This window comes from Rhizobium sp. CRRU65, from assembly GCF_048551595.1.
Taxonomy (GTDB): Bacteria; Pseudomonadota; Alphaproteobacteria; order Rhizobiales; family Rhizobiaceae; genus Rhizobium; species Rhizobium leguminosarum_J.
Window position 1 is genome coordinate 455,506 of the sequence record NZ_JBLYZH010000001.1, and the last position, 56,479, is coordinate 511,984.

The window sequence follows — 56,479 nt, forward strand, 5'->3', positions numbered from 1 at the left end:
ACATTTCACACGGGCCTGTGGGTTGCGGTCAATATTCCTGGTCGCAACGTCGCAACTATTACGTCGGCCTGACGGGCATCGACACGTTCGTAACGATGCAATTTACATCCGATTTTCAGGAAAAGGACATTGTTTTCGGTGGTGACAAGAAATTGGAAAAGGTCATCGATGAGATCGCTGAACTTTTTCCGCTAAGCAATGGCGTCACCCTGCAATCAGAATGTCCGATCGGCCTGATTGGCGACGATATCGAGGCCGTAGCGCGAAAAAAGGCCAAAGAACACGCGACGACCGTCGTGCCGGTACGCTGCGAAGGCTTCCGTGGCGTGTCGCAATCGCTTGGCCACCACATCGCCAACGACGCAATTCGAGATTGGGTCTTCGACAAGAAAGACATAAAATTCGATCCAAGTCCCTACGACGTAAATGTCATAGGCGACTATAACATTGGCGGCGACGCATGGGCCTCGCGCATCCTGCTCGAGGAGATCGGATTGCGCGTGGTCGGCAACTGGTCCGGAGATGCAACTCTCGCCGAAGTGGAGCGCGCGCCGAGAGCGGCACTCAACCTCATTCACTGCTATCGGTCGATGAATTATATCTCCAGGCACATGGAGGAAAAATATGGCATCCCTTGGATGGAGTACAATTTCTTTGGACACTCCCAAATCGATGCCTCGCTGCGCGACATAGCCAAGCACTTCGGGCCGGAGATCCAAGAAAAAGCCGAAAAGGTCATAGCCAAATACCAACCCCTCGTTTGGGCCGTAATCGACAAATACTGGCAGCGCCTTTCCGGCAAACGGGTGATGCTCTACGTCGGGGGATTGCGTCCTCGTCACGTCGTCACCGCCTATGAGGACCTCGGGATGGAAATCGTAGGAACCGGCTACGAATTCGGTCACGGCGACGACTATCAGCGCACTGGCCATTATGTAAAAGAAGGCACGCTGATCTACGACGATGTGACTGGCTATGAACTTGAGAAATTCATTGAGGGAATTCGGCCCGATCTCGTCGGGTCCGGCGTTAAAGAAAAATACCCGGTGCAGAAAATGGGCATTCCATTCCGTCAGATGCACTCATGGGACTATTCTGGTCCGTATCACGGTTATGACGGCTTCGCGATTTTCGCTCGGGACATGGACATGGCCATCAACAATCCAGTTTGGGGTCTCTACGACGCGCCCTGGAAAAATGACCGCGCTTTGGCGGCGGTTGCTGGGTGAGAACATAGCGTTCGCGCGTAAAAAACGCGCAACGGCTTAAGCGACGCATGTTTCTGGACCGCCCTTGAGCCGCGGCCAGATCGAAAGAGGTGACCCTATGCCGCAGTCAGCTGAGAAAACTCTCGACCACGCGCCCCTATTCTGCGAGCCGGAATACAGGAAGATGTTGGCCAAAAAAAAGCTGAAATTCGAGTGCCCACACCCGGATCAGGTCGTGTCGGACCAGCGCGAATTCACGAAGAGCTGGGAATACCGCGAGAAAAACTTGGCCCGCCAAGCCCTTGTCGTCAATCCAGCCAAAGCCTGCCAGCCCCTCGGCGCGGTCTTCGCAGCGGCGGGATTCGAGCGAACGATGTCGTTCGTCCATGGCAGCCAAGGTTGCGTTGCCTACTACAGATCGCACCTATCGCGCCATTTCAAGGAGCCGTCATCGGTGGTCTCGTCATCGATGACGGAAGACGCCGCTGTATTTGGCGGCTTGAAAAACATGGTCGACGGTCTCGCCAACACATACAAACTCTATAACCCGAAGATGATCGCGGTGTCGACCACATGTATGGCCGAGGTCATCGGAGATGATCTGCATGGTTTTATCGAAAACGCCAAAAGTGAAGGTTCGGTCCCGCGCGATTTCGATGTCCCCTTCGCCCACACGCCTGCCTTTGTCGGCAGCCATGTCGATGGCTACGACAGCATGGTAAAAGGTGTGCTGGAGAATTTCTGGAAGGGCGCCGCGCGAAGTGAAGCCACCGCTTCTATCAACATCATTCCTGGATTTGATGGCTTCTGCGTTGGGAACAATCGCGAACTAAAACGCCTGCTTGACCTGATGCAAGTGACTTACATGTTCATCCAGGACGCATCAGATCAGTTCGATACGCCTTCCGATGGCAAATTTCGGATGTATGACGGCGGGACCAGCATCAATGACGTGAAGGCGGCGTTGAATGCGGAGTGGACATTGTCCCTGCAATATTACAACACTCGCAAGACGTTAGATTACTGCAGAGACGTTGGACAAGCGGCGACTTCCTTCCACTACCCTCTCGGCGTCGAAGCTACCGACGAACTTCTGATGGTGATATCGGAAATTTCCAGCAGAGAAATTCCCGAGGCGATCCGTCTAGAGCGCGGCCGACTCATCGATGCGATGGCGGACAGCCAAGCTTGGCTATACGGAAAGAAATACGCGATCTACGGCGATCCAGATTTCGTCTATGCGATGGCGCGCTTCATCATGGAGACCGGCGGCGAGCCAACCCACTGCCTGGCCACAAATGGCACCTCAGCTTGGGAGGACGAGATGAAGGAACTCCTCGCATCCTCGCCCTTCGGGAAGAATGCACAGGTTTGGCCAGGCAAAGATCTCTGGGCACTGCGCTCGCTACTGTTCACAGAGCCGGTGGATCTCCTGATCGGAAATTCTTATGGGAAGTATCTCGAACGGGACACCGGTACCCCACTGGTTCGGCTGATGTTTCCAATTTTCGACCGGCACCATCATCATCGATTCCCCCTCATGGGGTACCAAGGCGGACTGCGTCTTCTAACGGCGATCCTCGACAAGATCTTCGACAACCTCGATCGCGAAACAATGCACGCGGGTGTGACAGATTATTCGTATGACCTCACTCGCTAAGAGCGACGGTCGGCCGGGCGGCCTATCTCTCAACCAGATATGAAGGCAGACGAATGTCCTCGCTCAACGCCAAAAACAAAGATGCCTTCCACGCGCTAGCGAGTGAAAGGAGCGGCAGCAAGGGTCCCAAGGCGCGCCGAAGAAATTGCGCGAGGCCAATGGCCCCGGGAACGGCCGTCGGCGGTTGCGCTTTCGACGGCGCCAAGGTCGCACTGCAGCCGATCACCGATGTCGCACATCTGATTCACGGGCCGCTCGCCTGCGAGGGAAATTCCTGGGACAACCGTGGCGCTGCCTCGTCAGGTCCAACACTTTGGCGGACGAGCTTCACGACTGATCTTACGGAAATCGACATTGTAATGGGACACAGCGAACGGAGGCTCTTTAAAGCGATCCGGGAAATCAAGGATGGGTATGCGCCCGCGGCAATTTTTGTCTATTCAACCTGCGTTACAGCGATGATCGGTGACGACATCGACGTTGTTTGCAAGCGAGCGACGGACGAATTTGCTTTACCGGTGGTGCCGGTCAATGCACCAGGTTTTGTCGGATCTAAAAACCTCGGCAACAAGCTAGCGGGCGAGGCGCTGCTCAAGCATGTCATAGGTACGGTTGAGCCCGATGAACCGGGCCTTTGCGACATCAACATACTCGGCGAATTTAACCTCTCGGGTGAGTTCTGGCAGGTGAAGCCGCTCTTGCATAGGCTCGGCATCCGCGTCCGCGCCTGTATTCCCGGAGACGCGCGATATCTGCAAGTCGCCTCCGCCCACCGCTCACGCGCGGCGATGACGGTGTGTTCGACAGCGTTCGTTACGTTGGCACGTAAGATGCAGGAACGCTGGGATATTCCGTTTTTCGAGGGCTCCTTCTATGGCATCTCCGGCACCTCGGAGGCGCTCCGGCGGATCGCCGATCTGCTTGTAAAGAAGGGTGCTGACCCCTCGCTTTTGCATCGCACGGAAATCCTTGTAGCGGAAGAAGAGGAAAAGGTGTGGAAGAGGCTGGAAGCGTACCGACCTCGCCTTGAGGGCAAGCGCGTGCTTCTAAATACAGGCGGCGTGAAATCCTGGTCGGTCGTCCATGCCTTGATGGAGATCGGCATGGAGATCGTCGGCACATCAGTCAAGAAATCGACGCTCGAAGATAGGGAGCGAGTGAAACAGACCCTGAAGGAGGAGAACCTCCTGTTCGAGTCGATGTCGCCGCGCGAGCTTTTCTCGCTTCTACTCGAGAGAAAGGCTGACATCATGCTGTCGGGCGGACGCACCCAGTATATAGCGCTAAAGGCAAAACTGCCCTGGCTTGACATCAACCAGGAGCGTCATCACGCTTACGCTGGCTATGAGGGTATCGTGCAACTTGCTCGACAAATTGACCTGGCAATCCACAATCCGGTGTGGCCGCAGGTGCGCGAGCCGGCGCCATGGGAGCCGGCATTGGTCGTTGAAAAGCGAGCGAAAAGGGAAGCGTAAGCGCGTCGAACCAAAACCGCGAGATCACTCGCAAAAAATGTTGAGGTCGTACTATGGCACGCGTCGTATCTCAAACCAAGTCGGCGGCGGTCAACCCCCTGAAGTCGTCTCAGCCGCTTGGTGCTGCCTTCGCCTTTCTGGGCGTCGACGGCGCAATACCTCTGCTCCATGGCAGCCAGGGATGTACGAGCTTCGCGCTCGCACTGCTCGCGAGGCACTTCAATGAAGCGATCCCGCTGCAAACCACGGCGATGAACGAAGCCGCGATAATCGTCGGCGGCGCGGATCGTCTTGAAGAGGCAATTCTCAGCCTCAAAGCCCGCACAAGGCCACGACTGATCGGGATATGCACGACCGCATCGGTAGAGGCCCGCGACGAGGATGTCGTCGGTGACGTCGAAAACATCAAACGCAGGCGGGCGATAGAACTTGTGGGCACCGAAGTCGTAGTCGCCAACACGCCTGACTTTGACGGCGCCATAGAGGAGGGTTGGTCTAAAGCTGTTACCGCCGTGATCGAGGCAACAGCGCGACCTGACAAGCAATATCGCAATCCGAGGAAGATCGCGATACTGCCTGGCTGGAACTTAACGGTTGCTGACATAGAACATCTGCGCGAAACGGCCGTAAGTTTCGGCCTCGACCCGGTTATTCTGCCCGACGTATCCGGAGCGCTCGACGGCTCCATCCCCGAAGAATGGATGCCGATAACGAATGGCGGCACGAAATTGCAGGAGATCCGCGATCTCGGTGCGACGATGCAGTGTATCGCAATCGGTGAGCATATGCGGCGACCGGCTGAAGCGCTGCAGAGACTGACCGGCGTGCCGTACGTGCTGTTTAGATCGCTGACGGGCCTAGAAAACGTCGATCGCTTCATTCGCGTGCTTGCCGCTATGTCACGCAAACAGACACCGCTCAATGTCCGCCGCAACCGAATGCAGTTGCAGGATGCCATGCTCGACGGACATTCCCATATGGCAGGCAAGAAGATCGCAATCGCTTCGGAGCCCGATCAACTTTTCCAGCTCTCCAACTTTTTTGCTGCCATGGGTGCGGAAATTGCGGCCGCGGTCACCACGACCGGCACTTCGAAGGCGCTCGAGATGGTACCGGCGAAAACCGTCAAAGTCGGCGATCTCAGTGATCTGGAAAGTCTCGCCGCAATGGCCGATCTTATCGTCACGCACTCGCACGGCCGAGAAGCTGCCAGACGTCTCGGCGTTCCGCTGATGCGGGTGGGTTTCCCCATGTTCGACCGCTTCGGCAGCCAGCACAAGCTTACAGTATTATACCGGGGAACCCGCGACGTGATCTTCGACTTCGCGAACATCATTCAGGCTAACCACCCTCCGAACCCCGGCCCACTTGACTCAACCGATAGGCGGGAATCGCAATAATGAGATCAATTCGTCGCGTCTCGCTCTTCAATGGCGGACTTCATCAACGCGGACGAAACGGCAGGTGGGCACTTCGCGAATTGCCATCGCCACACAAGATATGAAGGGACTGACAGCGCAGTTTGAATCGGTCAGACGATTTGACGCGACATGCGACTCGAGGACCTTCGTGGAAGCCGCTGGGTTCGAAAGTACAAGATCGGAAGACAGAAGCGAAGGTGGAGGACCGCACTGGGTAAAGATTGCGGCGTTAGACAGCTGCCAACTCGCGTTTGTCTGACAATTGGCGGGCCTTCCTCAGCCACTTTGTCAGTGGCAGAACACGATAAATCGGAGGAATCTATGACAAGCTCATCCGTGACCCGCGACGGGTCCCGATGGATGCCGGAATATCTGAATTCGATCAACCCTGCGATGTGCATCGGCTGCGGTCGCTGCTTCAAGGTTTGCTTACGCGAGGTCATGCATCCCCACGGCATCGATGAGGCAGGTGACATGCTCGGTGTTTGCGATGGCGAAGACGACTTTAATGGTGAGCTCAGTCGCGTGATCATGGTCATTGATTATCCCGGCCGATGTATCGGCTGCGGAGCGTGCGCCCGCGTCTGCCCCAAGAACTGCCAGACTCATATCGCCGTCGATCATCGTCCAGTGCACGAATCTTGAATTCCGTTCCGAGCGGTAAAAGGCGCCGGCGACATACAAAGTGCGAGACAATCGCATCGGTCGAACGCGCGGAGAAGGCAGCATGGCAGCTTTGCGTGAAAGTAAATCCGGAAATGCGACGCGAAGCTCTTTCTGGGCATCCAATCTGCTTCGGAGGCAGTGGTTACTGGAAACACCACGTCGAAAACCGACGACCAGAGATAGGAGGCACTGAAGTGTGCATCAAGCCGCGACCTACTTCTCCGAAAGTGAGGTGATTTCTCAGCGTCGCCGAAAGCAACTGTCGCGACTTGAGAAGATCAGGCATGGCCCCGCGAATTAAGTGGAACTTTATCGTGAAACAATCCGCCAATCTTTTCCTGCGCCAGACCCAGTCCCTGGTGATGACACCGCAACTGATGCAATCCATCCAGTTGCTGCAGATGACGCATTTTGAACTCACCCAGTTCATCGCCCAGGAAGTGGAGAAGAACCCGCTGCTCGAATTTCCGTCGAATGACGGCGAGGCGGGCGGCGAACGTGGCGATGCCGAAGATGGAGAGTATGCTCATCAGCCCGAGGATGCCGGCTCCGACGATGGCTATGACAACCGCGCCGAGGCGCTCTCCAGCGACTGGTATGACAATGGCGGCAGCGCCAGCACCAGCCGGCTGAACGACGAACTCGACGCCAATTACACCAATGTCTTTCCTGATGACGGAGTCCCGCAGCGCCTCGATGCGCCGGAACTCGTCAGCCAGTGGAAGTCGATGCCGGGCAGCGGTGAGGGCGCCGACTATGATCTCGACGATTTCGTCGCCGGTCAGGTGTCGCTGCGCGATCATCTCGCCCAGCAGATCCCCTTCGTCCTGCCTGACATGGCCGACCGGCTGATCGCGCAGAATTTCGTCGACCAGCTCGACGACTGCGGTTATCTGCAGGCCGATATCGTCGAGGCGGGCGAGAGGCTGGGCACGAGCCTCGCACAGGCCGAGCGCGTGCTTGCCACCCTGCAGAGCCTTGATCCGCCAGGTGTTTTCGCCCGTAGCCTCGCCGAATGCCTGGCGATCCAGCTCAGGCAGAAGGACCGGTATGACCCGGCCATGCAGGCTCTGGTCGAAAACCTCGAACTGCTGGCCCGGCGCGATTTTGCCTCGCTGAAGCGGCTTTGCGGCGTCGACGAGGAGGATCTTCTCGACATGCTCGGCGAGATCCGTCAGCTCAATCCCAAGCCCGGCAGCGGCTTCGAAGCGGGTGTTTCCGAAGCGATCACGCCGGATGTAGTCGTCAGATCCGCCTCGGACGGCGGCTGGCTGGTCGAGCTCAATCCGGATACGCTGCCGCGCGTGCTGGTCAACCAGTCCTATTTTTCCCGTGTGACGAAGAACGGCGAGGACCACGCCTTCCTCTCCGATTGCCTGCAGAGCGCCAACTGGCTGACCCGCAGCCTCGACCAGCGGGCAAAAACCATCATGAAGGTGGCAAGCGAAATCGTCCGCCAGCAGGACGCCTTCCTGCTGCACGGCGTCGATTACCTGCGCCCGCTGAACCTGAAAACGGTCGCCGAGGCGATCAAGATGCATGAATCCACCGTCAGCCGCGTCACGTCGAATAAATATATGCTGACGCCGCGCGGCCTCTTCGAACTCAAATATTTCTTCACCGTCTCGATCAGCGCCGTCGCCGGCGGCGACAGCCATTCCGCCGAGGCTGTGCGTCACAAGATCCGTGCGCTGATCCTGCAGGAGAGCCCGGAGGCGGTGCTTTCCGACGACGATATCGTCAACATGCTGAAGAAGGGCGGCGTCGATCTCGCCCGCCGCACGGTTGCGAAATACCGGGAGGCAATGAACATCGCCTCTTCGGTCCAGCGCCGCCGCGAGAAGCGGGCGCTCGCCAAGGTCGCAGGCCAAGTGCGTTTTTGGCCAAGCTAGGAAATGCTTTTGACACGCCGCTCATGCCCAAGGTCCGGAGCATGGGTTTATGACAGCTTCAGCGTTCGAACCGCTCCAGCATCCTCTTCAATTGTGCATTTTGCATTTGAAGCTTGCGTGCCAACTGCCCCCGGAGAAGCCTGATTTCTTCGTCGAGATCGATTGCATCGTCAAAAGCGGTGGGAGCGCTTGGAGAAGGTGGGACAACGACTGCAATAGTTTTCGGTTTCTTGCCCCGCATGCCCCGCTTTCGCGTTTGACCTTCGCTAACTCGAAAGACTTTTGGTGCTGCATGCGCGGCTGTATCGGCCTCATTGGACAAAGCCGGGTCAGCCGCTTCCACGGGCCTGGCGCTTTCGACATCTGCCGTATCGTCAACAATGCTTACCGCTTCCTCGGCATGATGCGGGTCCGCTGACACCGCCTCGCGTTCTTCGTGAATGAAGGGCTTTTCGTTGGCCGCACGATCCACGGCGTTCAACCGATTGTCGGCCGGCGTTTCAGTCAGCTCGGCGATGGATGATACGTCCGGCTTCACATCATCGGTCGAGCCGTGTTCTTGCTTCTGCTGGCGTCGCCGTGACACCAGCCCAGCAAGAAGTTTCCATGGAGACGCCATTTTATTCGACCTCGAATTCTACTGCGTATGCAAACTGCGAGCAAAAACGTTGGCGGCAGAAGGATCCGCCGCCAAAATATTCACTTCAATAAGCATGAGAATGCGGCCAGCGCTTGATCGTCTGCTGCCGATCAACCGAGGTTCAGTCGCTTTCGCAGATCGGCATTTTCAGCGCGGAGCTTCTCCGCCAGCAGCTTGCGCAGTCTCTGGTTTTCCTCTTCGAGCTGCAGAAGATCCGCGATCTCATCAACTGCCGCCACCGACGGTGCCGCCGCTGTCGACACAGCCTTCGAAGCACGTTTGACAGGCGTGCGCTTGGCACTCGGCGTACCTTCGTCAGGCTTTGCCTTACGTCCTCTTTTCTGTTTTCCAGCTGCGGCACCCGAAGCAACTGCCGGTTCCGCCGAAACGGTGACTGGGGCCGTTGCAGGGACCACCTTCTTGGCGCGAGGTTTGCGCACCTTCTTCGGTACATCGGGCGCCGCGGCGGCCGGCGTGTTAGCATTGGTCATCGTATCGTTTTCGTCGGCCATTATGGTCTCCTGTAAAGCCGATGCATTTGTCTCCTGCTCAATCGGCAGTGTCAATAACGGCCCGGCCTGTTCTTCTCCGGGTACAAGCATCTCGCTACTTTTTGCCTGAGGGGCTAGTGACATAAATGGCATTGCCTCGTCCTGCAGATCTTGAGCAACGGACTTGAGATCGGTGTCTCCCCAAATCGAGTTCGGTTTGGAATTCAGTTTTCGCCGACCTGATTTGTACTCGACGGCAAAGCTGCGCTCTTTTTTCACTTTAAAGAAGCCTCTGGTGTCTGTGGTAATTTTTCAGCGACGTCTTCAGCATCGCAACAAGCCTTCAGATAACGACTGCGGTCCATTCGGTCTATCCTTTTTGAGTATTCGGCTCACACGCGGCTCCAATCGCAGAAAACCACTTATGGACGCAACCGTGACAAAACGATCGAATCGCAGCCGTCGGGATATAGTTCCGTTGACGCCGCTCATTGTGACTGATTCTTGTGACTACTTCGCGTTTTCGCCGGCCCCGGCGCTCGTCGCACGAAGTGCACAACTCTCTACGACCCATATGGCGAGCGATTGCATGGAGAAGAGGCTGACGACCCCACCGAGGCCTTAGGTGATGGATTCAAAAATTCGGGCTACTCGTTGCAGCAAGACCTTTGAACTTGGAAAACCAATTTCGATTGGATTGAGGTCGGGCGAATGGCGGGCAAGACGAGGAGCCGGGCGCTTTTTTTCTTTGACCAATTGATTGGCCTGTCGCTTTTGTGGGAGCCAACGTTGTCGACGATGAACGGGTGACCCTCAGCGTCAGTCAGGGTGTGGCACGGCGTGCAGAGATGTGATGAATGGAGTTACGCCGCGGCGCATTTATCAGACGATGATCCGCAAGCGTACTCTGATCCTCAGACGCCGAGCGCGATTTATTCGGGCGGATCGACCGGCCGAGCCGCTTGCGGAAATCCGGGTACTTGCGGGTGATCTTTGAAAGAAAAGCTGGGGAAGCACCCCGGTGGTTGCCGCGTCAGATGCTCCTGCTTTGCAACAAAATCAGCAATCGGCCTCCCCCTAGAAAATTCAAGACAATGCGATCTCCGCTCAATTTCTTCTGCACGGATCGTAAGTCGCAGTCCCGGACGGCCCGATTAACCGAGATTCTCCACGTCCAACTTACGACATTGTCGTCACCTTTGTCGGCTTCGCGAAACGCATTCGTCTTCGCCCAATCACGTATTTTCCGCTAGGAAGTTGAAATAGCAGCAAATAATTGTTCGTCGGCTGTATCATCTTGGTTGGCACGAATCTTGAGAGCTATTGCGAGGCAGCGGAACGGCCGCGGCATCCGCGTTGCGGGATAACCTCATTGGGCTGAACACATGAAGGGACACAAACTATGGCGGGAAGTGGCGGGACTGGCAACTCGCCGAGAATGTCGGCAAGTTCCAAAAGGGGGTGGACGTGCTCGCCGGCATCCGCGACGAGGATGTCGATGTCGGAGCGGCGCCGAAGACGTATCATGCTTCACGCACGGCCAAGGCTTTCTGAGCTCGAGGCGATCTGGAGATTAAAGATGTCCAAAACTGAACCTAAGCGTTTCGTTGGCGATCATACATCATCAGGAAGCACGAAGGAGTTCATCATGCCGTTGACCAAGACGAACACCAACAACGCAATTCGGAGAAGAGTTACCCCGAACCATGAGCAGCGGAATGACTGTAGCGCTGCCATTGCACAAATCACTTTCGCCGATCTGGGACGTGGGGCTGGCACACTGCATACCGTGGGCGTTGCCCGTGTCGACATACAGGGACGAACCGCGGCGGGTGATGCGAACATCCAAGTCCAGATGGGTGGACGTACGGTCGCTGCTGCAATGATCTTCAATTCCGTGCAACAGACGACGGATCCCGCCAATCAAAGGGGAGCGGCCAACGGCACCATCTCGGTGCTCCGTCAGAGCATGGACAGCGGGACGGTCTGGAATTTGACAGGAACGCTTCCATGACAGTCTAGCGCGCAGCAGAATGCGCGGCGACAAACAAGTTGAGACTCAGCGTCAATCAGGATGAGACTCGGCGGCGGGGTGTGACGAAGGGAGGGCGTAGGCGGACCGGAGTTACACCCCCGCCGCGGCGCAATTTTTCGCCGTCTCATGATCGCGGTTGGCCCGGTAGCGTCGGTGATTTTCTGAGAATGGAGAATCACCTTTGTGCCGGGTCGCCATTTAACCGATCATCAGACGAGGCTTTTTATGAAGTACCGACAACACAACCCGACTGAGGTCGCTGCCGCGAAGGTGTCGATCAGTCGGGCGACGGCTTACCGCATCGAGAAGGATGCGCGGCTCCCATCGCAGACCAAGCCGCCGCGCGACCGGCGTCGCCCGATCCCCTTGAGCACATCTTCGACGCCGAGATTGTTCCGCTTCTCAAGGCCGCGCCCGGCATCCGAGCAATTGCCGTTTACAACGAGATGCTGCGGCGTCATCCAGAGTTGTCAGAAGCTGTTGGCCGTACGATTGAGCGTCGTATTCGATCATGGCGGGCTGTTCACGGTCAGGAGCAGGAAGTGATCTTCCGTCAGATGCACGAACCCGGTCGGTTAGGACTGTCGGGTTTTACCGACATGGGCAGCCTCGGTGTGACGATCGCCGGCCAATGGCTCGATCATCTGCTTTATCACTTCCGGCTGGTCTGGTCGGGCTTCGAGCATGACTATGTCATCCTGGATGGAGAGAGCTTCGTCGCTCTGGCCGAGGGGCTGCAGAACGCCCTGTGGTCGGTTAGCGGTTCGCCGCTCTATCATCGCAGCGACAGCTTATCGGCCGCCTTCCGCAACCTCGATGCCGACGCCAAGGTCGATCTGACGCAGCGCTACGAGGAACTGTGCGCTCATTGCCGCATGACACCGACGCGCAACAACAAGGGCGTCGCGCACGAGAACGGCTCGATCGAAAGTTCCCACGGCCATCCCAAGAATGCGATCCGCGATGCTCTGCTGATGCGCGGAACCAGGGACTTCGGCGACCTCGGATCCTATCGCGCCTTCATCGATGAGATCGTCAGCCGTCGCAATGCCGCACATGGCAAGCGCATCGATGCCGAGCGCACGCATCTGCAAGCTCTTCCCGATCGTCGCACCACCGACTTCGAAGAGGTCATCGTCACCGTATTGAGCACCGGCGGCTTCGCGTTGCGCAAGGTCTTCTACACCGTGCCTTCCCGCCTGATCGGCCACCGGCTGCGGGTGTGTCTGTTCGACGATCGCCTCGACGTCTTCATCGGCGGCACGCATCTGCTGACACTACCCGGAGGCCGCCCCCATGCGAGTGGCAATCACGATCAAGTCGTCAACTATCATCACGTCATTCATTCCTATTAAGCGAGTCCTTCAAGAAGCTTACTGGACGATCAATCGTAACAGCTGTTCGGTTCCCATGTTTTCTCCCCACCCCAGAGCGTGTGAGAAACTTGCCGGGCGCTGCTGACCGGCCGTCGTCTTGACGAGATTGCTGAAGAACGGCGCATCGGGATCAAGCGCGGCCTGAGCTCAGGGGTCGTTCATAGTCATGGCACCTTGGAGATTGTGGAACTTCGAACGCCACACAGGATGCGAGCAAACTCCGCGTCCTGCGTGGCGTCGACGCCGCCCACGACGACCTTGCTCATATCCCTTGCCGGTCTTTTGAAACGGCTGATCATACCGTGGTGCCTTGCGGCCCACGGACTTGGGCGTGCGCAGTCAAGCATGGGTTGAGAACGGCGCAGCCGATGACGCCTTCGTCTGCTGACCAGGCCGCGACCTCGCCCGCAGACGCCGCCCGATGATGGACTTGTATCGTGCCGTTTCGACCAGCGAGCGTTTGCCGTACCCGTTAGAGCCTGACCGAAAAAGAGTTGAGTGAAATCAGCCAGTTGTGGTTCTGTTTGTTTGCTTAGGACGAACGGAGACCACAATGGGCTGGACTGATTTCACCCGTCGCCAATATGCCCGACGCGCAATGCGGTATGCAAGCGATCTGACGGACCGGGAATGGGGATTGATCTCGCCTTGCCTGCCCGAACCGAGGCGACTGGGCAGGCCGCGTAGCACCGATCTTCGCGAGGTCGTGAATGCGTTGCTTTACATCGCCACGACTGGGTGCCAATGGCGGATGATGCCCAAGGATTTTCCGCCTTTTACAACTGTGCAGTCCTATTTCTATGAATGGCGAGCGACAGGGTTATGGGTCGGATCAACCATCATCTTGTGATGGAGGCGCGTGAATTGGAAGGCCGGGAAGCCTCGCCGTCTGCGGGCGTGATCGACAGTCAAAGGTAAAAACCACGGAAAGCGGCGGCATTTGACGCGGGCAAGAAGATCAAGGGACGCAAGCGTCATATCGTCGTCGACACGCTTGGACTGATGGTCGGCCTGGTGGTTCACAGCGCCGATATTCAGGATCGCGATGGTGCACCTGCGGTCCTCAAAACCATTCTCAAGCGCTGGCCGTGGCTGAGACATATCTTCGCCGACGGTGGTTATGCCGGACCGAAGCTGAAGGGCGCACTGGAAAAAATCGCAAAGTTCACTCTCCAGATCGTCAAGCGGACCGACAAGGCAAAAAGCTTCGAGGTTCTGCCACGTCGCTGGGTCGTGGAGCGCACCTTCGCGTGGCTTGGCAGATGCCGACGTTTGGCCAAGGATTGGGAAAAGTCCCTCGCTTCAGCCGAAGCATGGATCACTGTCGCCCACATCCGCGTCCTGACACGACGCTTGGCAAGATACCGATATCGTTGAAACCTTTTCGAGTCAGGGTTCTTAGAGATCTGCCATTTCATCCGGCCGCCAAGATATGAAGCGCGATATAAGTAACATATATTATAACGTATTCCGTAACTTACGCGTTTTCAAAACGGAAAGTAAGAGCTGACAAATTTCAAGAAATATACTTTAACATATATCCCACACATCTGTTGCGTTGTTCGTCGTTTTCATAAAGTGTCCCGTTATGAGTTACGATAGTGCAACAGGCAAATTCTTTCCGATGAATCCTGAAATCTTGCCGGCGACGTCATCGTCGGGAGGCTTGCACAAGGAGCACGACGACATGAATCACCAAAAGAAATCAGCTAAGCGTCTTGACTACTCGCATCTGCGGTTGGCAACCATCGACGGCATGTCGCTGCCTGGTCTACAATTGTCACTCGACCTGAAGGAGGGCTCTGCGTCGCCGAAGAAGACGTTTTTCCAACAATTGCTCCTCGAGTTTGCTTTCGGTTGCGAGCTATTTTATCCGCTCCAGCTATATGAACATTCCGCAACGAGGGAGGGGGCGACAAAGGCGCTAAACCGTTAAGCGAGAGTTACGATATATGATTAGGGGAATTCGGACCGGCCGCCACGTTCCTCATTTGAAATCCACGTCTATCGGGTTTCCATATTCCAGGATGGAAGCGCCGGCTCAGTCGCCAACGCTTGCAAACTCCAACAACAGGTCGGCGAGCGGATGGAGATTGTCATGGACGACGTTGATGCGACGCAAGCAAAGGACGGGTCGGGACACGGCTTCAACAGGTACGGACTAGCACGGCAGCAACATCGGAAGATGGTAAGAAAGTCCATCAGGGACCCAACCGTTAAGCGGTACACGCAAGGTGCAGTTCAAATCTAGCGGCCTGCATCAAATAAGCTGACAACGCGAGCTCGCCTCAAAATCAAGGAAATTTGACGCGCAGGGTTCGCTCATCAAATTTACTGCAGAAAGGATTCGTTCTCCGTGTCATTTTGTTCTTCGAAACGCATTCGCATCGCCGCACTTGCAGCGGCCGCCATCGTGCTGGGCAGCAAGATCGTAATTGCGCAAGAGCCGTCTACAGGATCTCAGTGGCTGAACACTCCGGCATCTCGAGTGGAAGCGCTTGCGGTCCTCCAGACCTTGAATGCCAATCTCCTGAGTAACGCCAGTGCTACGTTGACCCTTGACCGTTGGTGCGCCGCGCATAAGCTCGCACCGGAAGGTTCCAAGATCGTAGCTCAGCGTGTGGGCGGGCAAGTCAAACCGGCCGATGAGCACATCCGTGAACTTCTGACCGTCGGACCCGGTGAGTTGATCGCTTATCGCCGCGTCCGTCTGGTCTGCGGCGACCGCGTCTTGTCCGAAGCCGACAACTGGTATGTCCCTGCAAAATTAACTGCAGAAATGAATCAGGCGTTGAATACCAGCGATATCGCGTTTGGCAGAGCCGTTCAGGCTCTCAATTTCACTCGCACAAACCTGTCTGCCAAGTTGCTCTGGTCTCCTCTATCTGAAGGCTGGGACATGGACGGCTCAATAGCGCATGAAACAAGTTCCCTTAGCCTGCCGCCGTTCCTGCTCGAACATCGTGCCGTACTGAAACTTCGAGACGGCACGCCGTTTAGCGCCTTGGTCGAAAGCTACACGGACAAAATACTAGACTTTCCAGTTCCGCGCCTGCTTTCCCAATAGCGCTTCGGTATCTCGGTACAATTGGCGAACTGCTCGGGATAAATCGACAGCCAATGCATACGACAGCGGCGTCTGTCTTGCGGAAGCGTGCCGGTCGAACGATTGCTTTTGTCCATTCGTTTGATCGCGGCGACCACGCAGCCTGAGTGTAACTAGGCCCCGAGCCATCGCAGATTGTCGCTTGACAGTCCCCTCGGCCAGGGCCTCTACCCTTTTTTGCATTCACCAGGGGTGTCCCGGCAAGGGGCTGAGATACTGCTATCGCGCGCAGTGACCCGTTGAACCTGATCCAGTTCATACTGGCGTAGGGACGGTGCAAGCGCTCAAAAGCAGTGGATTCACGCGTGGAATCCTTTTCGGCGTCTTCTCATCATTCCGGCTGAGGACTGGTTCTCCAATCGAAATTTGGAGCATCAAATCATGAATATCGCAGCCACCCCAACCGTCACCACCGGCCCCTTGCCGGCATCCGACCCTGCGAAGAGTGCATTTTTCCGATTGAGGGCAATCCCCCGTTCATTCTGCCCATGTCGGCGACGAAGTCGAAGTCCATTATCGCTGGCATCCGTATTTCGGCCAAAAGGTGTCTGTTCGGCGCGTCGAAGAACGAGCGACAGGTCGGTTTTTGAAGGTTTTGGGACCGACAGGTGTCGTGATCGCGATTTCGGGGTGGATGATAGATCCTGTGGTGTGCAGCGGCATGACCATGGGAACGGCACGCGTCGATCTTGCGGCGCTGATCGAACTGAACAGACTGGTCTCAGGCGGTGCGAAGGCGGCACTCTTCCGAGGTGAACATAGAATCACTCAGGAGGAAGATGATGAGATCCCGCAACACGCTGGTGCCGGCGTCGGGCCGGCAGCTCGACCTGATATTCAAAACCCGCACGCTCGACGGACTGAGCGACAAGGATCGCAAGAAGGCGATATCAACACTGGCTTGCCTGCTGATGCAGGCGGCCGGTCTGGCCGTCGAGGAGCTCAACGATGATCAGCACTGATCTGATTCCGACAGTGCTGCTTGAACGCAAGGCCGTCGTTTACGTTCGGCAGTCCACTCAGTCACAGGTGATGACCAATCTGGAAAGCCAGCGACGGCAGTATGACCTTGTTGACGTCGCACGACAGCGCGGCTTTCTCGACGTTGAGGTCATCGACGATGACCTCGGACGCTCCGCCAGCGGAACGGTCGCGCGCCCCGGCTTCGATCGTCTCGTCGCCCTGCTGTGCGCCGGCAAAGTTGGTGCCGTTTTATGCTTCGACGCCTCACGGCTCGCACGTAACGGCCGCGACTGGCACCATCTGCTCGAACTATGTGGCCTCGTTGAAGCCCGCGTCATAGATCACGATGGTGTCTACAATCCATGTCGGCCCAATGATCGTCTGCTGCTGGGGATGAAGGGCAGTATCAGCGAGTTCGAACTTGGCGTGCTGAGAGCCCGCATGCTCGATGCCGCCAGATCGAAAGCGCGCCGTGGCGAATTGCGACTTTCCGTTCCGTTCGGCTACATTTGGCATCGGGAGGCGGGGCTTGGACTGGACCCCGATCTGCGTCTGCAAGACGTAATCCGATCTATATTCGCACGCTTCCACGAGCTTGGAAGCGCGCGTCAGGTGCTGCTGTCGATGACGAAAGATCAAATCCACTTTCCGCGGCCTTCGGATGAAAGGCGCATGACCAACTTCGTCTGGACGCCGGTCCGTTATCGCAATGTAATCGGCATCCTCAAAAACCCCTTCTACGCCGGCGTCTACGTCTATGGGAAGAGCGAGAAGCGGACTGCCATCGTTGATGGACGAGCGCGTCGCAGCTATGGGCATGGCAAGCCTGTCGGCACCTGGGAGGTGATGATCCGGGATCATCACGAAGGTTACATCAGTTGGGACGAGTACGAGCGCAACCAACAGCAATTGGCGCTCAATAATTATGGCCGCTCGGGCGGGACTAAATCGGGCCGTGGCGGCAAAGCGTTATTATCGGGACTCCTGACCTGCGGACGGTGTGGGCGGCGGCTGAGTGTTGCTTATACGGGCAATCCACACAATCCTGTCTATCGCTGCGACAAGCAGAATCTAATGATGGGCTTGCCCCGGTGCATGACGTTCGGTGGCCCGAAGGTCGATGCGGCGGTTGCGCGCGAGTTGTTGCGCGCGGTAGAACCGTTAGCGATCGAAGCGACCTTTGAAGCAGAGCGGATGCACCGGGAGCGGCAAGAAGACCAGCGGCACATTCACGACCTGGAGCTACAACAGGCTCGCTACGAGGCCAGCCTGGCTGAGCGTCGCTATGCGGCATGCGATCCCGACAATCGTCTCATCGCCGCGCAGCTTGAGAAGAATTGGGAAACTGCATTACGCCGCGTGCGGGATCTGGAGGAGCGCAAGCCTGCCGACAGTCCTTCGACAATAGCGGTCGATCCAGGCACTTTCGCGAACTTGGCCGACAATCTCTTAGCTGCCTGGGAGTCGCCCGATGTGACCATGCGCGTGCGCCAGCAACTGCTGCGTACACTCATCGCCGACATTGTCGTTGATGTCGACGATGCGGTGCGTGACGTCGTGCTGACGATCCATTGGAAGGGCGGCCAGCATTCGGAACTCAAGGTCCGTAAGCCTCAGACCGGTGAACACGGTTGTGCCACCACTGAGGATGCCCTGGCGGTGATGCGCAGCATGGCTGGTCGCTGGTCCGATGAACATATCGCCGCGTCGCTGAATCGAATGGGCATGCCAACGGGGCAAGGAAAAACCTGGACCGCCCATCGGGTCGCTTCTGTAAGGCGGGTACGTGCGATCCACGCGTACAAATCAGCCGACAAAGACGGCGAATGGCTGACCATGACTGAGGCTGCGGCGGCATTAGGCGTAACTAACCATCGAATACGCCATCTGATAAAGATGAAGGTGTTGTCCGCCGAACAGGTGGTTCGCGGTGCGCCGTATCAAATCAGGGTCAGCGACCTGGCTTCTGCGACGGTCCAAGCCGCGATAGCCCTGAAGGGCCGCCCGTGTCGCATTGCTGACACGGAGACGCTTCCAATGTTTACAGATACTTAGAGAAGGAGCGCACAATGACTCAGGTCCGGCAATTGGCCTGATTGACCGTTCGACGACGTTGGAGTCGATCTCGATCCGGCCATCGTCGATGAAGCGGGTCAATCCGTCCCGACCACGATCTCCACGCGCGGCAGATGCGCTGGCAGCGAACCCCGGTTGGTGCGCCGTTTGGCGACCTGCGCCTGGCGCAGAGCAGTCGAGCCCTGTTCCTTCTCTTCCAGCCCGGCAGCCTCGATCTGTTCGGCTTCTTCAAGCCCAAGCAGAAGCTGGTCCTCGGGAAGCGTCTCTGCCCGTCGACCAAAGCGGTGACGCTGTAATTCCTTGATGATCTGCCGCAGCCGGGCATTCTCCGCCTCGCGCGAAAGCACCATCGCTTTCAGCGCGTTCAGGTCATCCGGAAGTTCGGCCGCCGTTATCGTCATGGATCAAGAACAGCATATTTTACCGCTCGGATCGAGAGGCTGGATGTTGCTGATTCAATTGGTGCCTTACACAATGAAGAGCTAAGACATCATGATGATAGACAAGGAGGCCGCCAAAAATGACTACTGTTTTGCGAGACAAGTTCGAAATGCTGTCGAACATGACGCCCTCGCTCATAGACGGCGAGTATGTGTTCTGCTCGATACCTTATGATGGGAGCAAAGTTCACGATCTGAATCCGATTGCGACATTCCAAGAAAGGGAAGGCTTGACACTAGTCCTTGAGAAAGGAGAAGCCCACGAAGCGGGGTTCGAAACTTCGCTTGCGATGCGCCAGATCACCCTCAACGTGAATTCTGCGCTTGATGGCGTCGGCCTTACGGCGGGGGTCGCTGCCTGTCTCGCAGACGCGGGCATTCCGTGCAACATGGTGGCAGCATATCACCACGACCACATTTTTGTGCCGGCGGGCTTAGCTGACCGAGCATTGCATCTGCTGGCAACATTGCAAGCCGAGTCTGCAGGGGCGACGCGCAAACGTTGACGAACAGTTAGTCCCCGCACATAACCGGCGAAACATCAATAATTTCGCGGGCAAGGGGCAGCACGAGCAGACCGGGCGTTCCTCGCCGAGGCTCCGTCGCGATTGACGGAGAAGGTCCGAAGACCGACGCTACGTGCGCGATCATTGTTTTCGCTAAAAGCTGTGCGCACTCGCCTGAACCGACAGCACATCGAAGTTGTTGTAGGGAGCACGCCAGTAGATAACATCGGCCTGGTTCGGGCACTCCACGATCTTTGGAATACGGGTGATTTAAAGCTGTGCGTTCAAATGCACGCTACGGATTTTGTCGCACATTGGCCGGCGAGTGCGCATGAACTGACAAGGCGTGGCATCAGGGGCTACGCCATGTCTATGCCTACCACCATCTCACAGCCAGTTGCTGGCGGCGCCCCAGCCGATGTTATACGGCTCATCGCAATCACCATTGCCTTCGCCACATGATGATCCTAGTTTCGCGCCGCGACGCTCCGGCGCCTTAGACCGTATGTTCATGGGGATTCTGGCCGACATCACCGCAATAAGCACGAGAAGGGCTTTGGAGAATGCATGAATTCGGACCGACTGGTGATGCCCAACCGGTCGGCTGGTAGATCCGTCCGGGCGAACGGTCAGACCACTGCGACTTCCGCTGTACCTATCGTATGACGGAAGATTCAGCGCTCCGGCTTGCAAGAATCGAATTGCCGGAGTTTATCGTGGCTCGCAAGGTTCCGGTGGGCGCAAGCGCCTTGCCGGAATCGGACATTGGATATCGGTCATAAAGGTGTCCAATAGCGCGTTGTCAAACTACGGGGCATTCTGCCGACGGCGGCTAGAAAACTTTTGGTTGGCTTTTCGCAAGGACGTATTTGGCCCTCTCCCGTGATTGCAGAGTTCGTGCGATGTCTTATCGTAGCCGAGCCGCCCAATTTCCTCGAGATGACGTTCCTCGCGCCAAAGAAGAGGGGCACCTCGAAGCGACGGAACGATGACCTAGAAAAGCCAGAGGACCGTTAGCGCTGCGCAAGGAACATGTTCTCGTGGGGCTAGGGAACTCATACGCTCAGTGTAATTCTCAACGATGCCAGTCGCAACTCTCCATGCGTTGAAACGAGGTGGCGACATGCCGGCACGTTTGTCAATGCCTTCTCGGGAACGACGCTCGGCCGCCATGAGTTCGTCGTCTCCACTCACCACTATGGGAAAGAGGTGCTGCTTTTTGCGCGTTCAGGCCAAAAACCAGGCCGTCAATGAAAATTCCTGCTCTTCACCTGCAGCGTATCGATATGAAGGTCAGGAACGAACATGTCGCGCGCGGCGACAATCGGCTTTGGCTTGTCCCGTGGATCAGGCCCTCCGCCTCTGGCGAATTCATCACCACGGCCGGCCGGAAGCTTGAACTCTTCATCACGATCGGCAAGGCCGGCCAGATCGCCTGACAAGTCGAACAGCTGCTGGGCGACAAGGTGGACGACCTCCCCTTCCCGCTGGATTCGGCCATTGATCGCCATCATCGATGACCCGAGAACGACCCGCCGGCGTTTTTCAAACAGTGTCGGCCAGACAACCAGATTGGCCGGCCCGGTTTCGTCCTCGATGGTGATGAACATGACGCCCTTGGCCGATCCTGGCATTTGCCGCACCAACACAAGGCCAGCGGTATAGACCCATCGCCCGTCCTTCGAATTCATCGCCGCGGCACAGGTGATGATGTTGCGCACTGATAAATCCTTGCGCAGGAAGGCGATCGGATGCTGCCGCAATGTCAGCCCGGTATGGCTGTAGTCCTCAACGACGTTATGCCCGTCCGTCATCTGCCGAAGTGCCACCTCCGGCTCCTGCTGCTCGGGAATCGCCGCCATCTCCCGTTCGGCAGCCGCAGCAAACAACGGCAGCGGTTCATCGCGCAGCGCCTTGATCGCCCAGAGCGCGTCTCGGCGTTCAAGCTTCAGCGACGGCAGAAAGGCATCGGCCTTGGCAAGCTGGACGAGCGCTTCCGACGGCACGCCGGATCGTCGCCACATGTCGTCAACCGAGACAAAGGCATGGTCCATTCGTGCCGCGACGATGCGCGCCGCGTTAGCGACCGCCAGTCCTTTCACCTGCCGGAAACCCAGCCGGACAGCGTGGCGGCCAGAATTGCCGATCCCCTCCAGCGTGCAGTCCCATCGGGACCGGTTGATGCAGATCGGCCGCACCTCGACGCCGTGGGCTCTCGCGTCGCCGACGATCTGGGCCGGCGCGTAAAAACCCATCGGCTGCGAATTGATGAGCGCCGCACAGAAGGCTTCCGGATAATGGCATTTGATGTAGCTCGATGCGTAGGCGATCAGCGCGAAGGAGGCAGCATGGCTCTCCGGAAAACCATAGGAGCCGAAGCCTTCGAGCTGCGAGAAGGTCTTTTCCGCGAATTCCTGAGTATAGCCGTTCCTCACCATGCCGGAGACGAGTTTGTCCTTGAAGCGCGAAACGCCGCCGGTGAATTTGAAGGTCGCCATCGACTTGCGCAGCTGGTCGGCCTCGCCGCCGGTAAAGCCGGCACAGACCATCGCCACCCTCATCGCCGACTCTTGAAACAGCGGCACGCCGAGCGTCTTGCCGAGCACCGCCTCAAGCTCGGGCGTCGGATATTCGACTGCCTCTTTGCCTTCGCGCCGGCGCAGATAGGGATGCACCATATCACCCTGGATCGGACCGGGCCGGACGATGGCGACCTGCACCACGAGGTCGTAGAAGGTTCGGGGTTTCAGGCGCGGCAGCATCGCCATCTGCGCGCGGCTTTCGATCTGGAACGTGCCGAGCGTATCGGCCTTGCGGATCATCGCATAGGTCGCAGGATCCTCCTGCTCGATGTCAGACAGGTCGAGATCCCGATCCTTGTGCTCGCGGATCAGATCGAAGGCCTTGGCCATGCAGGTCAGCATCCCAAGCGCGAGGATGTCCACCTTCATGAATTTCAGGGCTTCGACGTCGTCCTTGTCCCATTCGATGATCTGACGGTCCTTCATCGTCGCCGGTTCGATCGGCACGAGATCGTCGAGCCGATCATGAGTGAGGACGAACCCGCCGGGATGCTGGCCGAGATGCCGTGGCGCACCCATCAGCTGCTGTGCGAGCTTCAGAGTCAGCACAAGACGCCGGTCGTCGGGATTGAGATTGAGTTCACGGACATTGCGGTCGCAGACCTCTTCCGACCAGGACCACATGCCTGATGACAAGGCCTTGATGACGTCCTCCGGAAGCCCAAGCGCCTTGCCGACATCTCGGATCGCGCCGCGCGCCCGGTAGCGAGTTACCGTGGCGCAGAGCGCTGCCTTTTCTCTGGTATAGGTCTGGTAAATCCACTGGATCACTTCTTCGCGCCGCTCGTGCTCGAAATCCACATCGATATCCGGCGGCTCGTCGCGCTCCTGGGATACAAAACGCTCGAACAGAAGATCGTTGGTCGAGGGGTCGATACTGGTGATGCCGAGAATGTAGCAGACGGCGCTGTTGGCGGCAGAACCCCTCCCCTGGCAAAGAATGCCTTGAGACCGCGCATAGCGAACGATCGAGAAGACCGTCAAAAAATACGGGGCGTATTTCATGGTGCGGATGAGATCGAGCTCGTGGCGCACGATCTTCAACACATCGGGCGGCAGACCTTCGGGATAGCGATCGGGCACGCATTGCCAGACATAATGCTCCAGCGAAGACTGGGCGTCCTTGCCCGGCACGATCGCCTCTTCGGGATATTGATAGGTGAGCTCCTCCAGCGAGAATTTGCATCGCCCGACGATCTCCATCGTTCGCGCTAACGCCTCGGAATATCGCGGAAACAACCGCTCCATTTCTTCCGGCGGCTTCAGATATCGGTCGGCATGGCGCTCGCGCTGGAAGCCGACATCGTCGATCGTCGTGCGGGTGCGGATGCAGGTGACAATGTCCTGCAGCTGTCGGCGCCCTGGCTCATGGAAGAGGACATCATTGGTGACGACCGTCTTCACCTTGAAGCGTGCAGCGAGATTGGAAATCTCATGCAGCCGCAACTGGTCGTTCTGCCGGCGCCGCAGACAAAGCGATACATAGGCCCGATCGCCGAACACCTCGGCCATCTTGCGCAGCTGGATGCCACAGGCGTCATCCGGCAGATCAGGCACAAGAATGCCGATCATACCGTCGTTGTAAGCGATGACATCGTCCCAGTGGAGGATACAGTTGTTCTTGCCGCCGCGCGATTTGCCAAGCGTGATAAGGCGGGTCAGCCGGGAATAGGCCGCCCGATCTATCGGATAGACCAGCACCGACATGCCGTCTTGCAGATCGAGCCGGCAACCGACAACGAGGCGTAAACCGGTGGCGCGCGATGCTTCGAGTGCCCGGACAATTCCTGCAAGCGAATTGCGATCGACAACGCCGAGGGCTTCGATGCCGAGAGCCTTGGCGGTTTCGAACAGTTCCTGCGCCGAACTCGCGCCGCGCAGGAAGGAAAAATGGGTCGTGACCTGCAGCTCGGCATAACTCATGCGAAAATCCCATGGCAGAACCAGCGGTGGCTTCCGGTTTCAGGATCGATGCCATCGCCGGAGCGAAACACCCAGAGACGCTCGCCGGCCTCGTCTTCGATGACGAAATAATCCCGCACCGCCTCCATCTCGGCGTCACGCTGCCACCACTCGCCAAAAATCCTCTCAGGCCCATCGGCCCGCTTTACCTTCCGGCGCCTGCCGCGCCAGGTGATCGAGACCGGCGGGCGGTCCGGCAGCAAGGCGATGGCCTCGATCAGTTCGGGATGCGCCAGCAGCCGGACGGGCCGGCGCCAATGACTGACCCAGGTGACCTCTACCGGATCGGCAGCAGGACTGATGCGCTGGACGGAGCGTTCGGGCACGTCGGAGGCAACCGGTGCCACTCGATAAACACGCTGGCCACGGTTGCCGTAAATATCGATGAGCGGCGTCACGTCCTTCACTTCCTCCTCGACCAGCGAGGAGGATTTCTGGCGCTCCTCCAGCGGCTCGGCCATCACCGCAACCAGGGTTAGCTTCTCGATCCCGAAGCCGGGCTCGATCTTTTCCGTCCGGTCGCGAAACAGCTTCGTCAGCCACGCGACATCGCGCACCGGCTTCACCGTGCCGGCGCGGATTGCCTGCCGCGTCCCGTCGACCTTTTCGACGATCAGGTCGGCACGCCGAACACCGAGGCCGCGCCTTTGCAGCTCCTCGGTCAGTTGCACGACCAGCCGGCCGACATATTTGTTGATGGTCTCGGCCGCACCGATCGGCTCGGCGAAGGCGCGGCTGACCTCGACGAGCTCGGCGGTGCGGATCGGATCGATCGGTTCGGGGAGACGGCCGAACATCTGGTCGAGCCGCCGGCCGATCTCTGGGCCGAAACGAAGCGTCAGCGGCGCACGCGGCGTGTTGGCCAATTCGCCGATCGTCTGGAAGCCGAGCGTTCGCAAATCGCTGACGACTTTCCCGGGAAGGCGCAGCAACGCTATCGGCAGCTTTTCGACGGCGCGAACAGTCTCACCTGAAGGCACGATGACCGTTTCGCGGCTGATGGCACGCGCACAGGCGTGGGCCGCACCCCAGCTGTCGGCGATCGCGACTCTGGGGGTTAGCTTCTTGGCCAGGAATTGATTTGCGATCTTCGTCACCATGGCGAGCTCACCGCCCTGCAGGTGATCGGCACCCTCGGTATCCATGACGATCCCGTCGATCCCATCGATCGCGACGATCGGCGAATAGAGCGTCAGCGCCCAAAGGGTAATGCGTTCGAGTGCTGCGGCATCCATTGCAGGATCCGCATCGACCAGCATCAGGCCGCGGAACAGCGCCTGTGCTTTCGCCGCCGGCATGCCGACATGCACGCCGGCCTTTCGGGCGGCGGCGTCGGCGGCCGATACCCAGCGTTTCGAGCCGCTCCTGGCGATCACGGCGATCGCCTGTTCAGGCGGAATAGACGGATCGGCGCGACGAATGCGATCCGTCGGCAGATCCGGAAGATAGATCGAGACGACCCTTGTCATCGCACGCCCTCACGAGAAACTCAGCACATTCACCCGCTTTCACGCGCATCAATTCCAGCAACCATTGGGCTCTCCCCACACCCGGCACCGGCAATTCCTCCGACGGCATGACGCTCACCCGCCACCGCGTGGTCGACGCCGTCGGCTGGCCGAAGTCATTGGCCTCCGTCTGCCGCCGCCAGCGTCGGACGGCAAGCGCCATGGTGCCTGTTCGCTCAGCCGCCAGCTGCAGCCGGCGCGAGCTGACCATCGGCAGGCGAACGACTTCACCGACGACGGCGCCGAGCCCACCAAAAGACAGCCCCTCCTCCATATTGGCGAGCACGTCTTCTTCCTTGTCGGATTCGACAAAGATCACCCGATCGGGATGGAGGCCGACCTCAGCGAGCGCAGGAAAGAACAGGTCTGGCCGCGTCAGGCACCAGACGATTGGGCCTTTGGTGCGGGCCGCAATGCCTGCGGCACAGAGCGCCGCCGCCGCACCATCGACGGTGCCCGAGCCGCCGCCGGCAAATTCGTGCAGGGCGCCATAGGCCAGGCCACCGCCCGGCAGGACTGAATCGATTTCCGGCACGCCGAAGGAGAGACAGCCAGCCTTTCTGGCTGACACGCCCTCCAGCGAGGCGATGCGCTCGCGCAAATCGGAAATCACCCTTTGACGGGCAGCAGTCATCGTTCACGGCTCCCTTCAAGGTCGTGTTGGCGGCCGACATCATGTCGAACAAATGCGGATGTTCTCTTTCTGTTCCGACCCAATACAAGAGTCAAGCAACCGGAGGAATGGGAATATTATCCTGAACATTAGAAATCAGCAGAATACCCATGGGAATCAGGCCAGTAGGCGCCTACGGATTTTTTTCCGAGCGTTTGCCAGCGCTAATCCCTTTGTGTGAATTGCGGGGACAAGTCGGCATCGTCACAGTGTCTTTAAGGTTTTTCTGCTGAACTGTCGGGATGCCAAAGCTTCCGAAATCAAAACCCCTCCTTCGTGACACCGAGGACCCGATCCGTTCCCGGCCGCGGGCCAAGCGAAATCCAGCCCAGCCACAGCTGCTGTTCGATCCCATGCCCGAGCGTGTCGAGCCCGCGCTGGCGCAATTGAAGTCTCATCCGCCAAAGGGAAGCGAGTGGAGCTGGGAGCTGAAATGGGATGGCTATCGCCTTGCCATACATATCGAACCGCGGGGGATTCGGATCCTCACCCGCGGCGGCCATGACTGGACGCATCGGTTTCCGGCAATCGCAGAGGCCGCCCGAGCGCTCGGGCCGGCGACGATGATCATCGATGGCGAGGCGGTCGTGCTCGACGATGAGGGCCGGCCGGATTTCGCGCTGCTGCAGCAGTCGCTGGGCGCATCCGGCAAACAGGCTGGCAACCGTGCCTCCAACGCCGTCCTTTACGCTTTCGATCTTATCTATCTGGACGGCCACGATTTGCGCGGTGTCGAATACCGGTCCCGACGACATCTTCTCGAGGATACATTAAACGCCCCAGGGAATGATCAAGTCGGCGCCGTCAGGCTATCGGAAACACTCGATGGCGAACCAGCTGTCCTGCTGGAGCACGTCTGCCGCCTCGGCCTGGAAGGCATCGTCGGCAAGCACCTCGACCGGCCCTATCGTTCCGGCCGGACCGGGGACTGGGTAAAAGTCAAATGCGTCCAGAGCGAGGCATTCTTCATCGTCGGCTATGAGAGGTCGATGGCATCCCCGGCCGGCTTCGGCTCGTTGGTGCTCGCAGCGTATCGCGGTGATGAGCTCGTTCACGTCGGAAGTGTCGGCACGGGCTTCAAGGAAGCCGAGGCCATCCGATTGCGGAAGATGCTGGACACGCTGCGATGGAAGCGAAAGCAGCCGCCCCTGCCCTATTCCGGAGGTGCCGATATTGTCTGGGTCGAACCGACGCTGATCGCCGAGATCGAGTTTCGCGCCTGGACGGCGGACGGAAAACTCCGTCATCCGTCCTACAAGGGCTTGCGAGAACGCCAGGACAATGCCGACGTCTTCCGGCTCGACTAGCGAAATCAGCGCCATGCGCTAGATTGTCCGCCATTCGAGCTCAAGCGGAGTAGATGGCCTGCAATGTGCAATCTTTATCGCATGGAAGACAAGGACTGGGTCGCCAAATGGGCCCAGGACGCCGAAAGCCTGATCAACCTGATGCCCGCCTACCAGATGAACCCAGATCAGATGGGGCCGATCGTCCGCAACACCGCCGACGGCAAGAAGCAACTGGTCTATGCGCGCTGGGGACTGCCCTCGCCGCGCTTCGCGCTCGAGAAGGCGGCCAAAGCCAAGGCCGAGAAACTTGCGGCCAAGGGCAAGCCGTTCGATCTGGAAGAGCTGATCCGCATGGAGGCCGACCGCGGCACGACCAATGTGCGCAAGCTCAATTTTCCGCACTGGAGACGATGGTTCGGTGTCGAAAACAGATGCCTCGTCCCGGTCACAAATTTCGCGGAACCGGATCCAGCTAGCCAGGTGGTTGGCGGAAACGTGCCGAATGCCTGGTTCGCCCGCGACGAGGAGAAATCCCTGATGTTCTTTGCCGGTCTCCATGTGCCGCAATGGCAGAGTGTCCGAAAGGTCAGGGACGGCCTGACCACGGATGATCTCTATGGCTTCTTGACCACGGATCCCAACGACCTGGTGAAGCCGATCCATGGCAAGGCAATGCCGGTCCTGTTGCTGACGAAGGAAGAGACCGACATCTGGATGCGGGCGCCCTGGGAAGAGGCGAAGGAACTGGCCCGACCGCTACCCAATGATGCGCTGATCATTTCCTCACGCGAACCATACGGATCCACGATCGTGTCGAAATCCGGAGAGTTGGTGGAACAGGGCAGCCTACTGTAGTCGAGCGGGTGCCGGTGAATTAGCCAGACGTTTGGTAAGCCTCAGTTGTGTCACCGTCGCAGTTCATCCAAGTCGCGATCGAGTCATGCAGCATCCAAGGTGATGGCGCGCTGAGGGTGACCTCAACAGTGTCGACTGCGGTGAAATGGCACCACTCTTCATCATCTGAAGCCCATTCCCCGATAAATTCGCCGTCGAGACGCAATACGTCACCGCTGAAAGCACGGTTGTGATAGCCCGTCATAATGATGCCGTTACGAACCATGCCTCCTGCATCGGTCATTTCACAGATGGCTCGAAACTGAGCCCTCACAGCCCCTACACTGGGACCGGAGATAAGGCCAACCTCGAAGATCCTGTATCGCAAGGTCCCGACGTAGTGGTCCATCTCCTCATTAGCATCGATTTGACACGACATCTCACCATGTTGTTCGTTCTCAATATGCATGATGCAGAAACCCCTCCTGTATTTTCTAAATTGCGCTGCGCTGGGCTCGAAACCGAGAACGAATTCGATCACCTTGGCGGAGGACATTTCGCACGGCTTCAACCAGGCCCAGCCAGTCGATAGAAGTTAAAGCTGACGATATCGCTTCCGCTAAGCTCTCCGCCATAGAGCCATGTCCGTTTCCCATCCTCCGACCGCTTGACGGTCACGCCCCATGATCGATTACCAAAATATCCGTCGACGAAACCGTCCGGCAATTTCGCAAGCGCGTCCTCGAACGTCGCTTGAAGCGATGGAGGTGTTTTGCCGTCGGCACTCATGGTGCCAGGCAATCGTCGCAGATCCCGCAGCCATCGTCATCCATGTCGCCGCAGGTGTGACACGGATTTTCGTCAGCGAGCCGAGTGCCAACCGTCGGGCGCGCATCGCGGCGCTTTCGAACGAGGTCACGGTGCTCGATCCTAGTTCCCCGGACTTCATGTCCACGATCAGGGACGGAACCGAAGAAGGCGTCGGAGTAGACGCCGCCATTGAGTGCGCGGGCCATCCCCGCGCCTTGCAGACATGCCTTCAGGCCGTCCGCGCCCAGGGCACCGTCGTCCAGGTCGGACTAATGGGCGGCCCCGCCGAGATCAGCCCGTTCGACCTGACGATGCGGGACATCACTCTGCGAGGATCGCTGAATTACCCGCTGACCATCTGGCCGCGAATTTTCGAGATGATGAGGACCGGCCGCTATCCAGCCGAGAAGATCGTCGATGACGAAATCGCCATGGATGACGTCGTCGACAAGGGCTTCCGGGAACTCCTGGACCCGAACGGGGGCAAAATGAAGATACTCGTGTCGATGCAGTCCGCCTGAGGCGGTCAGCGGACTTCTGTCCAAAGGAAAGATCGAAATTCCGCGAGGAGGGAACCGCGTGGATGTCGGCTGCCCAAAGTTTCGAGAGTTTTCAACCGGGAGCTGGGAGTGCTCCCCAAAATCGGACTAGGGCATATACATAAGTCGGTGCGACGGATTGACTCGGTTTGCGGGGGTCGGATTCCTTTACTGCGGGCCGTATGATTGTTTTGGCGACGTTTTGATTTGGGAGCGTCGCCGATGGATGTAGGGCATGATTTTTCGTTGGGCCGGTTTGGAGATCGTCGTCTCGATAAAGGGGGGCGGTGCTGCTCCGTCGCATTGTGCTGCGCGAGACGGTTTGCCTTCGCCAGTTGGCCGAGGGCAACCATTCGCAGGAGATCCGGTTCGGGCGTTTTCTCAACAACAGTGTGGTGAGCGTGGAAGAGATCATTGCCGGCTGGAGCCAGGAGACCCGGTCTGCGGTTGAGGGTCGCCACGTGCTGGCGCTGCAGGACACCAGCGAGATCAAGTTTGCGACGACGCCGGACAGCCGGCGGGAATTGGGCAAGATCAAAAAAGGCAATTGCTTTGGCCTTTTGCTGCATCCGATGCTGGCGCTCGATGCCGACACCGGCAGCTGCCTTGGCCTGGTGGGCGGCCGGGTCTGGACGCGGGGTAGCGAAGAGCTTACGCCGCATGCCGAGCGGCCGTTGAACGAAAAGGAATCGCGGCGCTGGGTGGAGACGGCAGAGGCGGCCAAACTGGTGCTTTCGCGTGCGGCCCGGGTCACGGCGATCGCCGACCGGGAGGGTGACTTCTTCATCATGTGGGCGCGCCTGCCCGATCGGCGCTTCGATCTTTTGTCGCGCGTCATGCATGACCATGCGCTCATCGACGGTTCCAAACTGCGCCGCGCGGTCGAAACGGTGGCGTTTTGCGATACTCAGACGATTGATCTGCGCGAGCGCGCCGACCGTCCGGCGCGGCAGGCGACGGTGTGCCTGCGCTTCGGCGAAGCGACGATCCGGCGGCCGCAAAACCTGCGCGAGGCCGGCCTGCCCGATGGCGTCAGGCTGAGCTGGGTCGAGATCGTTGAACCGGCCGCCCCCGACGGTGTCGAGCCCTTGCACTGGCTGCTCCTGACCACCCATTGGCTCAGCAGCCCGGCCGATGCCTGGCAGATCGTCGCCTGGTACAAGCAGCGCTGGATGATCGAGCAGTTCTTTCGGGTGATGAAGAACCAAGGCTTCAAGATCGAGGACAGCCAGTTGCATCTGGCGGCACGGCTGGAAAAGCTCGTCGCCATCGCCGCCAAGGCCGCAGCAATCGTCCTCCAGCTCGTCCAAGCCCGCAGCGGCGGCGATCACCAGCCGGCAAGCCTGACCTTCACGGCAGCCGAGATCGATACCCTCGCCGCCCTCGAAAGCCGTTTCAAGGGCACAACCAAGCTGCAGTCCAATCCCCACTCTAAGGCCTCGCTGGCTTGGGCCGCCTGGATCATCGCCAAGCTCGGCGGCTGGAACGGCTACGCCTCGGCCAAGCCGCCGGGCCCAATCACCTTCTTCAACGGCCTCAAATACTTTCGAGCCGTCGCCGATGGATGGGCTTTGCGAGATATGTATATGCCCTAGCAAAATCGGAGGGAGAAATGTCGATCAAGAAATGTCTGACAGGGGCGCTCGGAGCCACCGTCCTAGGATGGGGTCTAGGCTCAGCCGCCGTTGCGGGGGAGTTCGACGGCGTTACCGTGAACGTCATGACATTCACTGGACCCCAGATCGCCGAACCGTTGCAGCGGCGCGCCCGACTTCGAAGCTCACGGGTGCGCACGTAAACGTTGTGACGGTACCTTTCTCCGAGCTCTACCGGAAGGTTCTCACCGACTGGGCGGCCGGCACCAACTCGACAGACGCGGCGGTTTGGCCTTCGTCCTGGATGGTCGACATTGCTTTGCGCAAGTTGCATTAACAACATGGTGCTACATAAGGTCGTGATGGAAAAGCCTCGCCGTCGCGCGGCTCTTGCATTCATAGGGATACTAATATAGTATCTGTAAATGGCTTCAGTAAACACTCAATTTTCGATTGCCGTCCACGTGATGGCGGCAATCGCACATCACGACGGGGTCTTCGCATCGGAAGTTCTCGCGCGCAGCGTGAATGCGAATCCGGTTTTCGTCAAAAGAGTCCTCGTCAAACTCTCGAAGGCGAAGCTGGCGAAGACGACGGTTGGTAAGTCGGGCGGTTATGGCCTGGCACGAAGCCCCGATAGGATTTCGCTCTTAGATATCTACTCTGCGGTAAACCCTCCAGATGCTTTCGCCATCCATGCTTATCCCGTGAGCAAGGAGTGTATCGTGAGTTCTAACATCAAGGAAGTCATGAGCGACGTGCTGGTTGGCACTGAGGAGGCCATCCATGGGCATCTGAGACAGACGACGCTGGCGGATGTGGTGTCCAAAATCAGAGCCAAGGCCAGTTAGCTTTTTGCCCTGATTTTTTTGCCCATAATAGATACTTTCATAGTAACCAATACCGATCAAAAAAGGACCACGAAATGACGCAACTGAACGAAAAATCTCCTGTGATTACCGGTGGCGCTACCGGAACCGGGCCAGCCGCTACAAAGCAGGGCAAGGATGCGCCCGCCGCCGTTCTCATCGGTGTGACCGGAGGACTTGGTCACGCGCTGGCTAAGCTCCTGGCGGCCGAGGGCTTCCGGTTGGTGCTCGCGGCTCGGAGCGAGAACGACGCCGCTGCGCTGACCGGCCGGAACGACGGTTCGGCGATTTACCAGCGCGCGGACGTCACCGATCCGGCGAGCATGGAGAAGCTGGCGGCAGCGGCCTTCGAGCACCTCGGCCGGGTCGATGCGGTGGTGAACCTTGCGGGCATCTCGCCGCGCAAAGCCATTGAGGAATACACTTTGGCCGATATCGACGATCTGTTCGCGATCAACGTCAAGGGGCCTATGTTCGTGACCCGGGCCTTCCTGCCTGGACTGCGCAAGCAAGCCGGTAACGCAGTGGTTGTCCACGTCGGCGGTGCCATGGACGGCCGGGTGGCGCTGCCATTTATGAGCTCCTATGCCGCGAGCCGCGGCGCGCTGGCGAGCTATGTGCAAAGCGCCAACCGCGAGCTTGCCGGGACCAACGTAATGCTTTCCTTCTTCGGGCCTGTTCCCTCCAACACCGAGGCTGAGTCGCCTTTCTTCGACATGTGGAGCAAGCTGGGCGTCGACCTCTGCGAACCCGACCAGGTCGCGCGCGAGATCCTCGCCACCATCCGCGAACGTCGTAAAGTCCACGTCATGGGCGGCGGGACGCTCAAAATGCTTACGCTCGCGAACGCCATATCGCCGTCCATTGCCGACGCAATGGGCCTCCGAAAATTTGGCAAGCTCATGCAGCAGTATCGTCCACGCTGATCGGGCCTGAACATTGCGACGAACGCGTCGCCTGCCACCCCTAGGGCTGACAGTACCTTACAAGCTGTGGTGACAGCCCACCCAGATGAAAGCATCTGATGTTCCACCTCGTTTTCGGAATTCCCTGGCTGGTCGTCGTGGTACGATTCATTCAGCCACTGCCATGGATTTGGTCGGCAAAGGCATCCCTGGCGATCCTCTTGTTGGTAGCCTCGCAATTTCATCTGGTTAGTCGCCTCTCTTCCGGCTCGGTCTTCGACCCAGAGTTTCCCCGCCCTTTGGCCATTGCTTTCAATGTCCTTTTCGGCGCGATCGTGTTGCTCGCGGTGTTTCAGATCGCGCTGGATGTGGTCTCACTCGCGATCATCCCATTCAAGGGGGGCTTCCCCTCTGCGCCGGCGGGTCTGCGATATGCCATCGGCTTTTTGGCCATTGGCCTTTCAGCGTACGGTGTCAACCAGGCAATCAGCGTGCCACCGCTAAACGACATAGAAATTGCCATCGCTGGATTGTCTCCCGAATTTGATGGCTATCGGCTGATTCAGCTGACCGACCTTCACATCAGCCGTCTGTTCCCAGCAGCATGGACTAATGAGGTCGTATCGAGGACCAATGCGCTCGATGCGGACCTGATCGTCATCACCGGGGACTTCATCGACGGTGACGTGGCTCACCGCAAAGACGATGTCGCACCGCTTTGGGGATTGAGGGCACGTGACGGTGTCTACGCAATTCCGGGGAACCACGAATATTTCTTCGATTACCAAGAATGGATGCGCCACCTCGAGATGTTGGGCATGCGGATGCTGCCCAACAGCCACGTGGTCCTCAAGAGAGGCAATGCTGAGATCGTACTGGCGGGTGTGACCGACGTGTCCGCCCGCGGGCACAGCGCTCCACCGCCGGACCTCGCGGCGGCAATCAAGGGAGCTCCTGCGAACACTCCCATCCTATTGCTCGATCACCAGCCGATGATGGCCGAAAAAGCGGCCGCCTCTGGTGTGGCGATTCAGCTGTCGGGGCATACACATGGTGGCATGGTTCTCGGCCTCGACCGCTTGATCGCGCGCGCCAATGGAGGCTTTGTTTCGGGTCGATACCAAATCGGAGCCATGACGTTGTACGTAAACAACGGAACAGCCCTGTGGCCCGGATTCGCACTAAGGCTCGGCGCGCCATCGGAACTCACCAGAATCACCCTCCGCGCGAAAACCAAGTGAATAGCAAGCATACCTGTCTGTAACATCGTTTGTACGGAAAACGACCCGGACCGTGTCGAAACTCAAAACCAAACTCGCTGCATAGAATGCAATTCATAGAATTCTGACTTTCAATGATCTGGCCGCCTTGAGCGGAATCGAACCATCTGCCCACGCGTTGGTTCGTCAAGCGTTTGAAAGTTCAATGGCTTCATGCAAGCGGAGCGTAGGCTGGAGCGTGACCGTTAATTATGGAACCGCTAATTCCAGCCGACCAAGGAACATTATGGTGAGCATACACACCTGTCGCAGCCGCGCTATTAGCGATACAAACCGCGGCTGGTCGTCCACCAGCTGCGTCGTTTTGTTATGTCTTCTACACCAGCTGTCCAGTCCAATTTGTGCACTCTAGGACTTCGGCGGGCATCAACTACCGCTCTATTCCAACGGGTGCGAAGGTATAGCTGCCACAACTTTGATTTCCACAAGAAGACCGGGATGGGCAAGTTCAGAGACGCCAATGCAAGTCCACGCGCATGTTCCGCGGGGGAAAATTCGGTCCTTTACCTTGCGAAAGGTATGCATGTGCTGCTGCAATCCGACATGGTACGTAGTCATTTCGACAACATCTTCGAAGCTGCAACCTGCCGCTGACAAAACGGTAGCTAAGTTGTCCCAACACGCCTCGAATTGCTTCTCTGGGTCGTTGATGACATTCATGTTGGCATCACGTCCAACCTGCCCCGCGCAGAAAACCAGGTTTTCGAAGCGTACTGCAGGGGCATAGCCTGCCCGCTCAACAATGGGCTTCATTGCCAGCGGCACGATAATTTCGCGTTTCACTAATGATCCTTTCTTCGTCCGCATCGGCTAAACCAAATTAGCTAAGTGAATGCACTGATGCGATGAGGTCGTTGTGTTGAAGCCGCCTTCGCCCGGATTAGGTTGAGACGATCAGGCAGGGCTCTTTGCCAATAACAAGCGACCGCCCAGCAAAATCAAAGCCGCCCCGGAGATCGTTTTGATCCTTCTGGCGATGTGCGGGCGATTGAGAAAACCAGTTACGCTGCCGACAAGGAGGACAATTGCGCCGTAAAAGCCTAAAGCGATCAGAGCATGTGTCAGAGCAAGCGCGGCGCCATTTGCAAGCACATCCTGTTGGTGGCCCTCCAAGAATTGGGGGAAGACGGCAACGTAAAAGATCGCCGGTTTGGGATTGAGGAAGTTGCTGAGATATCCGCGAACGAAGGCTCTCGGAGCTGTCAGGATCACTGGCGCCCGGCTTGGATTCCGGACAGGTGCCGTCAGACTTCGCAGCGACAAGAGAGATTTAATCCCCAGCCAGATGAGATAGGCTGCGCCCAACAATTTCATGACTGTGAACAAGATTGCCGACGCTGCGATCACCGCCCCCACTCCAACAAGTGCCAACGCGGCATGCGAAACGATGGCTGCGGCGAACCCTAATACCATCCCGAAGCCGGTTAGCTTCGCGTTGCTCGGCGCATTGGCTAGGAGCAGAGCAAGGTTAGGTCCTGGTGTCACCACGATCATGGTAACGATAGAGATAAATATGAAGTATTGATGCAGAGGGATGGACATGGCAACGACCTTGCGGTTTAGGCACGATTAGGGGGTACTGCATTCGGCCGTTCTTCGGCCTGCATCATACGAAGGAGTTCGAGTCGAGACGAAGTTACCGGGCACAGTGCTCCCGGGCAACAGATATGCAGAGCTGCGTTTCAACGGGACTGAAAACTTGAGACGTTCCGCGCATCGGAGCGCGCTCCTGCTGTACCTTCCATGGCGCTCTACATTGAAGGCCCGCGACGACATCAGGCTTCAAAGCGCGATGTTGGATCGCGGGGACTCTCTGATGACAACGTTTATCCTTGGTGTAGCGATCACATCACTAGCAAGGCACGAGTCCAAACTCGCAAAACGCTGCAGCTAGTGAATTTGCAGAGTTACCGCCGTCCTTTTCCGTCAGTCGACAGCTTCCGCGGCCTCCTCGATCACCTTCGCAACTGCAGCCGCCTGCGAGATATAAATAGCGTGACTACCATCGATCTCCGTCACAGTTGAACCGGCGCGCTTGTACATCCAGCGCTCAAGGTCCGGATTGATCGTCATGTCGTCCTTCGCAACAATCCCGTAGCTAGGCTTGTCGTGCCAGGCGACAATAGACACGGATGCACTGGTGGCCGCGATGGCGACAGGCATCTGAGACCGGGCCATAAACTCGCCCTGCTCTTTGGGTAGATCCGCTCCGAAATCAGCCGCGAACTTTGCCGGGTCGATAAGCAGGAAGCCATCCTTTGTCGGCTTGATATCGTTGGTGGGTGACGGCATCGATTGGAGCAGTTGTGCGGTGCTTTCGCCCTTTTCTGGCTGCAGTGCCGCAACATAGACTAGTGCCTTGACCTTGGGATCATCACCTGCTGCCGTGATGATCGTGCCCCCATAGCTGTGGCCGACGAGAACGACGTCCCCGTCCTGCTGATCAAGCACGCTCTTCGTGGCTGCAACGTCCTGATCCAGGCTTGTCAGTGGCTGCTGGACGATGCTGACATGATAGCCGTCGCGGGTCAGGATGTCATAAACGCCGCGCCAGCCCGAACCATCCACGAGCGCGCCATGGACAAGCACGATGTTGCGCGCGTCCGCTAAGGCTGGGGCAGTTAGGACAGCAGAAGACAAAAGCGCTGCAATGAGGCCAACGGCCGCTTTACTGAAGTTGGACATGGTCGGTAGTTCCTTGAGTTCTGTGCGTGGAATTGCGGAGGCTTTGAAAGCGCTGAAGGACCTGTCTTCCCTGGTCCAGGGAGGGATGGACATGATCGCTTGCGCTTACTGCTTGACGACAATTGGAGCCTTGAGCGGGACGCGTTCATAGAGGTCGATAATGTCCTGGTTGAGCAGGCGCACACAGCCGGACGAAACTGCCTTGCCAATCGAGCGCCATTGCGGATTGCCGTGCAGACGATAGAGTGTGTCGTGGCCACCGGAGAAGATGTAGAGCGCTCGTGCACCGAGCGGATTTTTCAGGCCCGGCTCCATGCCGCCATTCTCGATCGAATATTTGGCCAATTCCGGCTGGCGGGCGACCATCTCGTTCGGCGGCTTCCAACGCGGCCATTTCTGACGCCACTGAATGATGCCGTTGCCCTGCCAGGCAAAGCCATCGCGCCCGATCCCGACACCATACCGCATCGCGGTCCCACCCGGCTGGACGAGATAGAGAAAGCGTGAGGGGGTATCGACGACGACGGTGCCAGGCGCTTCCCCAGTCGGATCAATGACCTGTTGACGGTAATAGCGCGGATCAATCTGTTTGTAGGGAACCGCTGGTATCAGGAAACCACCATCTTCAATGGGGCCGTAAATGACCGCAAGTTCGGAATCTGTCGGCGCGGCCGCAATCTGCACAGGGCGAACCCGATCCAGGAGGCGCGTCGGCTGCGGATCCAGCATCCGGCCGGCTCCGGAGGTTGACGTGCAACCTGCCACGGCCGAGGCCGCAGCCATCGCCGAAAGCGACAGAAGGCTGCGGCGAGATAACGAGGTATCAAAGCTCACGCTCATTCCTCGTCCTGCCATCTGCGCAGATCCGTCTGGTCATGATAGGCCATGCGATCAGGCGTGGTGATAAACTCAATCATCGTGCCCCACGGCGTGCGGCAATAGCAGACCTTGTTTCCAGGACCTTTTTCGGTTGCGTAGGGAATAGCGCGTGGTGCCGTGAGGGCTGTTCCGCCGGCCTTCTCAAAGCGCTCTACCGATGCGTCGATGTCGTGGGTATAGACACCGAAATGCGTAATGCCGAAGTCGCTCGGTGTAACCGGCTGCGCTTGTTTGGGGCCGTGCATTTCGAAGAGCTCGATGTCAGGCCCGGATCCGATCTTGACCATCGCCTGCGCACGCACAACCGTTCCCGGGTAGGCACCAGTGGCCCGCTCGAACTCGGGTCCCTCCCTGGCCGGATCCTGCGGCCCGAACGATTGGTAGATCACCTGGCCGCCAAAGGCTTCCACCAGGAATGATTTTGCTGCCTCGATATCGGGCACTGTGATGCCGATGTGATTGACGCCACGAATTTGAGGTGCAGTCATGACAGTTTCCTTTCTTGTTGAATCGATGAACGTGTTAGGGCTCAATTTGCCCGGATCGCAGAGTTCACTTGGCCTTGAGGAAATCGATGAGAGCAGCGGCCACTTCATCCGGGCGCTCGTCCGCCACATAATGACTGCAGCGGGCAATCGAGCCGCCCGTTACATCTGTGGCGAACTCCTTGAGCATTGGGACCATATGAGCACCAAAACGCTGCTCCCCGCCGAGACCTAAAACCGGAATTCGGAGCGGTTGTTTTTTGTATTCGAGCGCGGCCGCATGGTCGGCGGTCAGTGTGCGGTACCATTCCATGCCACCGCGCGTGCGACCAGGAAGTGCCATTGCTTTCGCGTAGATGACGATGTCTTCAGGATTAAAGGTGCTGTGATCGTAAAACCGCTCCGCCATGAAGGCCGAAACATAGTCATGTTCGCGGCCATAAATCAGGCGTTCCGGCAGATCCCGATTAGCATGGAACGCGAAGTGCCAGATCTTTGCCGTCGTAGCCTCCCACTCACTCCAGCCAGGAAGCGGAACATCGAGGACGGCAAGGTGAGTAACGGCATCTCGATAGATAGCGGCCTGCGGAAGCGCCACCATTCCGCCGATGTCATGGCCGCATACGGCGTAGCGTTCATGCCCAAGGGCGATCATGACCTCGTGCGCGTCGCGCGCCATCGTCGCCTTATCGTAGCCGTCAAGCGGGCAGTCGGAAAAGCCTGCGCCGCGTAGATCAATCGCCACCACGCTGAACTGTTCGGCCAGCAGCGGCATGACGTCGTGCCACTCCCACCAAGTTTCCGGCCAACCGTGAAGCAGAAGGAGCGGGGGGCCAGAGCCGCCCGTGACGGCATTGATCTTGATGCCGTTCACCGGCACCAGTTGCTGGGTAAAATCTTCCAGTGTTGGGATCATAACTCTTTCCCGTCGATGTTGATGTTAAACAGAGCTAGCGCCAGCTCAGGCCTGATCGAAATCGGTGGCGACCGAGATGTCTCGCCAAGCGTCGATATCGCTGCGGAAAGAAGCCAGCTTTCGTTCGGCGATTGAATGCGCGACGGGCCCAAGCGGCAGATGAAGCGGGGCGTTATTGGCGTCGACCGCCTGCAAGATCACTGTAACCGCCTTGTCGGGATCGCCTGCTTGATTGCCGTTGTTGGTTTCACGATAATGTCTGCGCGAACTTGCGGCATACTCCGGCATTTCCTTGGCCGCCATCGTTATCGAGCGTCCAAGGAAGTCAGTGCGGAACGGCCCCGGCTCGACGATCAGCACGCGGACGCCGAACGGCTTCAGCTCACCCGCGAGAGCCTCGGAAACCCCTTCAACCGCAAACTTGGCTGCATTGTAGTATGCTGCCCCGCCGCTGCCCGCGATCCCTGCGCCGGACGACATATTGACGATCATTCCGCCCGAACGTCGCAAGGTCGGCAGCGCTGCTCTGGTGGTTTCGATAAGACCGAAAACGTTCACCTCGAACATCGGTCGATATTCTTCGGGCGTGCCTTCCTCGAGCGCACCAAACAGTCCGTAGCCGGCATTGTTCACCAGCACATCAAAACCGCCAAATGTCTCGACGGCCTTTGCGACCGCGGTATTGGCCGCCGCCGCATCCGTCACGTCGAGCGGCAAGGCGATCATGCGGCCGTCGAATGGCCGAGCCATTTCTTTGATCAAGTTGAGGTTGCGTGCAGTCGCGACAACCTGATCGCCCCGCTGTGCCGCAGCGAGTGCGAGACGTTGTCCGAAGCCGCTCGAGCAGCCTGTGATGAACCATGTTTTCATGACGTTTCTCCGCGTGTATTCAGAAGATGACTTGAATCTAGATGTTTATATTTGTACTTGAAGTGACAGTTTTGTATTTTCATTGTTCACTTTTGTAAGGGCATGGCCATGGAGTGGAGTGACGTAAAAATCTTCCTTGCGATTGCGCGGTCCGGCACGCTCGGCGGCGCTGCGCGTGCTCTTCATACAAGCCATCCGACCGTCGGCAGGCGGCTTCGTGCCCTTGAGGATGCCATCGGCCATACGCTCTTCCAGCGGACCGCGGACGGTCTCGTGCTGACCGAGGAGGGCCATGGGATCATCGCCCTGGCAGAGCAGATGGAAGAAGGCGCGCTTGCAATGGAGCGCCGACTCGCCGGGCAGGAGCAAAATCTCAAAGGCAATCTGCGCATCTCATCGGCAGACTGGTTCGGGGCTTATGTCCTGCCTCCCATCGTGGCGGATTTCTCGAAAGCCTACCCCAATGTAGACGTCGAGATCCTGACCGGCACTCGCCTGTTCAACCTCGCCCAGAGGGAGGCCGACGTTGCCTTTCGCATCGTTCCGTTCGACACTGCCGATGTTATTCAACGGCGGCTCTTTAGGCTCGAATACGGCGTCTACATCGCCGAGGAGTCGCCCGACCCTAAATTCGGCGACGGGACTGGTTTCCGTCTGATCACCCACGACACTTCGACAGGGCAATTCCCCGACATAGCCTGGCTCTCCGAGAGTTTTCCGAACGCGCGACCCGTGCTGCGATCAAACAACCGAAACGTCCAGGGGCGAATGTGCAGGCAGGGTGTTGGGATCGCAGTCCTGCCCCGCGCAGTGGGCAACCAAATCCCGGGTATCCGCAGACTTGAACTACCCAAGCTCCCGCCCGCGCGAGACATCTGGATGGGATATCATCGGGACCTGCGACGTCTTCAGCGTCTTCGGGCGTTTATCTCGACCGTCTCGGACCACATCACAAATGCCCCTGCATGGTAAGCCGCGCGAAGAAGATCGATTTTCCCCGCCGATCCACGGCCGCGGTAGGACAGCCGCGACAGACAATTTACTTGCTGGCCGCAATCTCTCTGTGCCGCTCCACCACAGCGCCCACGATCATTGTCATCAGCCCTTCGACGAAGTGGCGACTGAGGCCAACCTCATTGGCGATACTCATCACTCGATCCAATTGGCGTCGCTCTCGCTCATTATCGATCGCCGGCAAAGCCTGTTCGGCTTTCAGGTGGCCGACATGCTCGGTACAGCGAAAGCGTTCGGCCAGAATATAGAGGAGAGCTGAATCCAAATTGTCGATGGTCCTCCGGTAGGAAGCGAGTTGCTGTGCCACATCATCTGTCATCATTTGAATATCTTCCAAGTCGTTTCATAGGCGCGAGGTAGAGCTTATGAGATGGGATGCATACTGCGACGCGACAGGGCGATCGTCAGCCAAATTGCCGAAACCAGGAAGTAGAATGCTCCGACGCCAGCGTAGCCCGCAACCGTGGCGATAGAAGGCTCCTGAGGCATTTGCGCCTGAAAGATGAAGAGAGCACCGGCCACAGAGGATTGGCCTCCGCTCAAAATCATCGCCCACTGACCTCCACTCGTTTTTCGGCGCCGCACAGCAGTTCCAAGCTGCAACAGCCCTGAGAAGATAGCCCATAGACCGAAGGCGCCGAGAACCCAGTTCATGTTCATTGTCAACGCCAGGATCACGGCTATCGTCATAACCGAGCTCGCTGCGACGTTGATCGCTTGGCTCCGGTTGGCGGCAAGACCACCGCTCCTTGCGGCATCGATAACGTTCGCGATTGCATCCCAAGCGGGATAGATGATCAGCAGTGCGGCAGCCACCGCAAAGGAATGCCGTCCGGCAGTCAACGCAGCCGCGACCCACAGCACTGAGAAGGCCGCTCTGGTAAAGTAATACTGCTTGAGCCACTGGTCGTTGCCGCGCGGGGCACGGGAGGTCTGGTTGTTCGACATTGTTTTCTTCCACTTTGTGAACTGGTTGATTGATGGTTCGCGCTAGCGTCGTCAGATGAAGACGACATGTTTGCCGAAGAGGGTGTTCTCGTCCCATTCAGTACGGCCGATCCGATCGCTTTCGCCGGAGAGTTTCCCAGCTGGCTTCTCTGGGAGCTCGACGTTCTGTGCGCCGTCCTGCCACGGCGTCACTAAATCAGTGCCGTGATCGCTCTCCAAGCGCATGCGCCTCTCGAATGCCTCGTTGATCTCCCCCTGCCGCTTTGCGACCCATCGGCCGTCGGGGTCAGAGAGGATCGAGTTGGTTTGGCCGATCTCAACCGGTGGCGAAGAAGCGATCGCTGAGATGGCCATTACTTTTTGAACTGGGCGTCTGCTCATGAGCTTTGATCCTGTGGTTTGCTGTTTGACTGCCTCAGATGCCGGCGTACCATTCGTACCCGCGGTCTTCCCAATAGCCGCCGTTCCCGCCCCACAGGCCGGAGAAACTATCCACCAGTTCGATACGCATGATGTATTTCGCCTGTTTGTAGCCGAGCTGTCGCTCTACCCTGAGACGCAACGGCGCGCCGTGGCCGACGCTCAGGTCCTGGCCGTTCATCTGGTAGGCTAGGATGGTTTGCGGGTGAAACGCATCGACAAGATCGATGCTCTCGTAGTAACGGCCGCTTCCATCGAGTGTCTTTTCGAGTTCGTCGGCACAATGCAGCACGACATAACGCGCCGTCGGCTTCAGCCCAGTCAGCTGCAGCAGACTGGCGAGAGGAACGCCAGTCCATTTGCCGATGGCGCTCCATCCCTCGACACAGTCATGGCGGGTGATCTGCGTGCGCGCCGGGAGCGCCTTTAGATCTGCGAGCGAAAACTCTCGCGGCCGCTCAACAAGGCCGTCAATTTTTAATCGCCAAGCGGAAAAATTACCTTCAGCCAATTCAACATATTCGTCGCCGTCGGGAGCACTCGTTCCATTTACGCGAAACGACGGAGAAATATCCTTTTCATCAAACTCACGCGCCAGGGCATCACGCCCCTGAAGCAGTCTCTGCGCCTTCATCGTTAGGTCCTCGGCCGAACGGAGAACATTGGCGACGTTCGCGTTTTGGTCGAGCAGGTCACATCCGGAAAGGGTCAAGGCGCTAGCGCCAAGAGTGCCACCAATCAAAAAGCGGCGTCGAGTAAAGAGCTTGCTCATGATTTCGGGCCTTTTTCCTGGATCGCATAGCGTCCGGTGATCATCGAGCGGATATTGTTCCAGGGCCCGGAAAGGATCACCATTGCCACATGCACGATAACGAAGATCACAAGCGCCGACGCAGTGATGAAATGGATCGTGCGCGCGGACTGGCGTCCGCCGAAAATATCAACAAGGGACGGCAGAGCGGCATCGACGCCCGGCGACATGGTCAGGCCGGTCAAAACCATCAGAGGCAGCAGGACGACAATGACGGCCAGATAGGTGAGCTTTTGAAGCGCATTGTAATGCCTGGCCTCCTCCCCTTCGGGGAAGCGGAGACGAGCGTGGTCGAGAACCTCGCGGCCCAGATGGCGAGGCGAGAGTTCGTGCAGCTTCGGCGCCAGGTCTCGCCTGAAGTGTCCGCTCAGCAGGCTGAATCCCAGGTAGAGAATACCATTGATCACAAACAGCCAGGCAAAGAAGAAATGCCAGCGACGTCCAGCCGCGAGATCCTGGAACGAGGGAATTGTCGCCCAGGACGGGAAAGCTCGCGCAGTCGGCTCCCCATCAACATTGGAAACACCCAAGACGCCGGTTGTAGGGATTTGTAGCCCTGCGACACGCAAGAAGCCGCTTGGCAAGCCTGCATCGTCGTCGGAGCCAATTGTCAGGACGGCGGGGTCGCCGTTCGCGCCATAATGACCCCAATAAAGCTCCGGGTGGGCATTGAAGATCTGCAGCCCGCTCAAAAGAAGGAAGCTCAGGCAAAGCACGTTTAGCCAGTGCGTGAGCCGGGTTACAACGGAGTGGCGGCGGATGAAGATCGTCCGAGGATATTGAACATTGTCATTGGAAGCGTTTGCGCTCATCTCAGCGTCTTTCATCTGTGGCATTTACGGCTGCAGATCGAACAACCTCGATCTGTAGTCACCGGCCGAAGCAGTATGGCGGCTGCTCCGGCCAGTGACGGCGTGGTCTTCACATGGGTGGAACCACGCCGTTCTTGCCGACGACCACCTGGTGGGCGATCGGGCCTGTTGCAGCCTTTTCGGCGGTGATAAAGACAACGGCGCCGGGAACGAGATCATCCTTGGTGGCTCCAGCGATGGTCACGACAGGTGTCCCATCCGGAATGGCGATCTTCTTTTCCTTCCCATGATAGGTGACCGTGACGGTCCGGCCATCGACGCCCTTAACGGCATCCGCGACCGTCGCATTGGTCATGCTGCTGTCGGGCTTCAGATCCCAGCCGTAGCTGCCTTCGCCAAGGCCTTTCATTGCCGGCGGGAAAATGACGACCTCAAGCGCTCCATCGCCCCCGTCGGCCTTTGGCAAGGATGCGATTCCCACGAAATCGCCCGGCTCTATGTCGGTGACCTTGGCATCCGCGACGCCCGCCACCTTCCAGTCGTCGGCAAGCGCCACATCGATTGTCTCGCCTTCGCGCGTCTTCACTTTGAGCGTTGAACCCTGGTAGTCGACGATGCTGCCGCGGACATGGATCGGCGCGGCTTTCTTATCTTCGGCAAATGCGGGTGTCGAAAGGACTGTTACCGAAAGGATGCTGGTCAGCCCGAGGGCCAGAGCGGGGAATACATTTTTCACTTTGATCTTCCTACTAGTTGGTAGTTTCGTTGGACGCGATTGGCCTGAGCAGGCTAGCTACGCAGGATTAGTGAGAGACATTCGGCGTAAGGCGGTTGAGAGCAGGTGCAAGTATCGTCGAAAAGACCTCCGGTTTCCCGTAGGCTCTCGCCGAGAGCATCGCCCCGTACACCGTCGCCAGAAATGCTTCGGCTTCAACGTGCGGTTCGCTCGTGAGATTGAGCGCTCCATTTTTGCTTCCACGCTCCATCACCGTCGTCAGCCACGATGAAATAAAGCGAAAGAAATTCGTCACCTCGGTTGCGACTTCCGGCGGAAGAGATGGCAGTTCACTGGCGAGCAGGGCGCACACGCAGTAAGGCCTGCTGGCATCCTCGATGCATTTGGTCCAATGGTCTGCGTAAACCTTGAGGATGTCCAGAGCGTCTGGAACATTCTGTTCGAGCGCCGCAACGTTCGCCTGACCGTCTTCCCGGTAACGCTTGACCAGCTCACGCACCAGATCGACCTTGCTGGGAAAGTGGTGGTGGATGCTGGCCTTGCGTATGCCGACCACTTCCGAGATATCTGCATAGCTAAACCCGTTGTAACCCCCACTCATGATGAGGTTGCGCGCAGAGGCCAGGATTTCGTCGGAAGTGTTCGAAAGATTGCTCATGGGGTCTGTCTACCTTCTAGTAGGCAGATCGTCAATAGCAAATAGTTCGTTTTCTTGCTAGCCGTCTGTGGAGACGGTAAGAGCTTTCCACGATGTGAGTTCCTTCTGCAACCGCTCGATCCGCGCCGTCACGTGGCTGAGGGCATCGCTCCCAAGGAGAAGTTGCGGCGGGGGATTGTCCGATTCAATGAGTGTAAGCACAGCGGCGGCCAGTTTTTTGGGATCACCAAGTTGCTTGCCGCTTACGGCCTGACGCGCCTCGCGGATCGGATCGAACAGGCTGTCGTAATCTGCAATCGACCTGTCTGTGCGGACCATGGAACGCCCGGCCCAGTCTGTCCGGAACGAGCCAGGGCAAATGGTTGTCACGTGAACTCCAAACGGCGCCATTTCCGAGCGCATGACCTCGGAAATGCCCTGAAACGCGAACTTGCTGCCGCAGTAATATGCGATGCCGGGCATGGTGATCATACCGCCCATCGACGTGACGTTCACGATAAAACCACGGCGGCGCTCACGGAACCTCGGAAGAAATGCCTTGGCCACAGCCACGGCGCCGAACACGTTCACGTCAAACTGACGTCGCATCTCTTCAAGTGGCGATTCCTCGAGCACGCCCTCGTGACCGTATCCGGCATTGTTGATCAGCACGTCGACTGGCCCGTGTTCGTCCTCCGCTTGCTGGACGACGTCAGGGATGCGGTCGAAATCGGTGACGTCGCAAAGGACCGGGCGCAGTTCCGGGAGGCTCTTTGCCAGCGTTTCGCGCGAGGCTTCGGAGCGGACGGTCCCGATGACGGTGTGACCGGCTTCGATTGCGGCAGTGGCGATCGCCAATCCGAAGCCCGAATTCGCCCCTGTTATGAAAAACGTTTTGCTCGACATTTCTAAAACTCCTTGATTAACCGTGGATGACAGATAATCTGAAGGCCAGCTGAACTCGATTGCGAATTCTCTAATTGGTTTGACTAATCCTATGAATACTGAAGAACGGGCCGTCGCACATGACCGGCTTGTCGTCCTAGCCGGGCAAGCGGCTCCTCTCCTCGGCTACAATCAGACCGGGATCAGTTGTGTCCGTATCCTGCGCACTGAAGCGGTACTTGATGACATTCCGGTTCTCTATAAGCCGGGGGCTGTGTTCGTGTTGCAGGGGAGGAAGCAGGGCATCCTAGAGGGCGACGTCTACCTCTATGACGAGGACCATTATCTCGCGGTCTCAGTACCCGTTCCATTCCGGATGACTTCAAAAGCAAGTCCACAGCGGCCATTGCTTGCCGTCTATCTGGAGTTCGACATGCAGATGGCGGCCGAGATTGCTCTGCAGATGGAGCAACTCGCAGGTCCTTCAGACGCCAAACCGAGAGGGCTCCTCTCGAGCAGAATGGGTCACGATATCGAAGACATCCTGCTTCGCCTGCTGACTGTGCTCGGCAACCCGGTAGAAATCGCCGTGCTCGGGAGCTCCATCCTGCGTGAACTGCATTATCGGATCATGTCAGGGCCGCAGGGTGACACGGTGATCGCGGCCCTTCAGCGCAAAGGAACATCGGGAAAACTGGTCGAGAGCGTGACGTGGCTGCGGGAGAATTACGCTGCCGAAATTGCCGTGGCGGATCTGGCCAAAGAGGTGGGTATGAGCGTTCCTTCCTATCACGTCCATTTCAAGAACCTGACCGGCTCAAGTCCGATGCAATATGTGAAGGCGATGCGGCTCCATGAAGCGAGACTGATGATCGCCCGCCAGACTGCAACAATTGCGGAGGTGGCGGCGTCAGTGGGCTATGTCAGCCCGGCGCAATTCAGCCGCGACTTCAGACGGCATTTCGGGCGTACCGCATCGGAAGAAGCGAAGTGGGTCCGGCATCACCTGGGCGAACAGGTTTGACCATTGCCCCTCACCGTTATCACGATCGATCGACCGTCAGAACACAACATGTCATTGTAAAGCGGCTTGAAGGGCGGCTTTGCAATGAATGAGGGTCGTGTCGAAGACGGGAACGCCTACGTTATCCTGGTTTAACAGCATACCCACCTCGGTACAGCCGAGGATAAGACAGTCGCAGCCTTTGTCGACCAGACGCTGCGCAATCCGTTCATAGGTCAAGCGGCTCTCCTCGCGAACGATGTCGCGGCACAGCTCTTCATAGATAATACGATGGGTTTCTGTTCGATCATCCGCTTCAGGGATCGTTGGCGACAGCCCCTGAGCGATGAGGCGGTCGGTGTAGAAGGTCTGCTCCATGGTGAAGGCCGTTGCCATCAAACCCGGTCTCCGGAAACCGCGGTCGAGGATAGCGGTTGCAGTCGCGTCCGCGATGTGCACGAACGGGATCGACACCCCGCCCACGATGTTGTCCGCCACCTTGTGCATGGTATTCGTCGCCAGGATGAGGAGGTCGGCACCTCCGCGCTGCAGCGCGATAGCATGTTCATTGAGGATTCGGCCCGCCGCGTCCCAATCGGAGGATGCCTGCAACTTTTCGATTTCGTCGAAGTCGACAGACCGTATGAGAAGCTCGGGAGAATGAAGTCCTCCCAGGCTATCGCGGGTAAGCCTGCAGAGTTCTCGGTAATAAATCTGGGTTGATGTCGCGGACATTCCGCCAAGTATGCCGATGGTCTTCAAATGTCTCTCCATGTTCATGCGTTAGGTCTGTTACCGCTCAACGGCCGCTTGAGCAGAAACCGGGGCACGCATATTCGCTACCCCAGCACGATTGCAACGTCAGGAAAACCACCAACGGAGTGGAGAAATGCCTGAATAAGGGCCGCCGTCCGCTTCGCCGAACATACGCGCACAGTGCAGCGGAGGGAACTCCGCGGCGGCCCATGCGCGCCCTTATTCCGCGCTAGTAGCTACAGGGTGGAGCGGCGAGGCACCGCCTCGTCTCAATGCTCAGGCACTGATGCCGCCGTCGACGAGAATGCCTGAGCCGGTAATGTAGGCTGCACCGGGCCCCGCGAGAAAGGCGACGGCCTCTGCGACTTCACTGGTTTTACCGTATCGAGCAATCGAGAGGTTTGGCAGGATAGCGGCTGCGAGCGCGCCATCGGCAGGGTTCATGTCAGTATCAATCGGACCTGGTCGAACCAGATTGACCGTAATTTCCCGAGAGCCCAACTCACGTGCGAGGCCGCGCGTGAAGCTTTCCAGCGCAGACTTGGTCGCGGCATAGACCGCGATCCCCGCGAACGGCACAGCCAGACCCGCATTGCTGCCGGTACTGATGACGCGACCTCCGTTGGGAATATATTTCAGCGCTGCCTGAGTGATCAGAAAGACACCGCGAACATTGACGTTCAGCTGAAGATCAATCTCCTCCAGTGGCTGCGTGGAGAAATCACCTGCGAAAAGGACACCGGCATTATTGACCAGAATATCAAGGCCGCCGAGCTCAGCGACAGTTTGTTCGACGGTAGCCATCGCGGCTGCTTTGCTCGCGGCATCGGCATGGATGGCGATCGCATTTCGACCCATGGCGCGGATCTTGGCAACGAGAGCTTCCGCTTTCTCGACCGACTTCTCATAGGTGATCGCAACGTCGGCACCATCCTCGGCCAGTTTTAGCGCAATTGCCGCACCGATACCGCGTGCCGCACCGGTGACCAGCGCGCGCTTGCCGGAAAGAGGTAGTGTGGAGATGTTGTTCATGGAGAGTACCTCTGTATGTCTCTGTTTTGCTCGGGAGTTTCACGCCGTTTCCGCGCGATCGGCTGATGATGCGCCGCTCATCGACGCAACGGTTGGGTCGATGTAAGGCTGACGGAAAGCCATCCCGCGATGAGAAGACAAATGGCAATTGCAACGGCTGCAACGCTGTATGCTCGGCCAATGGATTGAACGTCTGTGGCCGGCCCCAAGATCGAGAAGAACAACCCGCCAACGATTGCGGCTGCCAACGCACCGCCAATCTGAAACATCGAATTGACCAGACCAGAGGCCAATCCTGACTGCGCCCGGTCCACCCTTTGCACGATGCTCTTCACCAGGTTTGGAAGGGCGATCCCCTGCCCCGCACCGATAAGAAAAAGCGCAGCAAAAAGGAATTGTGGAAGGCCATTCGAAATCAAGGCCGCCGTTCCAAACAACCCTGCAGCTTGCAGCACCATGCCGGCGCCGGCGGAAAATCTTCCGAAGACGCGGAGGATGCGCTCACTTGCGAACGGACCAAGGACGAAGCCGACGGCCGCAGGAAGGATCGCCAGCCCGGCCTCGAAAGGCGTCAGACCAAGGCCACCCTGCTGATAGACCGAGAATATCAGCCAGAAGGCCGCAAGCGAGTAGAAGAACAATGCAGCCAGCAGCCCGCGCATTAGTCCACGGTTTTGCAGCAGGCTAGGTGCAAGAATCGGATCTCTCCCCGTCGACTCCAGGTGTTTCTCATGCCGCCAGAACAGGAGGAAAAACGGGAGGGACATGACAAGCATCAGGATTAGCCAGATCGGCCACCCCTGCTCCCGCCCCTCGATCAGCGGCGCAATCAGCGCAGATAGCGCAATCGCGATCAACAATGCTCCGCCAAGGTCCAATTTGCTTGGGCGCTCAGATCGGGTTTCCCGCAACATGATGAAGGCCGACGGCGCAGCGACCGCGATAACCGGCAGGTTGATGAGGAAGATGGCTCTCCATCCAAGACCAAGGATATCAAGCGCAATCAACGCACCACCGAGAAACAGACCAACCATCGATGCCACCCCGAATGTCAGGGCATAAAAGCTGAGGGCTTTTGATTTTTCGTGGTCTGGGAAAATCGCGTTGATGGAAGCCAAGGCTTGCGGCGCCATGATTGCCGCTGCAAACCCCTGAAGGATACGGCCGGCGACCAACGCGGCTGGAGACCAGGCAAACCCGCATAAGGCAGATGCGGCTGCAAACCCGACCATTCCAGCCAGAAAGACATTTCGTCGACCATAGAGATCTCCAAGCCTGCCCCAGTGATCAGCATCACAGCATAGGTGGTGGCGTAACCGGAGATAATCAGCTGCATCGTCGACGCAGAGGCCCCGAAATCCTCCCGGATCGAGGGCAGCGCCACGTTGACGATGAAGAAGTCGAGCGGTGGCAAAAAGGCACCGGTCAAAAGGATGACCAGTGCCATCCATCGACGTGGATCGAGTTTGTTATTGGGATTGCTGGTGTCTCTCATAAGTCTCTCCACATCGACCAAAAAATCGATCGACGGTTTGCAATGGCAATGATTTGGAACTATTTGGTTCCAATTTTGGGTCAGCCAAGTGCCTTCAGCGCCAGTTCGACCATGGCCCTCGTCTCAGCGCGATCCGCTCCTGCCTTGGCCAGGACCCGCATACCTTGGATCTGACACACGAGGAACCTGGCGAGCGTTCGTTCATCCAGCCCTGGATCGATTTCGCCCACGGCCTGGGCTCTTATGATCGCCGCCGCATAAAGATCTTGCAGACGTCTGAACAGCCGGGAAATACGTGGTGCGACCTCTTTATCCTCTGGAAGCATTTCGACGGCTGCAAAGACGACAAAGCAGCCACGCAAACCTTCCGGTCCGGATGCTTGATCCACTTGTTGCGAGAAAGCGTCTCGAATTGCTGCTTTGGGCGACGGATTGGAATGCAGCGTTTCACCGACCGAGCGAACGGCGTCCTCGATGTAAGCGTCGAGGGCGCGCAGATAGATGCCTCTCTTGTCGACGAAAGCCTTATAAAAGCTGCCTCTGGAAAGTTCCATGCCCTCAAGCAAGTCGGGAAGGGATGCATCGTGATATCCACGATTCCAAAATACGTGCATTGCTTTTCGAACTACTTCATCGAGTTCGAATTCTCGAGGGCGACCGACGGACGCGGATATTTGATTGCGCTTGACCATGGCAAATATATGGAACCATTCGGTCCACAATACAAGCGATATTTTCGGGATGATGCGCCAAGCGTCGGTGCCCAACTTAGTTAGCGACGCCGATCGACGGGATAATCCCGAGAGAATTCCCTGACGGCCATCAAAATCGGCATAAGCCCGCGGCCTGCCGAACTCAGCGAGTATTCGACACGAGGAGGCTGCTCTTGAAAGTCGTGCCGGATTATGAGGCCGTCAATTTCCAGCTCCCTGAGATGTTGCGTTAGCATCTTCTGGGATATCCCAGGTATGTCTCTCATGAACTGCGATGCCCGCAATGATGGTTCGGCGAACAATCGGAAAAGGATCGGCAGTTTCCAACGTCCTGTGATCATCCGAAGCACCCTGCTGACATGAGAGACAGAACCGTCGGCTCCGAGGCACGTCGCCCTGTCCTCGACAGGCACTATAAAGTGCGTAATTGCCTGCTTCATCGACGAACCTCATATCTGCTGGAGACGGTAAGACGGATCAAATATCATGGACTTACAACTCCAAAACAAGGTTGCGCTGGTCACGGGAAGCAGCAAGGGGATTGGCGAGGGTGTGGCCAGAGGCCTCGCGAAGGAAGGGGCAACCGTTCTTGTCCACGGTCGCGACAGAATGAAAACAGAGGACGTCGCGCATGACATCGTATCCTCTGGAGGTCGGGCATTCGCGGTATTCGGCGACCTGACAGTGTCGGATCAGGTCGATCGTCTTGTTAGGGATTCCAAGGCCGCAGCAGGGTCGATCGACATCCTGGTCAATAATGCCGGCGGATCTGCCCCGGCAGAGGATTGGACTTCGACAAACCCTGAAACGTGGGCCGCTGTCTATGACATGAACGTGCTCGCATCTGTGAGGATCATCTCGCTAGTTCTGCCCGCAATGAAAGCATCGCGGTGGGGTCGGATCATAAACATCTCAAGCCTGGCGGCCCTGATGCCGCCCGCAAGTCGACCGGACTACTCCGCCGCCAAGGCGGCCATGATCGCGATGACGGCGTCGCTCGCAAAAGACGTTGCTGCATACGGCATCACCGCAAACACCGTTTCGCCTGGAACGGTGCATAGCATCAGTTTGGATACCGCATTCCGTAAGAAAGCCATTGAGAGGGGGATGGCCATTGACGCCCCCTGGGACGACATAGAGAGAGAAATCCTGCCAATGTTTGCTCAGGTGCCCGTTGGAAGGGTCGGAACCCTCGAGGAGATTGCAGATGCGATTGCGTTTCTCTCGAGCCCCCGTGCTGGCTATATCACAGGAGCAAACCTCCGACTTGACGGAGGAATGTGGCCAGGGATGTAGCAGGACAACAGAGAAGCTGCGCCAAACCTGTCTAAGTTCCCCGCCTCAGTTCCAGTTTGCCATGACGAACCGGTGGATCTCCGCTTCGAGTTCCTGGTCTTCCGGCGTCCCACCCATGAAGCCACCATGGGGCATAGCTTCGAAGACGTGCAATTCGGTTTCCACGCCAGCTTTTCGCAAGGCTCGATGCATCCTCACCGTGTTTGACAGGAACAGGTCACGCGTGCCGGTCTGCAGGAATGTCGGCGGAAAGCCCGCCAAATCGCCGAAGAGCGGCGATAGATAGGGATTGGAGAGATCGGCACCACCGGCGTAGAGCAGGTTGTTTGATCGTAGCGGGCGGGGCAGAACGAGATCAATCATCTGGTTGGTCTGGAAGCTGTCACCGGATTCGGTGAGGTCAACCTGTGGCGAGAGCAAGACTAATCTGCCAGGCATTGGCATGCCTTCATCTCTTGCCCGCAGCAGCATGGCAGTCGCGAGATTGCCGCCTGCCGATCTCCCCAGGATGATTACCTTGTCGGGGGAGTGACCTCTCAAGACATGACGGTACGTGGCTAAGCAGTCATCAAGAGCGGCCGGATAGGGATGCTCAGGCGGCATCCGGTAATCGACGCCGTAGCATCGCACGGCGTGCTGGTGAGCTTGGCGTCGCGCACTGACGCGACAGGCCTCACCGCCTCCGAACACCAATGCGCCGCCATGCAGGTCGATGAGTGCGCCACGCTCATGAAATGCTCCGTGCGGCGTCGCGACATGGATCGTTGCTTGTTCGACTACAATTGTCTTGACTGTGGACTGCAAACTCCCGGCAAGATCTTTGGCCGCGGCGGCGTAATGCGCATCTACTGCGGCTTTCATCATCATCCAGCCTGAAAAATCCTCTGGGGACGGCATTTCGAACCGCGCATTCATAGGGCTGCCGTCCTTGTCGACCAGGCGCGACAGTGCCACTTGTGCTTCGACGCTGATGGACTGTGGGGCCTGAATCATCCGTGAAGGGACGGCTGCACTGCGTGAGGAATTGCTCATTTCTTGCTCTGTAATGGAACGAAGCGACGATGACTTTTTCTCGAACCCGGGCGCCGGTCTGGCCTGTCGATTTTAGATGTTCTGCCCGAGACATGAGATCGCTTCAGATTGGCACTTGGGTCCGCAGCCAGATGACTGACTGTATCCCATTGCTTCGAAGGGAGAATAGCCTATTACCAAACTGATTTTGCTACCACCTCAACAGTTTGGGCCCGATTGACGCTCCCAGTGCCGCTACACATGCAATGGCGATCGAATACCATACCGCCACAAAGGCAGCGCCATCGTTGAGGCAGGCGATGGTATAGGCGAGACCACCAACGGAACCTGCAAGGAAACCTGCAATAGCGCCTGCCTGGCTGAGCCGCGTGGGCGTTCCGGCCCGCATCGCAGAAAGAATAGCGGCGAGCGCCGGGATGGAAGCCATGATGATAGTACCCGCACAATTTAGCACCGAGTAGGTGTGAACCCCAAGCAAGGGAAAGCCGCTCCGATCGAACAGAGCTCCGGTAAGCAGGAAGGCCAGTGCCGGAGCAAGAAAGATAACCGTGCGAGGCACCTGGCTCGGCTGGACCACTGTCCAAACAAGATGAAACCCGCCGGCAGCTACAAGAACCATGCCGATGACCTTGAACAGGAACGTCCATGTCGGGAGTATCTGCATGAGGTCGGAGCGAGGTCCGGCGATCATCACAACGACACCAGTCGCTGCCAGGATCGAAAAGACCAGCGCGACAGGTAGGACGATCGAGAGACGGAGCGAAAGTGACGCGCCTTTACCAGCTTGCGCTGCAAGCCCTCGAATAAGATCGTCCGTTGGTTGTCGATTGTCATTCATGCCCGGGGCCTCTTCTCTGTGTTGCCGCCATCAGTTTCTTCAACGAGCGATGGAAAGCGACGCGCACCGCTCCCTCGGTGGAACCGATTCGCGCAGCGGCCTCTTTGGTAGAGGCACCCTCAAGCCCGATGGCTCGGACAGCTGCCTGTTCGCCAGGGGGCAAGGCGGAGATTAGTTTTTCAACATCTGCCGGATTGCGTTCAGGATCGAACACCTCAAATGAGAACAAGCCGGCCCACTGCTCCTCGGTCAAATCAACGCGCGTGCGTGCGTCACGGCCCAAGCGCCGGCTGGCATCAATGATCTTGTAGCGCGTAATTGCGTTCAGCCACGGAAGCAGAGACCGCTTCGTATCCCATTGGTGGCGACGGGAATGCACTGCTATGAGCACTTCCTGGACGACATCCTCTGCCTCGTAAAGACTGAAACCCATATATCGCAAATGCGCCTCGACGATCCGCCGCACCGAAGCGGCGAAAGCCCTGAGAAACGCCTCGTAGGCAGCGCTATCTCCAGTGCGTTCCGCGCGCATCGCTTTCGCCCATCTGTCTTCCCGTGTGTCCATGCACCCATGCTTTCGGTTGGACGAAACCCATTGTTACGACCTATCGCGAATTTATTCGAATTTACGCGCCGATCACATAGTCGTGACGATGTAAGATTGGGGAATTCCCAACGAAAGACTCCTCCGAAGCATGTGCTTTACGATGAGAGGAAGTCCGGAATGATCATGAACAGGCGCACATTTTCCACTGCTATGCTTGCCGGCGCGGCAGCATCAATGCTTTCAACCAAAGGCATGGCCGCATCGGCGGCCGGCCACCCAGAAAAGGCCCGTAACGTTGTCTTCGTCCATGGGCTATTCGCAGATGGTTCCTGCTGGAGCGAAGTGATATCGAGGCTGCAGCCCGAGGGCTTGAACATCACATCCGTGCAGAACCCTCTGACTACTCTCTCGGAATCGGTTGCTGCTGCGGAGCGAGTACTGGCGCGGCAGGATGGGCCAACAGTATTGGTAGGGCACTCATTTGGGGGAATGATTGTAACTCAGGCCGGCATGCATCCTAATGTGTCGGCTCTCGTGTACGTCGCCGCCCGTGCACCCGACGCAAACGAGGATTTTGGCGCTTTGGCAAAAACCTTCCCTACTCCCCCCGCTTCTGCCGGGATCGTTTTCGACGGTGAGGAAGGGAGACTTAGCGAGAAGGCATTCCTCGAGGACTTCGCCGGCGACATTCCAACGGCCCGCGCGAAGGTGCTGTATGCAACGCAGTATCCGTTCCAGAAGGCGCTACTCTCAGGCAAAGTTATCGAAGCCGCTTGGCGCCACAAGCCCAGCTATTACGCGGTGTCGAGCGAGGACCGCACGATCAACCCGGACCTGCAGCGCTTTCTCGCCAAACGCATGGACGCAA

51 protein-coding genes, 7 pseudogenes and 1 riboswitch (2 of these 59 running past the window's edge) are annotated in these 56,479 nt (G+C 57.9%); of the genes and pseudogenes, 25 read left to right on the plus strand and 33 right to left on the minus strand.

From position 1 onward, the window contains the following. The 6 genes from nifD to rpoN all read left to right on the plus strand — a co-directional run. Window positions 1-1,229, plus strand: the 3' portion of a protein-coding gene (nifD, locus tag ACM5SV_RS02165) for a nitrogenase molybdenum-iron protein alpha chain (RefSeq protein ID WP_131586657.1). It extends 268 nt beyond the left edge of the window; 1,229 of the gene's 1,497 nt are visible here — the last part of the coding sequence; the start codon falls outside the window, past its left edge; the stop codon is at window positions 1,227-1,229. A 97-nt stretch (window positions 1,230-1,326) separates the two neighbouring features. Further along, complete coding sequence (gene nifK, locus ACM5SV_RS02170) at window positions 1,327-2,868, plus strand: nitrogenase molybdenum-iron protein subunit beta (RefSeq protein WP_131586659.1); 1,542 nt, start codon at window positions 1,327-1,329, stop codon at window positions 2,866-2,868. 53 nt (window positions 2,869-2,921) lie between these two features. Next, window positions 2,922-4,343: a nitrogenase iron-molybdenum cofactor biosynthesis protein NifE gene (gene nifE, locus ACM5SV_RS02175; protein WP_131586662.1), complete on the plus strand. Its 1,422-nt coding sequence runs from the start codon at window positions 2,922-2,924 to the stop codon at window positions 4,341-4,343. A 53-nt stretch (window positions 4,344-4,396) separates the two neighbouring features. Beyond that, window positions 4,397-5,743, plus strand: coding sequence for a nitrogenase iron-molybdenum cofactor biosynthesis protein NifN (gene nifN / locus ACM5SV_RS02180; RefSeq protein ID WP_131586664.1), 1,347 nt, complete (start codon window positions 4,397-4,399; stop codon window positions 5,741-5,743). A 342-nt stretch (window positions 5,744-6,085) separates the two neighbouring features. Beyond that, on the plus strand, window positions 6,086-6,409 hold the full coding sequence (gene fdxB, locus ACM5SV_RS02185; protein ID WP_131586688.1) for a ferredoxin III, nif-specific: 324 nt from the start codon (window positions 6,086-6,088) through the stop codon (window positions 6,407-6,409). 305 nt (window positions 6,410-6,714) lie between these two features. Next, on the plus strand, window positions 6,715-8,322 hold the full coding sequence (gene rpoN / locus ACM5SV_RS02190; protein ID WP_419424982.1) for an RNA polymerase factor sigma-54: 1,608 nt from the start codon (window positions 6,715-6,717) through the stop codon (window positions 8,320-8,322). Window positions 8,323-8,380: 58 nt separating this feature from the next. Here the strand turns inward: rpoN and ACM5SV_RS02195 are convergent, their stop codons facing one another. After that, the gene (locus ACM5SV_RS02195) at window positions 8,381-8,941 is read right to left on the minus strand and encodes a hypothetical protein (protein ID WP_131586666.1); all 561 of its coding nucleotides are present in this window, start codon (window positions 8,939-8,941) and stop codon (window positions 8,381-8,383) included. 131 nt (window positions 8,942-9,072) lie between these two features. After that, a complete protein-coding gene (locus ACM5SV_RS02200) occupies window positions 9,073-9,732 on the minus strand; it encodes a transcriptional regulator (RefSeq protein ID WP_131586668.1) in 660 nt (219 codons plus the stop codon). Window positions 9,733-11,032: 1,300 nt separating this feature from the next. On the opposite strand from ACM5SV_RS02200, the gene ACM5SV_RS02205 reads away from it, so the two are divergent. Next, entirely contained in the window at window positions 11,033-11,467 is a 435-nt protein-coding gene (locus tag ACM5SV_RS02205) for a hypothetical protein (RefSeq protein WP_245505360.1), read from the plus strand. A gap of 204 nt (window positions 11,468-11,671) precedes the next feature. Continuing rightward, a pseudogene (gene istA / locus ACM5SV_RS02210) lies at window positions 11,672-12,837 on the plus strand (IS21 family transposase); the annotation flags it as partial. Window positions 12,838-13,190: 353 nt separating this feature from the next. On the opposite strand, the pseudogene ACM5SV_RS02215 reads toward istA, so the two are convergent. Beyond that, a pseudogene (locus ACM5SV_RS02215) lies at window positions 13,191-13,341 on the minus strand (IS5/IS1182 family transposase); the annotation flags it as partial. Window positions 13,342-13,417: 76 nt separating this feature from the next. Between ACM5SV_RS02215 and ACM5SV_RS02220 the strand changes: the two are divergent. From ACM5SV_RS02220 to ACM5SV_RS02240, 5 genes and pseudogenes are all read left to right on the plus strand, one after another. Beyond that, window positions 13,418-14,241: pseudogene (locus ACM5SV_RS02220) on the plus strand (IS5 family transposase). A gap of 211 nt (window positions 14,242-14,452) precedes the next feature. After that, on the plus strand, window positions 14,453-14,800 hold the full coding sequence (locus tag ACM5SV_RS02225; RefSeq protein ID WP_245505361.1) for a hypothetical protein: 348 nt from the start codon (window positions 14,453-14,455) through the stop codon (window positions 14,798-14,800). A 420-nt stretch (window positions 14,801-15,220) separates the two neighbouring features. Beyond that, window positions 15,221-15,931, plus strand: coding sequence for a hypothetical protein (locus tag ACM5SV_RS02230; RefSeq protein WP_131586672.1), 711 nt, complete (start codon window positions 15,221-15,223; stop codon window positions 15,929-15,931). Between the two features lie 217 nt (window positions 15,932-16,148). Next, a riboswitch (TPP riboswitch) is annotated at window positions 16,149-16,260 on the plus strand. Between the two features lie 492 nt (window positions 16,261-16,752). Continuing rightward, on the plus strand, window positions 16,753-16,932 hold the full coding sequence (locus ACM5SV_RS02235) for a hypothetical protein (RefSeq protein WP_025393262.1): 180 nt from the start codon (window positions 16,753-16,755) through the stop codon (window positions 16,930-16,932). After that, the gene (locus ACM5SV_RS02240; protein WP_011649403.1) at window positions 16,919-18,988 is read left to right on the plus strand and encodes a recombinase family protein; all 2,070 of its coding nucleotides are present in this window, start codon (window positions 16,919-16,921) and stop codon (window positions 18,986-18,988) included. The genes ACM5SV_RS02235 and ACM5SV_RS02240 overlap by 14 nt, the downstream gene beginning before the upstream one ends. A gap of 27 nt (window positions 18,989-19,015) precedes the next feature. Here ACM5SV_RS02240 and ACM5SV_RS02245 read toward each other — a convergent pair. Continuing rightward, window positions 19,016-19,105, minus strand: a pseudogene (locus tag ACM5SV_RS02245) (IS66 family transposase); the annotation flags it as partial. Next, window positions 19,099-19,410: pseudogene (locus tag ACM5SV_RS02250) on the minus strand (transposase domain-containing protein); the annotation flags it as partial. The pseudogenes ACM5SV_RS02250 and ACM5SV_RS02245, both read right to left, overlap by 7 nt. A gap of 119 nt (window positions 19,411-19,529) precedes the next feature. Between ACM5SV_RS02250 and ACM5SV_RS02255 the strand changes: the two are divergent. Continuing rightward, entirely contained in the window at window positions 19,530-19,955 is a 426-nt protein-coding gene (locus ACM5SV_RS02255) for an ACT domain-containing protein (RefSeq protein ID WP_260059733.1), read from the plus strand. 1,247 nt (window positions 19,956-21,202) lie between these two features. Here ACM5SV_RS02255 and ACM5SV_RS02260 read toward each other — a convergent pair. The 3 genes from ACM5SV_RS02260 to ACM5SV_RS02270 are packed head-to-tail and all read right to left on the minus strand — an operon-like array spanning window position 21,203 to window position 26,641. Continuing rightward, entirely contained in the window at window positions 21,203-24,460 is a 3,258-nt protein-coding gene (locus tag ACM5SV_RS02260; protein WP_419424983.1) for an error-prone DNA polymerase, read from the minus strand. Continuing rightward, the gene (locus ACM5SV_RS02265) at window positions 24,457-25,968 is read right to left on the minus strand and encodes a Y-family DNA polymerase (RefSeq protein ID WP_165505711.1); all 1,512 of its coding nucleotides are present in this window, start codon (window positions 25,966-25,968) and stop codon (window positions 24,457-24,459) included. Before ACM5SV_RS02265 ends, ACM5SV_RS02260 begins: the two co-directional genes overlap by 4 nt. Next, on the minus strand, window positions 25,889-26,641 hold the full coding sequence (locus ACM5SV_RS02270; RefSeq protein WP_131607219.1) for an ImuA family protein: 753 nt from the start codon (window positions 26,639-26,641) through the stop codon (window positions 25,889-25,891). The genes ACM5SV_RS02265 and ACM5SV_RS02270 overlap by 80 nt, the downstream gene beginning before the upstream one ends. Window positions 26,642-26,922: 281 nt before the next feature. Between ACM5SV_RS02270 and ligD the strand changes: the two genes are divergently transcribed. Together ligD and ACM5SV_RS02280 are read left to right on the plus strand one after the other, a co-directional pair. Then, entirely contained in the window at window positions 26,923-27,987 is a 1,065-nt protein-coding gene (gene ligD / locus ACM5SV_RS02275; protein ID WP_131607221.1) for a non-homologous end-joining DNA ligase, read from the plus strand. A 63-nt stretch (window positions 27,988-28,050) separates the two neighbouring features. Then, entirely contained in the window at window positions 28,051-28,824 is a 774-nt protein-coding gene (locus tag ACM5SV_RS02280) for an SOS response-associated peptidase family protein (RefSeq protein WP_131607223.1), read from the plus strand. A gap of 19 nt (window positions 28,825-28,843) precedes the next feature. Here ACM5SV_RS02280 and ACM5SV_RS02285 read toward each other — a convergent pair whose 3' ends face one another. Further along, the gene (locus ACM5SV_RS02285) at window positions 28,844-29,272 is read right to left on the minus strand and encodes a hypothetical protein (protein WP_419425048.1); all 429 of its coding nucleotides are present in this window, start codon (window positions 29,270-29,272) and stop codon (window positions 28,844-28,846) included. 39 nt (window positions 29,273-29,311) lie between these two features. Beyond that, window positions 29,312-29,604, minus strand: a pseudogene (locus ACM5SV_RS02290) (hypothetical protein); the annotation flags it as partial. Between ACM5SV_RS02290 and ACM5SV_RS02295 the strand changes: the two are divergent. From ACM5SV_RS02295 to ACM5SV_RS02315, 5 genes are all read left to right on the plus strand, one after another. Further along, entirely contained in the window at window positions 29,571-30,134 is a 564-nt protein-coding gene (locus ACM5SV_RS02295) for a zinc-binding dehydrogenase (RefSeq protein ID WP_245510303.1), read from the plus strand. The pseudogene ACM5SV_RS02290 and the gene ACM5SV_RS02295 overlap by 34 nt on opposite strands. 305 nt (window positions 30,135-30,439) lie before the next feature. Then, a complete protein-coding gene (locus ACM5SV_RS02300; RefSeq protein ID WP_419424984.1) occupies window positions 30,440-31,747 on the plus strand; it encodes an IS4 family transposase in 1,308 nt (435 codons plus the stop codon). 425 nt (window positions 31,748-32,172) lie between these two features. After that, a complete protein-coding gene (locus tag ACM5SV_RS02305; protein ID WP_131607227.1) occupies window positions 32,173-32,598 on the plus strand; it encodes an RrF2 family transcriptional regulator in 426 nt (141 codons plus the stop codon). 74 nt (window positions 32,599-32,672) lie between these two features. After that, window positions 32,673-33,542, plus strand: coding sequence for an SDR family NAD(P)-dependent oxidoreductase (locus ACM5SV_RS02310; protein ID WP_131607229.1), 870 nt, complete (start codon window positions 32,673-32,675; stop codon window positions 33,540-33,542). A gap of 98 nt (window positions 33,543-33,640) precedes the next feature. Continuing rightward, window positions 33,641-34,762: a metallophosphoesterase gene (locus tag ACM5SV_RS02315; RefSeq protein WP_419424985.1), complete on the plus strand. Its 1,122-nt coding sequence runs from the start codon at window positions 33,641-33,643 to the stop codon at window positions 34,760-34,762. Window positions 34,763-35,179: 417 nt separating this feature from the next. Here ACM5SV_RS02315 and ACM5SV_RS02320 read toward each other — a convergent pair whose 3' ends face one another. The 7 genes from ACM5SV_RS02320 to ACM5SV_RS02350 all read right to left on the minus strand — a co-directional run bounded on the left by ACM5SV_RS02320 (window position 35,180) and on the right by ACM5SV_RS02350 (window position 40,636). Continuing rightward, window positions 35,180-35,584, minus strand: coding sequence for a RidA family protein (locus tag ACM5SV_RS02320; RefSeq protein WP_205837081.1), 405 nt, complete (start codon window positions 35,582-35,584; stop codon window positions 35,180-35,182). Window positions 35,585-35,695: 111 nt separating this feature from the next. Continuing rightward, on the minus strand, window positions 35,696-36,343 hold the full coding sequence (locus ACM5SV_RS02325) for a LysE family translocator (RefSeq protein ID WP_035201353.1): 648 nt from the start codon (window positions 36,341-36,343) through the stop codon (window positions 35,696-35,698). Between the two features lie 384 nt (window positions 36,344-36,727). After that, window positions 36,728-37,486, minus strand: a complete 759-nt coding sequence (locus ACM5SV_RS02330) for an alpha/beta fold hydrolase (protein WP_113469436.1) — start codon at window positions 37,484-37,486, stop codon at window positions 36,728-36,730. A 105-nt stretch (window positions 37,487-37,591) separates the two neighbouring features. Then, the gene (locus ACM5SV_RS02335) at window positions 37,592-38,326 is read right to left on the minus strand and encodes a L,D-transpeptidase (protein ID WP_205928542.1); all 735 of its coding nucleotides are present in this window, start codon (window positions 38,324-38,326) and stop codon (window positions 37,592-37,594) included. Continuing rightward, window positions 38,323-38,853 (minus strand): VOC family protein, encoded by a 531-nt coding sequence (locus ACM5SV_RS02340; protein ID WP_156587519.1) that lies wholly within the window; start codon window positions 38,851-38,853, stop codon window positions 38,323-38,325. Before ACM5SV_RS02340 ends, ACM5SV_RS02335 begins: the two co-directional genes overlap by 4 nt. 64 nt (window positions 38,854-38,917) lie before the next feature. Next, window positions 38,918-39,766, minus strand: a complete 849-nt coding sequence (locus ACM5SV_RS02345) for an alpha/beta fold hydrolase (RefSeq protein ID WP_131607233.1) — start codon at window positions 39,764-39,766, stop codon at window positions 38,918-38,920. Between the two features lie 45 nt (window positions 39,767-39,811). Beyond that, window positions 39,812-40,636, minus strand: a complete 825-nt coding sequence (locus ACM5SV_RS02350; RefSeq protein WP_131607235.1) for an oxidoreductase — start codon at window positions 40,634-40,636, stop codon at window positions 39,812-39,814. Window positions 40,637-40,744: 108 nt separating this feature from the next. Between ACM5SV_RS02350 and ACM5SV_RS02355 the strand changes: the two genes are divergently transcribed. Then, on the plus strand, window positions 40,745-41,608 hold the full coding sequence (locus ACM5SV_RS02355) for a LysR family transcriptional regulator (protein WP_113469498.1): 864 nt from the start codon (window positions 40,745-40,747) through the stop codon (window positions 41,606-41,608). 67 nt (window positions 41,609-41,675) lie between these two features. Here the strand turns inward: ACM5SV_RS02355 and ACM5SV_RS02360 are convergent, their stop codons facing one another. From ACM5SV_RS02360 to ACM5SV_RS02395, 8 genes are all read right to left on the minus strand, one after another. Continuing rightward, on the minus strand, window positions 41,676-41,987 hold the full coding sequence (locus ACM5SV_RS02360; protein ID WP_245417285.1) for a chorismate mutase: 312 nt from the start codon (window positions 41,985-41,987) through the stop codon (window positions 41,676-41,678). Between the two features lie 26 nt (window positions 41,988-42,013). Then, complete coding sequence (locus ACM5SV_RS02365; RefSeq protein WP_131607237.1) at window positions 42,014-42,598, minus strand: DUF308 domain-containing protein; 585 nt, start codon at window positions 42,596-42,598, stop codon at window positions 42,014-42,016. Between the two features lie 51 nt (window positions 42,599-42,649). Next, complete coding sequence (locus ACM5SV_RS02370; protein WP_131607239.1) at window positions 42,650-42,979, minus strand: hypothetical protein; 330 nt, start codon at window positions 42,977-42,979, stop codon at window positions 42,650-42,652. Window positions 42,980-43,013: 34 nt separating this feature from the next. Continuing rightward, window positions 43,014-43,790 (minus strand): molybdopterin-binding protein, encoded by a 777-nt coding sequence (locus ACM5SV_RS02375; protein ID WP_131607241.1) that lies wholly within the window; start codon window positions 43,788-43,790, stop codon window positions 43,014-43,016. Then, window positions 43,787-44,641: a cytochrome b/b6 domain-containing protein gene (locus tag ACM5SV_RS02380; RefSeq protein ID WP_131607243.1), complete on the minus strand. Its 855-nt coding sequence runs from the start codon at window positions 44,639-44,641 to the stop codon at window positions 43,787-43,789. The genes ACM5SV_RS02375 and ACM5SV_RS02380 overlap by 4 nt, the downstream gene beginning before the upstream one ends. 109 nt (window positions 44,642-44,750) lie before the next feature. Further along, window positions 44,751-45,377 carry a hypothetical protein gene (locus ACM5SV_RS02385; protein WP_419424986.1) on the minus strand — a complete coding sequence of 209 codons (627 nt, stop codon included), beginning with the start codon at window positions 45,375-45,377 and terminating at the stop codon, window positions 44,751-44,753. A 67-nt stretch (window positions 45,378-45,444) separates the two neighbouring features. Beyond that, a complete protein-coding gene (locus ACM5SV_RS02390; RefSeq protein ID WP_131607247.1) occupies window positions 45,445-46,035 on the minus strand; it encodes a TetR/AcrR family transcriptional regulator in 591 nt (196 codons plus the stop codon). Between the two features lie 57 nt (window positions 46,036-46,092). Continuing rightward, window positions 46,093-46,920 carry an oxidoreductase gene (locus tag ACM5SV_RS02395; protein WP_131607249.1) on the minus strand — a complete coding sequence of 276 codons (828 nt, stop codon included), beginning with the start codon at window positions 46,918-46,920 and terminating at the stop codon, window positions 46,093-46,095. Window positions 46,921-47,011: 91 nt separating this feature from the next. On the opposite strand from ACM5SV_RS02395, the gene ACM5SV_RS02400 reads away from it, so the two are divergent. Next, window positions 47,012-47,923: an AraC family transcriptional regulator gene (locus ACM5SV_RS02400; protein ID WP_131607251.1), complete on the plus strand. Its 912-nt coding sequence runs from the start codon at window positions 47,012-47,014 to the stop codon at window positions 47,921-47,923. A gap of 51 nt (window positions 47,924-47,974) precedes the next feature. Here ACM5SV_RS02400 and ACM5SV_RS02405 read toward each other — a convergent pair whose 3' ends face one another. The 5 genes and pseudogenes from ACM5SV_RS02405 to ACM5SV_RS02425 form a co-directional block, all read right to left on the minus strand. Next, a complete protein-coding gene (locus ACM5SV_RS02405; protein ID WP_113138128.1) occupies window positions 47,975-48,664 on the minus strand; it encodes an aspartate/glutamate racemase family protein in 690 nt (229 codons plus the stop codon). Between the two features lie 270 nt (window positions 48,665-48,934). Continuing rightward, window positions 48,935-49,690, minus strand: coding sequence for an SDR family oxidoreductase (locus tag ACM5SV_RS02410; RefSeq protein WP_102761889.1), 756 nt, complete (start codon window positions 49,688-49,690; stop codon window positions 48,935-48,937). Between the two features lie 77 nt (window positions 49,691-49,767). Then, window positions 49,768-51,185: pseudogene (locus ACM5SV_RS02415) on the minus strand (MFS transporter). 80 nt (window positions 51,186-51,265) lie between these two features. Beyond that, window positions 51,266-51,799: a TetR/AcrR family transcriptional regulator gene (locus ACM5SV_RS02420; RefSeq protein ID WP_092937874.1), complete on the minus strand. Its 534-nt coding sequence runs from the start codon at window positions 51,797-51,799 to the stop codon at window positions 51,266-51,268. 158 nt (window positions 51,800-51,957) lie between these two features. Further along, window positions 51,958-52,338: a winged helix-turn-helix transcriptional regulator gene (locus ACM5SV_RS02425; RefSeq protein WP_092937872.1), complete on the minus strand. Its 381-nt coding sequence runs from the start codon at window positions 52,336-52,338 to the stop codon at window positions 51,958-51,960. 46 nt (window positions 52,339-52,384) lie between these two features. Between ACM5SV_RS02425 and ACM5SV_RS02430 the strand changes: the two genes are divergently transcribed. Next, window positions 52,385-53,194: an SDR family NAD(P)-dependent oxidoreductase gene (locus ACM5SV_RS02430; RefSeq protein WP_222017282.1), complete on the plus strand. Its 810-nt coding sequence runs from the start codon at window positions 52,385-52,387 to the stop codon at window positions 53,192-53,194. A 45-nt stretch (window positions 53,195-53,239) separates the two neighbouring features. Here ACM5SV_RS02430 and ACM5SV_RS02435 read toward each other — a convergent pair whose 3' ends face one another. The 3 genes from ACM5SV_RS02435 to ACM5SV_RS02445 all read right to left on the minus strand — a co-directional run bounded on the left by ACM5SV_RS02435 (window position 53,240) and on the right by ACM5SV_RS02445 (window position 55,629). Further along, window positions 53,240-54,226, minus strand: a complete 987-nt coding sequence (locus tag ACM5SV_RS02435) for an alpha/beta hydrolase (RefSeq protein ID WP_131607255.1) — start codon at window positions 54,224-54,226, stop codon at window positions 53,240-53,242. Window positions 54,227-54,416: 190 nt separating this feature from the next. Continuing rightward, entirely contained in the window at window positions 54,417-55,064 is a 648-nt protein-coding gene (locus ACM5SV_RS02440) for an NrsF family protein (RefSeq protein ID WP_113327736.1), read from the minus strand. Further along, window positions 55,057-55,629, minus strand: coding sequence for a sigma-70 family RNA polymerase sigma factor (locus ACM5SV_RS02445; RefSeq protein WP_113469422.1), 573 nt, complete (start codon window positions 55,627-55,629; stop codon window positions 55,057-55,059). Before ACM5SV_RS02445 ends, ACM5SV_RS02440 begins: the two co-directional genes overlap by 8 nt. Before the next feature lie 159 nt (window positions 55,630-55,788). Here ACM5SV_RS02445 and ACM5SV_RS02450 point away from each other — a divergent pair, with 159 nt between their 5' ends. Further along, window positions 55,789-56,479, plus strand: partial view of an alpha/beta fold hydrolase gene (locus ACM5SV_RS02450; protein WP_113327734.1) — the 5' portion only. It continues 95 nt past the right edge of the window; 691 of the gene's 786 nt are visible here — the first part of the coding sequence; the start codon lies at window positions 55,789-55,791; its stop codon lies beyond the right edge, outside the window.

What these genes read in the sequence shown, in the direction of transcription:
- fdxB (WP_131586688.1), top strand. Translation starts at nt 6,086, where the DNA reads ATGACAAGCTCATCCGTGACCCGCGACGGGTCCCGATGGATGCCGGAA.
- ACM5SV_RS02225 (WP_245505361.1), top strand. Translation starts at nt 14,453, where the DNA reads ATGAGTTACGATAGTGCAACAGGCAAATTCTTTCCGATGAATCCTGAA.
- ACM5SV_RS02310 (WP_131607229.1), top strand. Translation starts at nt 32,673, where the DNA reads ATGACGCAACTGAACGAAAAATCTCCTGTGATTACCGGTGGCGCTACC.
- ACM5SV_RS02395 (WP_131607249.1), bottom strand. Translation starts at nt 46,920, where the DNA reads ATGTCGAGCAAAACGTTTTTCATAACAGGGGCGAATTCGGGCTTCGGA.
- ACM5SV_RS02280 (WP_131607223.1), top strand. Translation starts at nt 28,051, where the DNA reads ATGTGCAATCTTTATCGCATGGAAGACAAGGACTGGGTCGCCAAATGG.
- ACM5SV_RS02205 (WP_245505360.1), top strand. Translation starts at nt 11,033, where the DNA reads ATGTCCAAAACTGAACCTAAGCGTTTCGTTGGCGATCATACATCATCA.
- ACM5SV_RS02315 (WP_419424985.1), top strand. Translation starts at nt 33,641, where the DNA reads ATGTTCCACCTCGTTTTCGGAATTCCCTGGCTGGTCGTCGTGGTACGA.
- ACM5SV_RS02375 (WP_131607241.1), bottom strand. Translation starts at nt 43,790, where the DNA reads ATGAGCAAGCTCTTTACTCGACGCCGCTTTTTGATTGGTGGCACTCTT.
- nifK (WP_131586659.1), top strand. Translation starts at nt 1,327, where the DNA reads ATGCCGCAGTCAGCTGAGAAAACTCTCGACCACGCGCCCCTATTCTGC.
- ACM5SV_RS02265 (WP_165505711.1), bottom strand. Translation starts at nt 25,968, where the DNA reads ATGACAAGGGTCGTCTCGATCTATCTTCCGGATCTGCCGACGGATCGC.
- ligD (WP_131607221.1), top strand. Translation starts at nt 26,923, where the DNA reads ATGCCAAAGCTTCCGAAATCAAAACCCCTCCTTCGTGACACCGAGGAC.
- nifE (WP_131586662.1), top strand. Translation starts at nt 2,922, where the DNA reads ATGTCCTCGCTCAACGCCAAAAACAAAGATGCCTTCCACGCGCTAGCG.
- ACM5SV_RS02285 (WP_419425048.1), bottom strand. Translation starts at nt 29,272, where the DNA reads ATGCATATTGAGAACGAACAACATGGTGAGATGTCGTGTCAAATCGAT.
- ACM5SV_RS02240 (WP_011649403.1), top strand. Translation starts at nt 16,919, where the DNA reads ATGATCAGCACTGATCTGATTCCGACAGTGCTGCTTGAACGCAAGGCC.
- ACM5SV_RS02330 (WP_113469436.1), bottom strand. Translation starts at nt 37,486, where the DNA reads ATGTCCAACTTCAGTAAAGCGGCCGTTGGCCTCATTGCAGCGCTTTTG.
- ACM5SV_RS02420 (WP_092937874.1), bottom strand. Translation starts at nt 51,799, where the DNA reads ATGCACGTATTTTGGAATCGTGGATATCACGATGCATCCCTTCCCGAC.
- ACM5SV_RS02340 (WP_156587519.1), bottom strand. Translation starts at nt 38,853, where the DNA reads ATGACTGCACCTCAAATTCGTGGCGTCAATCACATCGGCATCACAGTG.
- nifN (WP_131586664.1), top strand. Translation starts at nt 4,397, where the DNA reads ATGGCACGCGTCGTATCTCAAACCAAGTCGGCGGCGGTCAACCCCCTG.
- ACM5SV_RS02355 (WP_113469498.1), top strand. Translation starts at nt 40,745, where the DNA reads ATGGAGTGGAGTGACGTAAAAATCTTCCTTGCGATTGCGCGGTCCGGC.
- ACM5SV_RS02350 (WP_131607235.1), bottom strand. Translation starts at nt 40,636, where the DNA reads ATGAAAACATGGTTCATCACAGGCTGCTCGAGCGGCTTCGGACAACGT.
- ACM5SV_RS02260 (WP_419424983.1), bottom strand. Translation starts at nt 24,460, where the DNA reads ATGAGTTATGCCGAGCTGCAGGTCACGACCCATTTTTCCTTCCTGCGC.
- ACM5SV_RS02195 (WP_131586666.1), bottom strand. Translation starts at nt 8,941, where the DNA reads ATGGCGTCTCCATGGAAACTTCTTGCTGGGCTGGTGTCACGGCGACGC.
- ACM5SV_RS02255 (WP_260059733.1), top strand. Translation starts at nt 19,530, where the DNA reads ATGACTACTGTTTTGCGAGACAAGTTCGAAATGCTGTCGAACATGACG.
- ACM5SV_RS02270 (WP_131607219.1), bottom strand. Translation starts at nt 26,641, where the DNA reads ATGACTGCTGCCCGTCAAAGGGTGATTTCCGATTTGCGCGAGCGCATC.
- ACM5SV_RS02380 (WP_131607243.1), bottom strand. Translation starts at nt 44,641, where the DNA reads ATGAGCGCAAACGCTTCCAATGACAATGTTCAATATCCTCGGACGATC.
- ACM5SV_RS02325 (WP_035201353.1), bottom strand. Translation starts at nt 36,343, where the DNA reads ATGTCCATCCCTCTGCATCAATACTTCATATTTATCTCTATCGTTACC.
- ACM5SV_RS02335 (WP_205928542.1), bottom strand. Translation starts at nt 38,326, where the DNA reads ATGAGCGTGAGCTTTGATACCTCGTTATCTCGCCGCAGCCTTCTGTCG.
- ACM5SV_RS02410 (WP_102761889.1), bottom strand. Translation starts at nt 49,690, where the DNA reads ATGAACAACATCTCCACACTACCTCTTTCCGGCAAGCGCGCGCTGGTC.
- ACM5SV_RS02235 (WP_025393262.1), top strand. Translation starts at nt 16,753, where the DNA reads ATGAGATCCCGCAACACGCTGGTGCCGGCGTCGGGCCGGCAGCTCGAC.
- ACM5SV_RS02365 (WP_131607237.1), bottom strand. Translation starts at nt 42,598, where the DNA reads ATGTCGAACAACCAGACCTCCCGTGCCCCGCGCGGCAACGACCAGTGG.
- ACM5SV_RS02390 (WP_131607247.1), bottom strand. Translation starts at nt 46,035, where the DNA reads ATGAGCAATCTTTCGAACACTTCCGACGAAATCCTGGCCTCTGCGCGC.
- ACM5SV_RS02445 (WP_113469422.1), bottom strand. Translation starts at nt 55,629, where the DNA reads ATGGACACACGGGAAGACAGATGGGCGAAAGCGATGCGCGCGGAACGC.
- ACM5SV_RS02425 (WP_092937872.1), bottom strand. Translation starts at nt 52,338, where the DNA reads ATGAAGCAGGCAATTACGCACTTTATAGTGCCTGTCGAGGACAGGGCG.
- ACM5SV_RS02345 (WP_131607233.1), bottom strand. Translation starts at nt 39,766, where the DNA reads ATGATCCCAACACTGGAAGATTTTACCCAGCAACTGGTGCCGGTGAAC.
- ACM5SV_RS02400 (WP_131607251.1), top strand. Translation starts at nt 47,012, where the DNA reads ATGAATACTGAAGAACGGGCCGTCGCACATGACCGGCTTGTCGTCCTA.
- ACM5SV_RS02435 (WP_131607255.1), bottom strand. Translation starts at nt 54,226, where the DNA reads ATGAGCAATTCCTCACGCAGTGCAGCCGTCCCTTCACGGATGATTCAG.
- ACM5SV_RS02370 (WP_131607239.1), bottom strand. Translation starts at nt 42,979, where the DNA reads ATGAGCAGACGCCCAGTTCAAAAAGTAATGGCCATCTCAGCGATCGCT.
- ACM5SV_RS02430 (WP_222017282.1), top strand. Translation starts at nt 52,385, where the DNA reads ATGGACTTACAACTCCAAAACAAGGTTGCGCTGGTCACGGGAAGCAGC.
- ACM5SV_RS02305 (WP_131607227.1), top strand. Translation starts at nt 32,173, where the DNA reads ATGGCTTCAGTAAACACTCAATTTTCGATTGCCGTCCACGTGATGGCG.
- ACM5SV_RS02440 (WP_113327736.1), bottom strand. Translation starts at nt 55,064, where the DNA reads ATGAATGACAATCGACAACCAACGGACGATCTTATTCGAGGGCTTGCA.
- rpoN (WP_419424982.1), top strand. Translation starts at nt 6,715, where the DNA reads ATGGCCCCGCGAATTAAGTGGAACTTTATCGTGAAACAATCCGCCAAT.